General features: G+C 72.1%; 57 protein-coding genes (1 of these 57 cut by a window edge). 30 read left to right on the top strand and 27 right to left on the bottom strand.

What is annotated here, in order from left to right:
- Both ABZT49_RS32685 and ABZT49_RS32680 read left to right on the top strand, forming a co-directional pair.
- Window positions 1–10, top strand: the 3' portion of a protein-coding gene (locus ABZT49_RS32685) for a capsule biosynthesis protein (protein ID WP_355292591.1). 1232 nt of this gene lie to the left of the window's left edge; the window shows 10 of its 1242 coding nt (coding positions 1233–1242); its start codon lies beyond the left edge, outside the window; its stop codon occupies window positions 8–10.
- Between the two features lie 112 nt (window positions 11–122).
- The gene (locus tag ABZT49_RS32680) at window positions 123–1349 is read left to right on the top strand and encodes an MFS transporter (protein WP_355292589.1); all 1227 of its coding nucleotides are present in this window, start codon (window positions 123–125) and stop codon (window positions 1347–1349) included.
- 13 nt (window positions 1350–1362) lie between these two features.
- Here ABZT49_RS32680 and ABZT49_RS32675 read toward each other — a convergent pair whose 3' ends face one another.
- The 3 genes from ABZT49_RS32675 to ABZT49_RS32665 are packed head-to-tail and all read right to left on the bottom strand — an operon-like array spanning window position 1363 to window position 3419.
- Window positions 1363–1707: a helix-turn-helix domain-containing protein gene (locus ABZT49_RS32675; RefSeq protein ID WP_355292587.1), complete on the bottom strand. Its 345-nt coding sequence runs from the start codon at window positions 1705–1707 to the stop codon at window positions 1363–1365.
- Window positions 1680–1958 carry a BrnT family toxin gene (locus ABZT49_RS32670; RefSeq protein ID WP_355292586.1) on the bottom strand — a complete coding sequence of 93 codons (279 nt, stop codon included), beginning with the start codon at window positions 1956–1958 and terminating at the stop codon, window positions 1680–1682. Before ABZT49_RS32670 ends, ABZT49_RS32675 begins: the two co-directional genes overlap by 28 nt.
- Window positions 1959–2000: 42 nt before the next feature.
- The gene (locus ABZT49_RS32665; RefSeq protein ID WP_355292584.1) at window positions 2001–3419 is read right to left on the bottom strand and encodes a TAXI family TRAP transporter solute-binding subunit; all 1419 of its coding nucleotides are present in this window, start codon (window positions 3417–3419) and stop codon (window positions 2001–2003) included.
- A gap of 81 nt (window positions 3420–3500) precedes the next feature.
- Between ABZT49_RS32665 and ABZT49_RS32660 the strand changes: the two genes are divergently transcribed.
- The gene (locus ABZT49_RS32660) at window positions 3501–4031 is read left to right on the top strand and encodes a regulatory protein RecX (protein ID WP_355292582.1); all 531 of its coding nucleotides are present in this window, start codon (window positions 3501–3503) and stop codon (window positions 4029–4031) included.
- A gap of 91 nt (window positions 4032–4122) precedes the next feature.
- On the top strand, window positions 4123–4548 hold the full coding sequence (locus ABZT49_RS32655) for an OsmC family protein (RefSeq protein ID WP_355292580.1): 426 nt from the start codon (window positions 4123–4125) through the stop codon (window positions 4546–4548).
- Window positions 4549–4797: 249 nt separating this feature from the next.
- On the opposite strand, the gene ABZT49_RS32650 is transcribed toward ABZT49_RS32655, so the two are convergent.
- The gene (locus ABZT49_RS32650) at window positions 4798–5802 is read right to left on the bottom strand and encodes a 2-hydroxyacid dehydrogenase (protein WP_407943623.1); all 1005 of its coding nucleotides are present in this window, start codon (window positions 5800–5802) and stop codon (window positions 4798–4800) included.
- Between the two features lie 277 nt (window positions 5803–6079).
- Between ABZT49_RS32650 and ABZT49_RS32645 the strand changes: the two genes are divergently transcribed.
- Complete coding sequence (locus ABZT49_RS32645; RefSeq protein WP_355292576.1) at window positions 6080–6655, top strand: SH3 domain-containing protein; 576 nt, start codon at window positions 6080–6082, stop codon at window positions 6653–6655.
- A gap of 94 nt (window positions 6656–6749) precedes the next feature.
- On the opposite strand, the gene ABZT49_RS32640 is transcribed toward ABZT49_RS32645, so the two are convergent.
- The 4 genes from ABZT49_RS32640 to ABZT49_RS32625 form a co-directional block, all read right to left on the bottom strand.
- On the bottom strand, window positions 6750–7007 hold the full coding sequence (locus tag ABZT49_RS32640) for a hypothetical protein (RefSeq protein WP_093567499.1): 258 nt from the start codon (window positions 7005–7007) through the stop codon (window positions 6750–6752).
- Window positions 7008–7166: 159 nt separating this feature from the next.
- Window positions 7167–7961, bottom strand: a complete 795-nt coding sequence (locus tag ABZT49_RS32635) for a MetQ/NlpA family ABC transporter substrate-binding protein (RefSeq protein ID WP_355292573.1) — start codon at window positions 7959–7961, stop codon at window positions 7167–7169.
- A gap of 48 nt (window positions 7962–8009) precedes the next feature.
- Window positions 8010–8675, bottom strand: a complete 666-nt coding sequence (locus tag ABZT49_RS32630) for a methionine ABC transporter permease (RefSeq protein ID WP_355292571.1) — start codon at window positions 8673–8675, stop codon at window positions 8010–8012.
- Window positions 8665–9846: a methionine ABC transporter ATP-binding protein gene (locus tag ABZT49_RS32625; protein WP_355292569.1), complete on the bottom strand. Its 1182-nt coding sequence runs from the start codon at window positions 9844–9846 to the stop codon at window positions 8665–8667. Before ABZT49_RS32625 ends, ABZT49_RS32630 begins: the two co-directional genes overlap by 11 nt.
- Window positions 9847–10138: 292 nt before the next feature.
- Between ABZT49_RS32625 and ABZT49_RS32620 the strand changes: the two genes are divergently transcribed.
- On the top strand, window positions 10139–10978 hold the full coding sequence (locus ABZT49_RS32620; RefSeq protein ID WP_355292568.1) for an aldo/keto reductase: 840 nt from the start codon (window positions 10139–10141) through the stop codon (window positions 10976–10978).
- Between the two features lie 6 nt (window positions 10979–10984).
- Here the strand turns inward: ABZT49_RS32620 and ABZT49_RS32615 are convergent, their stop codons facing one another.
- Window positions 10985–11491, bottom strand: coding sequence for a MarR family transcriptional regulator (locus ABZT49_RS32615; RefSeq protein WP_355292566.1), 507 nt, complete (start codon window positions 11489–11491; stop codon window positions 10985–10987).
- A gap of 198 nt (window positions 11492–11689) precedes the next feature.
- On the opposite strand from ABZT49_RS32615, the gene ABZT49_RS32610 reads away from it, so the two are divergent.
- Complete coding sequence (locus ABZT49_RS32610) at window positions 11690–12115, top strand: organic hydroperoxide resistance protein (RefSeq protein ID WP_048450424.1); 426 nt, start codon at window positions 11690–11692, stop codon at window positions 12113–12115.
- Between the two features lie 103 nt (window positions 12116–12218).
- Here ABZT49_RS32610 and rdgB read toward each other — a convergent pair whose 3' ends face one another.
- The 3 genes from rdgB to ABZT49_RS32595 all read right to left on the bottom strand — a co-directional run bounded on the left by rdgB (window position 12219) and on the right by ABZT49_RS32595 (window position 14037).
- Window positions 12219–12851, bottom strand: a complete 633-nt coding sequence (gene rdgB, locus ABZT49_RS32605) for an RdgB/HAM1 family non-canonical purine NTP pyrophosphatase (RefSeq protein WP_355292563.1) — start codon at window positions 12849–12851, stop codon at window positions 12219–12221.
- Window positions 12851–13564, bottom strand: a complete 714-nt coding sequence (gene rph, locus ABZT49_RS32600) for a ribonuclease PH (protein ID WP_355292561.1) — start codon at window positions 13562–13564, stop codon at window positions 12851–12853. Before rph ends, rdgB begins: the two co-directional genes overlap by 1 nt.
- Window positions 13565–13725: 161 nt before the next feature.
- Window positions 13726–14037, bottom strand: coding sequence for a hypothetical protein (locus tag ABZT49_RS32595; RefSeq protein WP_355292560.1), 312 nt, complete (start codon window positions 14035–14037; stop codon window positions 13726–13728).
- Between the two features lie 217 nt (window positions 14038–14254).
- On the opposite strand from ABZT49_RS32595, the gene hrcA reads away from it, so the two are divergent.
- A complete protein-coding gene (gene hrcA / locus ABZT49_RS32590; RefSeq protein WP_355292558.1) occupies window positions 14255–15358 on the top strand; it encodes a heat-inducible transcriptional repressor HrcA in 1104 nt (367 codons plus the stop codon).
- A 123-nt stretch (window positions 15359–15481) separates the two neighbouring features.
- A complete protein-coding gene (locus ABZT49_RS32585; protein WP_355292556.1) occupies window positions 15482–17332 on the top strand; it encodes a DEAD/DEAH box helicase family protein in 1851 nt (616 codons plus the stop codon).
- Between the two features lie 128 nt (window positions 17333–17460).
- Here the strand turns inward: ABZT49_RS32585 and ABZT49_RS32580 are convergent, their stop codons facing one another.
- The 3 genes from ABZT49_RS32580 to ABZT49_RS32570 form a co-directional block, all read right to left on the bottom strand.
- Window positions 17461–18945 carry a heme biosynthesis HemY N-terminal domain-containing protein gene (locus ABZT49_RS32580; RefSeq protein ID WP_355292554.1) on the bottom strand — a complete coding sequence of 495 codons (1485 nt, stop codon included), beginning with the start codon at window positions 18943–18945 and terminating at the stop codon, window positions 17461–17463.
- A 147-nt stretch (window positions 18946–19092) separates the two neighbouring features.
- A complete protein-coding gene (locus tag ABZT49_RS32575) occupies window positions 19093–21498 on the bottom strand; it encodes a hypothetical protein (RefSeq protein ID WP_355292552.1) in 2406 nt (801 codons plus the stop codon).
- A gap of 121 nt (window positions 21499–21619) precedes the next feature.
- Window positions 21620–22420, bottom strand: a complete 801-nt coding sequence (locus ABZT49_RS32570; RefSeq protein WP_407943618.1) for a uroporphyrinogen-III synthase — start codon at window positions 22418–22420, stop codon at window positions 21620–21622.
- Window positions 22421–22537: 117 nt separating this feature from the next.
- Here ABZT49_RS32570 and tsaD point away from each other — a divergent pair, with 117 nt between their 5' ends.
- Genes tsaD through ABZT49_RS32555 form a run of 3 tightly spaced genes read left to right on the top strand, consistent with a single transcriptional unit; the run spans window position 22538 to window position 25484 of the window.
- On the top strand, window positions 22538–23614 hold the full coding sequence (tsaD, locus tag ABZT49_RS32565) for a tRNA (adenosine(37)-N6)-threonylcarbamoyltransferase complex transferase subunit TsaD (RefSeq protein WP_355292548.1): 1077 nt from the start codon (window positions 22538–22540) through the stop codon (window positions 23612–23614).
- Window positions 23611–24495 (top strand): GNAT family N-acetyltransferase, encoded by an 885-nt coding sequence (locus tag ABZT49_RS32560; protein WP_355292546.1) that lies wholly within the window; start codon window positions 23611–23613, stop codon window positions 24493–24495. Before tsaD ends, ABZT49_RS32560 begins: the two co-directional genes overlap by 4 nt.
- Entirely contained in the window at window positions 24492–25484 is a 993-nt protein-coding gene (locus ABZT49_RS32555) for an NAD(P)H-dependent glycerol-3-phosphate dehydrogenase (protein WP_355292545.1), read from the top strand. The genes ABZT49_RS32560 and ABZT49_RS32555 overlap by 4 nt, the downstream gene beginning before the upstream one ends.
- A gap of 27 nt (window positions 25485–25511) precedes the next feature.
- On the opposite strand, the gene ABZT49_RS32550 is transcribed toward ABZT49_RS32555, so the two are convergent.
- Window positions 25512–27188 (bottom strand): formate--tetrahydrofolate ligase, encoded by a 1677-nt coding sequence (locus ABZT49_RS32550; RefSeq protein WP_355292543.1) that lies wholly within the window; start codon window positions 27186–27188, stop codon window positions 25512–25514.
- 262 nt (window positions 27189–27450) lie between these two features.
- Between ABZT49_RS32550 and ABZT49_RS32545 the strand changes: the two genes are divergently transcribed.
- The 3 genes from ABZT49_RS32545 (at window position 27451) to ABZT49_RS32535 (ending at window position 29075) form a co-directional block, all read left to right on the top strand.
- On the top strand, window positions 27451–27780 hold the full coding sequence (locus ABZT49_RS32545; RefSeq protein ID WP_355292541.1) for a hypothetical protein: 330 nt from the start codon (window positions 27451–27453) through the stop codon (window positions 27778–27780).
- A gap of 267 nt (window positions 27781–28047) precedes the next feature.
- Window positions 28048–28278, top strand: coding sequence for a DUF6894 family protein (locus tag ABZT49_RS32540; RefSeq protein ID WP_355292539.1), 231 nt, complete (start codon window positions 28048–28050; stop codon window positions 28276–28278).
- Between the two features lie 194 nt (window positions 28279–28472).
- Entirely contained in the window at window positions 28473–29075 is a 603-nt protein-coding gene (locus tag ABZT49_RS32535; protein WP_355292537.1) for a hypothetical protein, read from the top strand.
- 10 nt (window positions 29076–29085) lie between these two features.
- On the opposite strand, the gene ABZT49_RS32530 is transcribed toward ABZT49_RS32535, so the two are convergent.
- The 4 genes from ABZT49_RS32530 to dgcN form a co-directional block, all read right to left on the bottom strand.
- On the bottom strand, window positions 29086–29367 hold the full coding sequence (locus tag ABZT49_RS32530; protein ID WP_355292535.1) for a hypothetical protein: 282 nt from the start codon (window positions 29365–29367) through the stop codon (window positions 29086–29088).
- Window positions 29368–29377: 10 nt separating this feature from the next.
- On the bottom strand, window positions 29378–29695 hold the full coding sequence (locus tag ABZT49_RS32525; protein WP_355292533.1) for an EthD family reductase: 318 nt from the start codon (window positions 29693–29695) through the stop codon (window positions 29378–29380).
- Window positions 29696–29800: 105 nt separating this feature from the next.
- Complete coding sequence (gene dgcA, locus ABZT49_RS32520) at window positions 29801–30781, bottom strand: N-acetyl-D-Glu racemase DgcA (RefSeq protein ID WP_355292531.1); 981 nt, start codon at window positions 30779–30781, stop codon at window positions 29801–29803.
- Window positions 30778–31788 carry an N-acetyltransferase DgcN gene (gene dgcN, locus ABZT49_RS32515; RefSeq protein ID WP_355292529.1) on the bottom strand — a complete coding sequence of 337 codons (1011 nt, stop codon included), beginning with the start codon at window positions 31786–31788 and terminating at the stop codon, window positions 30778–30780. The genes dgcA and dgcN overlap by 4 nt, the downstream gene beginning before the upstream one ends.
- Window positions 31789–32101: 313 nt before the next feature.
- Here dgcN and ABZT49_RS32510 point away from each other — a divergent pair, with 313 nt between their 5' ends.
- The 10 genes from ABZT49_RS32510 to trpC all read left to right on the top strand — a co-directional run bounded on the left by ABZT49_RS32510 (window position 32102) and on the right by trpC (window position 40703).
- A complete protein-coding gene (locus ABZT49_RS32510) occupies window positions 32102–33013 on the top strand; it encodes an amino acid ABC transporter substrate-binding protein (protein ID WP_093567523.1) in 912 nt (303 codons plus the stop codon).
- A 185-nt stretch (window positions 33014–33198) separates the two neighbouring features.
- Entirely contained in the window at window positions 33199–33918 is a 720-nt protein-coding gene (locus ABZT49_RS32505) for an amino acid ABC transporter permease (protein WP_093567524.1), read from the top strand.
- Window positions 33919–33947: 29 nt separating this feature from the next.
- Window positions 33948–34640 (top strand): ABC transporter permease subunit, encoded by a 693-nt coding sequence (locus ABZT49_RS32500; RefSeq protein WP_355292527.1) that lies wholly within the window; start codon window positions 33948–33950, stop codon window positions 34638–34640.
- A 143-nt stretch (window positions 34641–34783) separates the two neighbouring features.
- Entirely contained in the window at window positions 34784–35512 is a 729-nt protein-coding gene (locus ABZT49_RS32495) for an amino acid ABC transporter ATP-binding protein (RefSeq protein WP_355292652.1), read from the top strand.
- A 171-nt stretch (window positions 35513–35683) separates the two neighbouring features.
- Complete coding sequence (locus ABZT49_RS32490) at window positions 35684–36250, top strand: sigma-70 family RNA polymerase sigma factor (RefSeq protein ID WP_407943622.1); 567 nt, start codon at window positions 35684–35686, stop codon at window positions 36248–36250.
- Between the two features lie 29 nt (window positions 36251–36279).
- Window positions 36280–37059 (top strand): zf-HC2 domain-containing protein, encoded by a 780-nt coding sequence (locus ABZT49_RS32485; protein ID WP_355292523.1) that lies wholly within the window; start codon window positions 36280–36282, stop codon window positions 37057–37059.
- A gap of 34 nt (window positions 37060–37093) precedes the next feature.
- Complete coding sequence (locus tag ABZT49_RS32480) at window positions 37094–37804, top strand: Bax inhibitor-1/YccA family protein (protein ID WP_355292521.1); 711 nt, start codon at window positions 37094–37096, stop codon at window positions 37802–37804.
- A 157-nt stretch (window positions 37805–37961) separates the two neighbouring features.
- Window positions 37962–38582: an aminodeoxychorismate/anthranilate synthase component II gene (locus tag ABZT49_RS32475; protein WP_355292519.1), complete on the top strand. Its 621-nt coding sequence runs from the start codon at window positions 37962–37964 to the stop codon at window positions 38580–38582.
- 46 nt (window positions 38583–38628) lie between these two features.
- A complete protein-coding gene (gene trpD / locus ABZT49_RS32470; protein ID WP_355292517.1) occupies window positions 38629–39642 on the top strand; it encodes an anthranilate phosphoribosyltransferase in 1014 nt (337 codons plus the stop codon).
- Between the two features lie 200 nt (window positions 39643–39842).
- Window positions 39843–40703 (top strand): indole-3-glycerol phosphate synthase TrpC, encoded by an 861-nt coding sequence (gene trpC, locus ABZT49_RS32465; protein ID WP_407943621.1) that lies wholly within the window; start codon window positions 39843–39845, stop codon window positions 40701–40703.
- On the opposite strand, the gene ABZT49_RS32460 is transcribed toward trpC, so the two are convergent.
- Together ABZT49_RS32460 and ABZT49_RS32455 are read right to left on the bottom strand one after the other, a co-directional pair.
- Window positions 40694–41584: an alpha/beta fold hydrolase gene (locus ABZT49_RS32460; RefSeq protein ID WP_355292515.1), complete on the bottom strand. Its 891-nt coding sequence runs from the start codon at window positions 41582–41584 to the stop codon at window positions 40694–40696. The genes trpC and ABZT49_RS32460 overlap by 10 nt on opposite strands.
- 631 nt (window positions 41585–42215) lie before the next feature.
- Complete coding sequence (locus ABZT49_RS32455) at window positions 42216–43202, bottom strand: PfkB family carbohydrate kinase (protein ID WP_355292514.1); 987 nt, start codon at window positions 43200–43202, stop codon at window positions 42216–42218.
- 65 nt (window positions 43203–43267) lie between these two features.
- Here ABZT49_RS32455 and ABZT49_RS32450 point away from each other — a divergent pair, with 65 nt between their 5' ends.
- Window positions 43268–44047 (top strand): GntR family transcriptional regulator, encoded by a 780-nt coding sequence (locus ABZT49_RS32450; RefSeq protein ID WP_355292512.1) that lies wholly within the window; start codon window positions 43268–43270, stop codon window positions 44045–44047.
- On the opposite strand, the gene ABZT49_RS32445 is transcribed toward ABZT49_RS32450, so the two are convergent.
- The 4 genes from ABZT49_RS32445 to ABZT49_RS32430 all read right to left on the bottom strand — a co-directional run bounded on the left by ABZT49_RS32445 (window position 44023) and on the right by ABZT49_RS32430 (window position 49568).
- Window positions 44023–44748: a helix-turn-helix transcriptional regulator gene (locus ABZT49_RS32445; protein ID WP_355292510.1), complete on the bottom strand. Its 726-nt coding sequence runs from the start codon at window positions 44746–44748 to the stop codon at window positions 44023–44025. The genes ABZT49_RS32450 and ABZT49_RS32445 overlap by 25 nt on opposite strands.
- Window positions 44749–45311: 563 nt before the next feature.
- The gene (locus tag ABZT49_RS32440; RefSeq protein ID WP_355292508.1) at window positions 45312–46385 is read right to left on the bottom strand and encodes a hypothetical protein; all 1074 of its coding nucleotides are present in this window, start codon (window positions 46383–46385) and stop codon (window positions 45312–45314) included.
- Window positions 46386–46545: 160 nt separating this feature from the next.
- Window positions 46546–48201 carry an acetolactate synthase large subunit gene (locus ABZT49_RS32435; protein ID WP_355292507.1) on the bottom strand — a complete coding sequence of 552 codons (1656 nt, stop codon included), beginning with the start codon at window positions 48199–48201 and terminating at the stop codon, window positions 46546–46548.
- A gap of 143 nt (window positions 48202–48344) precedes the next feature.
- The gene (locus tag ABZT49_RS32430) at window positions 48345–49568 is read right to left on the bottom strand and encodes a patatin-like phospholipase family protein (protein ID WP_355292505.1); all 1224 of its coding nucleotides are present in this window, start codon (window positions 49566–49568) and stop codon (window positions 48345–48347) included.
- 490 nt (window positions 49569–50058) lie between these two features.
- Here ABZT49_RS32430 and ABZT49_RS32425 point away from each other — a divergent pair, with 490 nt between their 5' ends.
- From ABZT49_RS32425 to ABZT49_RS32415, 3 genes are all read left to right on the top strand, one after another.
- Complete coding sequence (locus ABZT49_RS32425; RefSeq protein WP_355292503.1) at window positions 50059–51114, top strand: CoA ester lyase; 1056 nt, start codon at window positions 50059–50061, stop codon at window positions 51112–51114.
- A 164-nt stretch (window positions 51115–51278) separates the two neighbouring features.
- A complete protein-coding gene (gene hspQ / locus ABZT49_RS32420; RefSeq protein WP_355292501.1) occupies window positions 51279–51644 on the top strand; it encodes a heat shock protein HspQ in 366 nt (121 codons plus the stop codon).
- A 280-nt stretch (window positions 51645–51924) separates the two neighbouring features.
- Window positions 51925–52764 (top strand): class I SAM-dependent methyltransferase, encoded by an 840-nt coding sequence (locus ABZT49_RS32415; RefSeq protein WP_355292499.1) that lies wholly within the window; start codon window positions 51925–51927, stop codon window positions 52762–52764.
- A 124-nt stretch (window positions 52765–52888) separates the two neighbouring features.
- On the opposite strand, the gene ABZT49_RS32410 is transcribed toward ABZT49_RS32415, so the two are convergent.
- Window positions 52889–53638 carry an invasion associated locus B family protein gene (locus ABZT49_RS32410; RefSeq protein ID WP_355292498.1) on the bottom strand — a complete coding sequence of 250 codons (750 nt, stop codon included), beginning with the start codon at window positions 53636–53638 and terminating at the stop codon, window positions 52889–52891.
- A 256-nt stretch (window positions 53639–53894) separates the two neighbouring features.
- On the opposite strand from ABZT49_RS32410, the gene ABZT49_RS32405 reads away from it, so the two are divergent.
- On the top strand, window positions 53895–54451 hold a 557-nt coding region (locus tag ABZT49_RS32405; protein WP_407943617.1), incomplete at its 3' end, for an AMP-binding protein.

The raw sequence follows: 54451 nt of genomic DNA, 5'->3' as shown, positions 1-54451 counted from the left end.
CCTCGCCTGATCCTCCCCGAAAGCCCGCCCAGGGGCGGGCCGGATCTTCCTGGAAGCCCGCCCAGGGGCGGGCTCCAAGCCGACCTCGAATCTCCGCCGCCCGGGCGGGGTACGGAACCGACATGCTCTCCCCCGCGCCGTCCGGCTGGACGCTCTTTCGCAACCGCGACTTCCGGCTCTTCGGCAGCGCCCGCTTCCTTACCGGCCTCGCCTACCAGATGCAGGCGGTCGCGGTGGGCTGGTTCGTCTACGACTTGACCCGCAGCGCGCTCGCGCTCGGCCTCGTCGGCCTCGCGAGCTTCGCCCCCGCGATGCTCGGCGCCCTGGTCACCGGCCACGTCGCCGACACCTTCGACCGGCGCCGGGTCGCGGCGATCTCCTACGGTCTCCTGGCGCTCGCCGGCCTCGGCCTGATGGGGCTGGCGGCGTCCCACGCCACCCCGGTCTGGCCGGTCTACGCCCTGATGGTGCTGGTCGGCACCGCCCGCGCCTTCGCCAATCCGGCGAGCCAGGCGCTCCTGCCGACCCTGGTGCCGCGCGAGCAATTCGGCAGCGCCATCGCGCTCAACTCGTCGCTATGGCAGAGCGCGTCGGTGACCGGGCCCGCGCTCGGCGGCCTGCTCTACGCGCTGGGGCCAGCGGTGGTGTTCGGCCTCGCCGCCGCCTGCTTCGCCTTCGCGGCGTTCAGCATCATGGGCATCCGGCCGCCGCCGGCCGCCGTCACGCACCGGCCCGCCGTGACCTGGGCCACCCTGCTCGCCGGCCTGACCTACATCCGCTCGCAGCCGGTGGTGCTCGGCGCCATCACCCTCGACCTCGTGGCGGTGCTGCTCGGCGGCGCCACCGCGCTCCTGCCGATCTTCGCCCAGGAGGTGCTGTTCGTCGGGCCCCTCGGCCTCGGGCTCCTGCGCAGCATGCCGGCGCTCGGCTCGGTCGCGACCGCGATCCTGCTGGCCCACCGCCCGCTCACCCGCGGGGTCGGTCCGCGCCTCCTGATCGCGGTCGGCGTGTTCGGCCTCGCCACGATCGGCTTCGGCCTCTCGACCTCGCTGCCGCTGTCGATGGCCTGCCTGTTCGTGACGGGGGCGGCCGACATGGTCAGCGTCTACGTCCGCCAGAGCCTGGTCCAGGGCGAGACCCCGGACGCGATGCGCGGCCGGGTCGCGGCGGTCAACACCGTGTTCATCGGCGCCTCGAACGAGCTCGGCGAGTTCGAATCCGGGACGCTGGCGGCGCTGATCGGGGCGGTGCCGGCGGTCGTGGTCGGCGGGGTTGCGACGGTGGCGGTGGCGGCTCTGTGGGGGCGGTTGTTCCCGTCGCTGCGGCGGCGGGACCACCTGATCACCTGACGCGGGCCAGCCTCTACCGAACGACGCCGAGGGCCCGGAAGGCCGCTTCCGGTTCCGCGGCGACGATCGTCAGCAGCGAGCGGGCCGCCGGATCCGGCTGCTTGCGCCCCTGTTCCCAATTGCGGACCGTGGCGACTGGGACACCGATAGCCTTCGCGAAGGCGATCTGCGTCATCCCGAGGCGTTCGCGAAGGGCGGTCACGGACAGGACCAATCGATAGCCCACCGGTTCGGCATCGGGATCCTCACCGTCCTCGACCATGTGGCGGCGGATGTCCTCCTCCGTGGTCGCGTCGATTTTAGTTCGATTGGCAGTCGGGCGGTTGGCCCTCAATTGGTCGAGAGAGATGCGAGCCATAGCTCGCACTCCTTCCTGTTGGCACGGCGCGCTGAGATGATCCAGCAGACGCGTCCACGCTCCGTGTAAGTGACATTGTAGATGACGCCGTCAATCTCGCCGATCGCGTTGAGTCGGACTTCGCCGCAATCTCGCCGATCGTCGATGCGCGTCACGATGTGACCGAAGAACACCTGGGCGGCATAATCGAAGCCGAAGCCGCGCGCTTCGAAGTTCCAATCCGATTTCGCAGGATGCCAGTCGAACTCCAAACGGTTTCATACGCCTGAGGCGCACAAAAATCCAGAGCGTCCCTACACTCCGCCCCCCATCGAATGCAGCGACAGCACCCGGCCCGCCCGCTCCCGCACCGGGACCCCATCCCGCCGGCAATCCGCCACCGCGGCGCGCGCCGCATCGACCGCCAGGATCAGCGCGCTCATCGTGCGGATGTCGGTGGAGTGCTCGCGGGCGTGGCGCACCACGTCGATGACGAGGCCGTCGATCTCGATCGCCAGGGCCTCGAGGGCGGCCGGGTCCTGCGTCGCCCTCGCCTCGATCAGGATGCCGAGCAGCCGGTCGAGGACGGCGTCGATGCGGGCGCGCTGCTCGCGGGCGAGGCGCTGGCCGATCCAGGCCACCGCCGAGCCGAGGCCGCCGCCGAAGAACGCCACCAGGTAGACCCAGTCCTCGTAGCGCTGCAGGAAGGTCTGCTGCTCGCGCTCGTAATAGTCGACCGCGCCGGGATGGATCGGCAGGCGGGCGCTGGTCGCCTCGGCGGCGCTGTCGAAGTCGGGCGCCTTCATCAGGTTGGCGGTCGGCACCATCGCGGCGAGGCGGGAGCGTAATTCGAACAGGTGCTGGGTCACGCTCGCGGCGGTGTCGCGGCTCAACGAGGCGCGGGCCATCAGCCGGTAGGAGGCGCCGACGGTCTTCACCTCGTCGTCCGGGCGCTTCGGGCGGCCCCCGAAGGTGCCGGCCGCGATGGTCACGGCCTGCAATTCCGGCAGGCGCTGCACGATCGCCTCGCCGTCGGGAATCGCCACGATCGTCGCGCCGTGGCCGGGCGAGGCCGCCTCCACCGCCTGCACCACCCGGGCGGCGGGCTTCGCCGAGGGCGCGGCGATCACCGCGGCGGCGTCGATCCGGTGCTCGGCGAGGGCCGCCGCGACCTCGGAGGCCCGCATCGGCACCAGGGCGACGCTGCCGGCGGCGGCCGGCAGCGTGCCGCCCGGATCGGCCAGGGCCGGGACTGCGCCGGCCGGTGCCGGCGTCAGGGCGTAGTAGGCGAGCAGGCTCGCGACCAGCGGCTGGTCGGCGCCGTGATGGGCGACGAGGCCGAGGCGCTTGCCGGCGAGATCGGAGAAGGCCTGGATGCCGGAATCCGGGGGGGCCGCCACCACCAGGGCCTCGTCGTGCAGGACGGCGAGCGTCAGGCCGTTCTCAGGAAGACGCACGTCGGGCCGCACCACCGCGAGGTCGGCCCGCCCACTCTGCAAAGCCGCGGCGCTGTCGCGCACGTCGTCGTAAGGAACGACTTCGAGGCGTATATCCTCGCGGGCGCGGGCGAGCGCGTCGGCATAGGCCTGGATCAGGTGCGTCTCGACCCGGTCCCGCGGGCCGACCGCGACCCGTAAAGTCGTCGGTCGCGACAGGTAGAGCACCGCGCCGGCCACCGCCCCGAGGGCGACCAGGAGGAAGAAGGATTCACGCTTGTGCAGAAACGCCGGCATCACCCCTCGCATGAGCCGGACGCACCCGCCGGGACGGAGGCGATCCGGGACGGGGCCGATGAACCCGGACGCGATGGCGGATTGAGGGCGGCGCGGCCGATCACGCCGGCCTATCTCGAACGGGCGGCCCTGTACTACCTGGAGCGCTACGGCGCCTCCGCCGAGATGCTGCGCCGGGTGCTGAAGCGCCGGGTCGAGACCCGCTGCCGCCTGCGCGGCGAGGAACCGGACGGCTTTTCGGAGATGGTCGAGGCGGTGGTGGCCCGGGCGCTCGGGGCCGGCCTCGTCGACGACGCCGCCTTCGCGGCCGCCAAGGTGCGCTCCCTGCGCCGCCGCGGCGGCTCGGCCCGGGCGATCGGCGCCAAGCTCGCCGCCAAGGGCGTCGACCGCGACATCGTCGGCGCGGCCCTCGCCGAGGAGGATGCGGGCGGCGAGGACGAGGCCGCCTTCGCTTATGCCAGGCGCCGCCGCCTCGGGCCGTACCGCGCACCGGGCGCCCGGGTCGCCGCGCGCGAGCGCGACCTCGCCGCCATGGCCCGGGCGGGATTCCCGTTCGCCCTCGCCCGCCGGGTGATCGATTCGGAATCGGAGGATGACCTTGCGATGCGCTGACCTACCTGTGGGCGTGAGCGGCTGCCTGAACGGCTCCGCCGATGTCGGGGCCGCCCGCGCGCGGCCTCCTCATGTGTCACGGGAGACGAGCATGAACCGCAAGGCGAACGCCGTTTGGCAGGGTAGCGGCAAGGACGGCAAGGGCCAGCTGACCACCCAGTCGGGTGTGCTGTCGAGCAACCCCTACGGCTTCAACACCCGCTTCGAGAACGAGCCGGGCACCAATCCCGAGGAGCTGATCGCCGCGGCGCATGCGGGCTGCTTCACCATGGCGCTGGCCTTCCAGCTCCAGGGCGCCGGCTTCACCGCCGACGAGCTGCGCACGGAAGCCGTGGTGAGCCTGGAGAAGGAGGGTGACGGCTTCACCATCACCGCCTCGGCCCTGACCTTGACCGCGAAGATCCCGGGGATCGACCAGGCGAAATTCGACGAGCTCGCCGGCATCGCCGAGAAGAACTGCCCGGTCTCGAAGGTGCTGAACGCCAAGATCAGCCTGAAGGCGACGTTGCAGGGCTGATCGATGTGGGGCGCCCTGCCGGCCGCAGGCAGGGCGCCTCCGTCAGTGACCACCCTAGCGGGTCATCCCGGGGCCGCGCAGCGGAGCCCGGGATCCATAACCGCCGACGGTTCAGGATGAAGCGGAAGGCTGAACGCCTATTTCTCGAATCTCAGCGGTTATGGATCCCCGGTTCTCGCCTTCGGCGAGCCCCGGGATGACATCGCGGGTTGTCAGGACTGGGGGCGGACCATGCCCGACCACGGTCCCTCACAGCATGCTGGGCAGGATCCGGTCCGGCGGCCGGTGGCCGTCGAGGAAGGTCTTGATGTTGATGATGACCTTCTCGCCCATGTCGACGCGGCTCTCGTGGGTGGCCGAGCCCATATGGGGCAGGAGCACCACCTTGCCGGCCTTCGCGAGCTTGACGAGACGCGGGCTCACCGCCGGCTCCTGCTCGAACACGTCGAGGCCCGCGCCGGCGATGTCGCCGACCTCGATCAGGCGGGCGAGCGCCGTCTCGTCGATCACCTCGCCGCGGGCGGTGTTGACCACCACGGCCTCGGGCTTCAGCAGCTTCAGGCGCCGGGCCGAGAGCAGGTGGTAGGTCGCCGGCGTGTGCGGGCAGTTGACCGACACGATGTCGACCCGCGCCAGCATCTGGTCGAGGGATTCCCAGTACGTCGCCTCGAGGTCGCTCTCGATGCGGGCGCCGACCCGGCGGCGGTTGTGGTAGTGGATCGAGAGGCCGAAGGCTTTGGCGCGGCGCGCCAGCGCCTGGCCGATGCGGCCCATGCCGACGATGCCGAGCCGCTTGCCGGTGATGCGCCGGCCGAGCATCCAAGTCGGCGACCAGCCGCCGGACCAGGCATCCTCCGGGATGATCCGGGCGCCCTCGGTGACCCGGCGCGCCACCGAGAGGATCAACGCCATCGTCATGTCGGCGGTGTCCTCGGTCAGCACGCCCGGCGTGTTGGTGACCGTGATGCCGCGCTGGAGCGCCACCCCGACGTCGATGTGGTCGACGCCGTTGCCGAAATTGGCGATCAGGCGCAGGTTCGGGCCGGCCTGGGCGAGGAGCGAGGCGTCGATCTCGTCCGTGACCGTCGGCACCAGCACGTCGGCCTCCTGGAGGGCCTGTGCCAGGGCGCCGCCGGTGAGCGGCGTGTCCTCGTGGTTGAGGCGCGCGTCGAACAATTCGCGCATCCGCGTCTCCACGACGTCCGGCAGGCGCCGGGTGACCACCACGAGCGGCTTGCGCTTCAACGACATGATCCCTCCCCTGCCCCGGGCGGGCCTCCCGGCCTGCCCGTGCGGCCCCGACACGCGATATGGGCGCCCACGCCACTCCAGAGTAAGCGACGCGGCGGCCCGGCGAAAAGCCCCGCCTTGGTGCGGACCACAGGCGTCGTTACGCCCCGTTAACCATGGTCCGGCGATAGGGGCGGTTACGCCCCTCGATCCGGCCGGGACTCGATGCCCGGCGGCCTCTCTAGCAGAGGTGATCGGGAAGACAATCCGCGCCGCTTCCCTGAAGGGAGACCGACCGCCGATGCTCCACCCGCGCCTCCTCGCCGCCCTGCTGCTCGCCGTCCTGGCTGCGCCCGCTGCCGCCGCGCCGCCGACCCCCGCCGCCAACCCCGCCCCGGGCGAGATCGGCGTCACCATCGGCCCGACGACGAAGCTGCCGCTGCCGCGCTACGTCAGCCTGAAGACCGACCGGGTGAACCTGCGCGAGGGCCCGTCCAAGGACCACCGCACCCTATGGGTGTTCCAGCGCGCCGGCCTGCCGGTGGAGATCATCGCCGAGTACGAGACATGGCGCCGCATCCGCGACTCGGAGGGTACCGAGGGCTGGGTGCTGCACTCGCTGCTCTCCGGCCGCCGCACCGCGGTGGTGCTGAACCGCGGCACCGACAAGGGCGCCCCGGTTCCCCTCTACGACCGGGCCGATGCGACGAGCGGCGTGGTGGCCCAGCTCCAGGCTGGGGTGATCGGCAGCGTCAAGACCTGCGACAAGACCTGGTGCCGCCTCGTCGTGGCGCTACCGCAGAAACGCGGCGACGTCGACGGCTACATGCGCCAGGACCGGCTCTGGGGCGTCTATCCGGACGAGAAGGTGGAGTGACGCGCGGGGCGACACGCACGCGAAAGCGCGCCCGCCGGGCGGCATGAACCGCCAAACGAGCGCGCCGGACGAGCCTGTGACCGTGCGGCGAGGCTCAGCGGGCGTGGTGGTGACGGTGCATGCGGCGGTGCTTCATCATGCGCTTCTTGCGCATGGTCGGCTGCATGGTGGCGCGGGGAGCGGCACCCATGGCAGGCGCGCCGCCGGGGGCACCCATCTCGCGCTGCGTGCCGCCGAGCGGGCCGCCAGCCTGCGAGCCCGAGTTGTTGTAGGGCGAGTTGCCCTGGGCGAAGGCCGGAACGGCGGCGACGGTGAGAACGGCGGCGACCAGGGCGGACGTGATGATCTTCATCGGGCACCTCGAAAGGTAAGGCCAGCCCGTCAGTCGGGCCGTGCAGAGAAGACGCGCACGGCCTCGTTTGGTTTCACGGCCCCGCTTCATTGCGTCTCATCCCTGTGGATAAGACGCGGCGCGGGGCCCGTGTTGCTCCTGCTGCCCGGAGGGCGGACTTCACCAGCTGGTGAGCACCGCGCCCCCGAACTTGGCGTCGATGAAGGCCTTCACCTCCGGCGAGCGGTAGGACTCGACCAGCGTCGCGACCCAGGGCTTGTCCTTGTCGGCGCTGCGCACCGCGATCACGTTGACGTAGGGGCCCTTCGGCTCCTCCTTGAGGATCGCGTCGCCGGGCTTCAGGCCGGCCGCGGTGGCGTAGTTGGTGTTGACCGCCGCGGCGTCGACGTCGTCGAGCGAGCGCGGGGTCTGGGCTGCGTCGACCTCGATGATGCGCAGGCGCTTCGGGTTCTCGGTGATGTCGGCGACGCTCGGCTTGAAGCCGACATTCGCCTTCAGCTTCAGCAAGTTCTTGTCCTGCAGCAGCAGCAGGGCGCGACCGCCATTGGTGGGATCGTTCGGGATCGCCACCGTGCCGCCCGCCGGCACCGCGTCGAAGCTCTTGTGGCGCTTCGAGTAGACGCCCATCGGGAAGTTCACCGTCTGGGCCACGCTCTCGATCTTGTAGCCGCGGTCGGCCTTCTGGTTGTCGAGATAGGGCTGGTGCTGGAACGAGTTGGCCTCAAGCTCGCCCGACGACAGGGCTTCGTTCGGCACGACGTAGTCGGAGAACTCGACCACCTGGAGGTCGAGGCCCTTCTTGGCGGCGATGGGCTTCACCGCCTCGAGGATCTGGGCGTGCGGGCCCGGCGTGACGCCGACGCGCACGCGCTGGCCTTGTGCGGGGGTTCCTTGCGCGAGCGCCGGCAAGCTTGCGGTGGCGAGGAGGACCGCCAGGGTGAGGGTACGCAGCATCGTCTTACGCTCCGAGGGAGATGGGCGAGGGAAACTGGAAGAGAGGGGTCAGCCGTGGCGCAGGCGCTTGTTCATGCGCCGCGCCAGCCGGTCGCCGAGGGTTTGGACTAGCTGCACCAGGACGATCAGCACCACCACGACGGCGAGCATCATCTCGGGCATGAAGCGCTGGTAGCCGTAGCGGATGCCGAGGTCGCCGAGGCCCCCGCCGCCGACCGCACCGACCATCGCCGAGAAGCCGATCAGCGACACCACCGCCAGGGTGAGGCCGAGCACGATGCCGGGCAGGGCCTCGGGGATCAGCACCTTGAGGACGATCTGCAGCGGGCTCGCGCCGAAGGCCCTTGCCGCCTCGACGAGGCCGCCATCGACCTCCCGCACCGCGCCCTCGACGAGCCGGGCGATGAAGGGAATCGCCGCGACCGTCAGCGGCACGGTGGCGGCGTTGGTGCCGATCGAGGTACCGGCCAGCAGCCGGGTGAACGGGATGATCGCCACCACCAGGATGATGAACGGCGTCGAGCGGGTGGCGTTGACGACGAGGCCGAGCACCCGGTTGAGCCAGGGGGCGGCCAAAAGCTCGCCGCGGCCGCTGGTGGCGAGGAACACGCCGAGCGGCAGGCCGACCAGCGTGCCGAGGGAGGCCGCCACTGCCACCATCTGCAGCGTGTCGAGGGTGGCCTGGACGAGGAGGCGGAGGAGTTCAGGCGACATGGCAAGGATCCGTCAAGCCGGGGGCGGCGGTCCGCTGCCAGCCGGCGAGGTCGAGGGTGCCGAGCATCTCCACGTCGAGGCCGCGCGCCGCGAGGAAGGTTTGGGCCCGCTCCACAGTGCCGGCATCGGCAGCAATGCCGACCACCAGGGTGCCGAAGGGCCGGCCGGCGATCTCGTCGACGGTGCCCGAGAGGATGCCCGCCGGGATGCCGAGCTCGCTCGTGAGCTGGGCCAGCACCGGATCGGTGGCGTGCGGTCCCCTGAAGGTGATGCGCAGCACCGCCTGCTTCCCCTCTCCCTTGCCCTCCCCAGCCGGCAGGCCGGGGGTGAGGCGCGCGGCGAGCGCCGGAGGCAGGGTCCGGCCGGTCTCCTCGTCGAGGAAGGTGCGGGTGATCGCGGCCTTCGGCCGGGTGAAGACTTCGAACACGTCGCCCTTCTCGGCAATACGGCCACCGTCGAGCACCGCGACCTCGTGGGCGATCGCCCGGATCACCGCCATCTCGTGGGTGATGAGCAGGATCGTCAGGCCGAGCTCCCGGTTGATCCGGCCGAGCAGGTCCAGGATCGAGCGGGTGGTCTCCGGGTCGAGGGCCGAGGTCGCCTCGTCGGAGAGCAGCACCTTGGGGTTGGTGGCGAGCGCCCGCGCGATGCCGACGCGCTGCTTCTGCCCGCCCGACAATTCGGCCGGGTAGCGGTCGGCCTGCGGCCCGAGCCCGACGAGGTCGAGGAGCTCGGCCACCCGCTTGCGGATGGCGGACCGGTCGTAGCCCGCCACTTCGAGGGGCAGCGCGACGTTGCCGGCGGCGGTGCGGGCCGAGAGCAGGTTGAAGTGCTGGAAGATCATGCCGATGCCGCGGCGCTCGGCCCGCAGGGCCGATTCCGACAGGGCCGAGATCTCGGCGCGGTCGACGATCACCCGGCCGCGGCTCGGCCGCTCCAGCCCGTTCACCAGGCGGATCAGGGTCGACTTGCCGGCGCCCGAGCGGCCGATCACGCCGAGCACCCGGCCGCGGGACACCGAGAGGTCGATGTCCTCCAGGGCCGTCACGGCGCCGGCGCCGCGGCGCGCCGTGTAGGTCTTGGCGACGCTCTCCAATCGGACGAGCGCGTCGGAATCGTCGAGCCGGCCGCTCAGGTCCGCCGGCACCGGCACGCGGACGGGGGCCGTCACGGCGCGCGGGTCCGGGCGGGCGGGGAGACGGGAGCGGTCATCGGGGTCCTTCAGCGGAGTGTCTCAAAGCCGGGTGGTGGGCCGGCACAGAACCCGGAAGCGGACTTTCTGTCAACCGGAATGTTCTTTTTGCAGAACGCGTCTGGGGAGAAGGGCGTTTTTCCTCCCCTCCCCGGCCCGTCTAACCCTCCCGCCCCGCGACGATCCGCAGAAAACCGTGCATTCTCCGGGATCTGCCCTTGCCCTCCGGGCGCCGCACGGCCCAGGACGGCACAGATCGCAGGAGCGCGCGATGCGACGGCAACCCTTCGGACGTCACCAGCCCGCGGTGCCGGTGATCGGGCAGGGAACCTGGTACCTCGACGAGGGCGAGCCCACCGTGGCGGCCGCCGCCCTGCGGCGGGGCCTCGATGTCGGCATGAGCCACGTCGACACCGCCGAGATGTACGGCGAGGCCGAGCCCCTGATCGCCGAGGCGATCGGCGACCGGCGCGACGAGGTTTTTCTGGTCTCCAAAGTCCTGCCCGGCAACGCCTCGCGCCGGGGCACGATCGAGGCCTGCGAGCGCTCGCTCCGGCGCCTGCGCACCGACCGGCTCGATTGCTACCTGCTGCACTGGCGCGGGCCGCATCCCCTGGCAGAGACCTTCGCGGCCTTCGAGGACCTGGTGCGGGCGGGCAAGATCCTGTCCTGGGGGGTGAGCAACTTCGACGCCGACGACCTCGACGAGGCCTTGTCCGTGGCGGGTCCCGACCGCATTGCCTGCAACCAGGTGCTCTACCACCTGGAGGAGCGGGCGATCGAGCATTCGGTCCTGCCCTGGTGCCGGCAGAACGGCGTCGCGGTGGTGGCCTACAGCCCCTTCGGCCACGACAGCTTCCCGGGACCGGCGACCCCGGGCGGCCGGGTGCTGGCCGAGATCGCTGAGAGCCACGACGCCACGCCGCGGCAGGTCGCGCTCGCGGCGCTCACCCGCGGGGACGGCGTGCTGGCGATCCCGAAGGCATCGAGCCCGGCCCACGCGGCCGAGAATGCCGGCGGCGGCAGCCTCACCTTGAGCGAGGCCGAACTCGCCCGGATCGACGCCGCGTTTCCGCTCGGGCGGGAGCCGCGGCACCTGCCGATGCTCTGAGGTTCGTCACGCCACCCCGCGATCCGGTGCCGCGCAGGCGTGCAGGCTGTCGCGCAGGGCCACGATCTCGTCGCGCAGGGCCACCAGCCGCTCCGCCGGCCGGCCCGCGGCGCAGACGATCTCGTGCGGGAACGGCGTCGCCTTCTCGCGCAAGGACGCGCCGGCCTCGGTCAGATTGATGCGCATCAGCCGCTCGTCCTGGACGTCGCGGGCCCGGCTCACCAGGCCCGCCGCCTCCAGCCGCTTGAGCAGCGGCGTCAGGGTGCCGGAATCAAGGTAGAGGCGCTGGCCGAGGGTCTTCATCGTCTGCCCGTCCTGCTCCCAGAGCAGGAGGAGCACCAGGTATTGCGGGTAGGTCAGGCCGATCCGGTCGAGAAGGGGCTTGTAGATCCGGTTGAACGCGTGGGCCGCCGAATAGACCGCGAAGCAGATCTGGCTGGAGAGCAGCAGGTCGTCGTCGGCCCGGCCGGACGGCTGGTCGGGCGTGGGGCCGCGCGCGTCGATCTCGGACATGTCCCGCTCCTCAAGGGGGCTCCGTCGCGCGGGGCCTAACCGTGACGCTCAGGAACAATCTGCGCCCGAGGCCGCTTCGATCATAGCCATGATGGCGGACAAAAACAAATTGCGCACAATCGAAATGTGATCTATGAGGATGCCGCGGGTGGCCGGGATCGGCTTCGATAGGGCCGCCGCGACTTGAGGAGAGCCCCGATGTCCGTCGACGTGAAGTACACCACCCAGGCCACGGCGAATGGCGGCCGCGACGGTCGCGCCCAGACCCAGGACGGTAGCCTCGACGTCAAGCTGTCGACCCCCAAGGAGCTCGGCGGGGCCGGCGGCGCCGGCAACAACCCCGAGCAGCTCTTCGCGGCCGGCTACGCCGCCTGCTTCCTCGGCGCGATGAAGTTCGTCGGCGGCCAGGAGAAGATCGCCGTCCCGGCCGACACCACCGTCACCGCCAAGGTCGGCATCGGCCCGCGCTCCGAGGGTGGCTTCGGCATCACCGCCGACCTGACCATCTCGCTGCCGGGCCTCGACAAGGCGACCGCCGAGAAGTTGGTCGAGAAGGCCCACCAGGTGTGCCCGTACTCGAACGCCACCCGCGGCAATGTCGACGTGGGTCTCACTGTCGCATAACCCACCGTCACCCGGGACGGGGCGGCTCTCGCCGGCCCCGCTCCCGCCGCGATGAAGGCGCCCCTCCGCGAGAGCGGGCGCCACATCTCGTCCAATGTGCCGTTCAATCCGGGCGGCGCAGGCAGGCGGCGGCGAGCGCCAGGAAGGCCCGGGCCCGGTGCGAGAGCGCCTCGCCCGTCGTCCAGTCGATGCCGTGCTTCTCGTCCGAGCTCAGCTCGCCGAAGGTGAGCGGGCTCTCGTCCGGCTTGAACATCGGGTCGTAGCCAAAACCCTTGTCGCCGCGGGGCGGCCAGACCAACTCGCCGAAGACCCGGCCCTCGAACAGCTCCTCGTACCCGTCCGGCCAGGTCAGGACCAGGGCGGAGACGAAGTGCGACCGGCGGTTCGTCGCAGCCCGGGTGGACAGTTCCCGCTCGATGCGCGCCATCGCGCCGGAAAAATCCTTCGAGCCGCCGGCCCAACGGGCCGAGAACAGGCCGGGCGCCCCGTCGAGGGCATCGACGCAGAGCCCCGAATCGTCGGCGAAGGCGGGCAGGCCCGTGGCCTGCGTCGCCGCCCGCGCCTTGATGGCGGCGTTCTCGGCGAACATCGTGCCGGTCTCGTCCGGCTCGGGCAGGTTCAGTTCGCCGGCCGAGACCGCCTCGACGCCGAAGGGCGCCAGCAATTCGCGCATCTCGCGCAGCTTGCCGGCATTGTGGGTCGCGATCACGACCCGCCCGGTGAGGAGGCGGCCCATCAGGCGATCGCCTGCTTCTGGAGCGCCACCAGCTCGGCCACACCCGCCTTGGCGAGGCGCAGGAGACCCAAAAATTCCTCCTCCGAGAACGGCTTCACTTCCGCCGTGCCCTGCACCTCGACGATGCCGCCGCTGCCGGTGATGACGAAGTTGGCATCGGTCTCGGCGCCGGAATCCTCGGCGTAGTCGAGGTCGAGCACGGGCGTGCCCTTATGGATGCCGCAAGAGATTGCCGCGACGTGGTCGCGCATCGGGTCGACCGAGATGATCGAGCGGCCGCGCATCCAGGTGAAGCACTCGTGCAAGGCGACCCAGGCGCCGGTGATCGCCGCCGTGCGGGTGCCGCCATCGGCCTGGAGCACGTCGCAATCGACCACGATCTGGCGCTCGCCCACCGCCGGCAGGTTGACGACGGCGCGTAAGGACCGGCCGATCAGGCGCTGGATCTCCTGGGTGCGGCCCGACGGCTTGCCGGCATTGACCTCGCGCCGGTTGCGGTCGTGGGTCGCCCGCGGCAGCATGCTGTACTCGGCGGTGACCCAGCCCTTGCCGGAGCCGCGCAGCCAGGACGGCCCGCGCTCCTCGAGCGAGGCGGTGCACAGCACCTTGGTCTCGCCGAAGGTGACGAGGCACGAGCCCTCGGCGTAGCGCGAGACGCCCCGCTCCAGCGTGACCTTGCGCAGCTCGTCGGGGGCGCGCTTCGAGGGGCGCATGGGCAACTCCTGTCCAGGGCGCCGCGCGCTGACGGCGCGGCGCTTCGATCCCCTGAGGGCCGCGCGCTCTTAGGCGCTGGCGCCGGGGGCGGCAAGGGGAGCTCCGAGGGGTGCCCCATGCAGAAGGGCCCGGGCGCCAGCGCCCGGGCCTCGCCCGTCCGTCAGTAGTAGCCGTAACCCCGGTGATGGTGCCGGCCGTGATGGTGGCCCCAGTGCCGGTGGTGGTGATGGTGGCCCCAATGCCCGTGGTGGCGCCGGTGATGGCCCCAGCCGCCGTGGTGGTGATGGCCATGGCCCCCGCCGTGATGGTGGCCCCACTGCACCTGCACCACCTCGGCCGCCGGCGCCGTCACGGCGCTTGGCGCGAAGGGCGCCGCCTGGGCGCTGCCTGCCGTGAAGAGACCGCCGGCCACCAGAGCGGCCGCCGCCAGAAGCCGTGTGCCGGCCACCATCGGGTTTCGCATCGTCAGCATCCTCGCCTCCGGATCGTCTCGCCGCATCCCATCTGCGGCCATGGAGAAGAGACTGGCGCCGGGGCGCTGAACGCGGTCTGAGACGCGACGTCGGCTTCCGTTCAGGTGACGACATCCATTGCGGACGTGAAATCGGACCGCCGCGCGGCGTCGCGTCCGCTTGCACGAAGCGCGGGCTCGCATCACAGTAAGGGGTCGTATGGCTCCCGTAGGGTTGATGAACACGCGCGACCTTCCACCCCTGTCCGGCGGCTCCGGACAGGCCCGTGCCATTGCCGAGCTCAACGAGCGCTCGCGGGAAATCTTTCGCCAGATCGTCGAGAGCTACCTCGCCACGGGGGAGCCGGTGGGGTCGCGCAACCTCGCCCGCATCCTGCCGATGGCGCTCTCGCCGGCCTCGATCCGCAACGTGATGTCGGACCTCGAGCAGGCCGGGCTGATCTATGCCCCCCATACCAGCGCCGGCCGGCTCCCCACCGAGCACGGCCTGCGCTTCTTCGTCGACGCGCTGCTCGAACTCGGCGATGTCGGCCAGGAGGAGAAGGGCCGGATCGAGGCGCAGATGCGCGCCGCCGCTTCGCGCCACACCTTCGAGAGCGCGCTCACCGAGGCCTCGGTGCTGCTCTCGGGCATCTCGCGGGGCGCCGGCGTCGTCGTCACCGCCAAGCAGAACCCGCGCCTGCGCCACATCGAGTTCGTGCGGCTCGATCCCGGCCGCGCCCTGGTGGTCCTGGTCTCTGACGACGGCTCGGTCGAGAACCGCCTGCTCGACCTGCCGCAGGGCCTGCCGGCCGGCGCGCTGCAGGAAGCCTCGAACTTCCTCAACGCCCGCATCCGCGGCCGCACCCTCGGCGAGGTGCGCGGCGAGATCGAGGCCGCGCGGGAGGCGATGAAGCAGGAGCTCGACGAGATCACCGGGCGCCTGGTCGATGCGGGCCTCGCCCGCTCGGTCGGCCCGAGCGAGGAGCGCCAGCTGATCGTGCGCGGCCAGGCCAACCTCCTCGACGACCTGCGGGCGGCGGAAGACCTGGAGCGCATCCGCCTGCTCTTCAACGACCTGGAGAGCCAGAAGGACGTGATCGACCTCCTCTCCCGCGCCGAGGGCGGCGAGGGCGTGCGGATCTTCATCGGCTCGGAGAACAAGCTGTTCTCGCTCTCCGGCTCGTCGATGATCGCGGCGCCCTTCCGCGACGGCAGCCAGACCATCGTCGGCGTCGTCGGCGTCATCGGGCCGACCCGGCTCAACTACGCCCGCATCGTCCCGATGGTCGATTTCACCGCCCGGGTGGTGTCGCGGCTGCTGGAGCGCGGCCGCGGCTGAGAGGTCAAGGCCGGTACAAGCGTTTTGTGATGTGGGGAACGCGGAAAAGCTGCTTGTCCCCCGGATTCACAAGGGAGGCGGGCTCCGGCATGGTCCGGGGATGGTTCGCGATTCCCTCCACCCGTGAGCGCCCCGTCCCGCCCCCTGCGCAGCCACCAGCGCAGCCTGTCCGAACTCGTGGGCGCGCTCGCCCGCGGCGAGGCCACGGGCATCACCGACATCCTGGCGGCGGTGACGCCGGGCGGCGGCAAGTCGCTGCTGCCGGTCATCGCGGCGTCGAAACTGATCGCGGCGGGCCTCGTCGACCGGGTGGTCTGGATCGTGCCGCGGGATTCCCTGCGGCTCCAGGCCGAGGAGGCCTTCGCCGATCCGGCCTGGCGGGCAGCCCTCGGCCACGCCCTCTCGGTGCGGGCGGCCGACAACTCGCCCGATCCGAGCCGGGGGCTCGCCGGCTACGTCACCACCTACCAGGCGGTGGCGGCCTCCCCCGCCCTGCACCTTTCCGAGATGCGGCGCCACCGCACCCTTCTCGTCGTCGACGAGGTCCACCACCTGCCGGCCATCGCCGACGGCGAGGCGGGGAGCGAGGCCGCGGCCTGGAGCAGCGCCCTGCTGCCGCTGTTCCGCGAGGCGAGCGTGCGCCTCCTCCTCTCCGGCACCCTGGAGCGGGCGGACGGTCGGCGCATCCTCTGGCTGCCCTACCGGACGGAGGGCGGCGCGCCGGTACCGGACATCGAGGCCCCGGGCTGGGCGGTGATCGGCTATTCCCGCGCCGAGGCGCTGGCCGAGAAGGCGGTGCTGCCGGTCAATTTCGGTGCGCTGGACGGCGAGGCGAGCTGGCTCGAGGGCGGACGCACCAGCGGCCAGGCCCGGGTCGGCCCGCACCGGCTCTCGGGGTCGGGCCCGAGCGCGACGACACGGCCGGCCCTGTTCACCGCGCTCCGCACGGGCTTTGCCCGCGACCTGCTGCGCGAGGCCTTCTTCGCCACCCGCCGCGTGCGGGCCGAGCGCCGGCGCAAGCGCGGCCTTAGCCCCACCGAGGCGGTCCGGGGCCTCGGCAAGCTCCTCGTCGTCGCCCCCGATCAGGCGAGCGCGCAGAGCTACCACGCCATGATCCAGGCCTGGATGCCGGAGGAGCAGGCGCGCCGCGACGTGCGTATCGCCACCTCGGCGGAAGCCGACGCCCACGCGGCGCTCGCCGCCTTCCGGCTGACCCCCGAGCCCGCCGTGCTGGTGACGGTGGCAATGGCCTATGAGGGGCTGGACGCCCCGGAGGTCGCGGTGGTGGCGGCCCTCACCCATATCCGCTCGCGGCCCTGGCTGGAGCAGATGATCGCTCGGGCGACCCGGGTCGATCCCCATGCGGGCGACTACGCCGACCAGCACGCCCTGGTCTTCCACCCCGACGATCCGCTCTTCGCGCAGTTCCGCGCCCGCATCGAGACCGAGCAGGCGACGGCGACCCGGCCGCGCAAGCGCCCGACGGGGGCCGCCTCGCCCGAGCCGCGGCCGCTGGCGCGCGAGACCGACGAGGGCATCGTGCCGCTGGAGAGCAACGCGCTCGGACTGCGCTACGCGATGCTGCGGCCCGGCCCCTCCGTGGCGATGGCAAGGCCCGAGGCCCAGCGGGAGGCCGGGCAACCCGGCACCGACGCGGGCCCGGTCCCGCCCTCGCGGGTCGAGCGGGCGCTGCGCGCCCGGGTTGCCGCCATGGTGACGGCGCAGGCGGTGGAGGACGAGGCCGAGCTGCGGCTGCCCCGCGGCGCGTCCCTGGCCCACCGCTACAACGCGGTGCTCAAGCGCCTCTTCAACAACAAGAGCCGCGCCGCGATGACGGCGGAGGAGCTGGAGGCGGCCCTCGCCTGGCTGGAGCGCAACCGGCTCCAGGACCACCTGCACCTGCTCGACGGCGATTCGCGTTACGAATGGAGCGTGAGGCGGCGCTGGGCGGGGGTGGAGAGGCGGCCGGGCTGAGCCTGCTCGGATTGTCGAACGAGTTCGAACCCTCGACGTCATCCCGGGGCCGCGCAGCGGAACCTGGGATGACGTCGAGAGGTATTACCGCCGAGTGTCGAGCCTACCGACCGTCAGGCCGGGCGGCGTCAGCGCCCCGGCCCGACCACCTCCGGCACCTTCACCGGCACCGGCACCACCGGCGAGGTCACCGTGCCGGGCGGGATTGTGCCGATCGTGGCGGTGCCATTGTCGGCCTTCGGCATTGCTCCACCGTTGAGCGAGCCCGGATTGTGCGAGGTCGCGGCGGGCTCGGGCTCGTGGGCGGGGCCGGAATGGGCGCGGCCCAGCAGGTCCGGCGGGGTCTGCCAGACGAAGGCGTCGAGGCGCCCGCTGACCGGGGAGATCGGCGCCCAGCGGTCGGTGACGAGGCCGTCGGCGCACCAGGCCGGGTCGCGCGGGGCACGGCTCGCCCGAGCCTGCCACTCGCGGGCCTTGCCGGACTGGGCGCCGTGCTCGGCCTCCTCGATCTCGGCCATCAGCGCGTAGGCACGGGCGGTCGGCTGGTCGGCGAGCAGCGGCGCCAGCACGTCGCGGGCGCGGCTGAACTCCCGGGAGTCGATCGCCGCGCGGGCGATGGCGAAGCGCGCTTCCGGGTGCCAGGACGAGATCCGGGCTAGGGTCTCGGCGCGGGCGAGCCGGTCGCGGCTCGAATCACCGGTGCGCAGGTCGAGATAGACCCGGGCGAGGTCCGGGTGCGGGTTGGCACGCCAGGCCGCCTCGACCACCTTGGCGCCGCGCTTGAGGTCGCCGCGGCGGGCGAAGAGGCGGCCGGCCACGGCGGCAGCCGGCACGAGATCGGGGGCGAGCTTCACCGCCTCCCGGGCCTGCGCCAGGGCGCGCTCGGGATCGCCCGCCTCGAGGTCGAGGGCGCTGGCGGTGAGCAGCACCGCGCGCTGGCGCCGCATCGCCGCCTTGTCGGAGAGGCCGAGCGCCGCGCGGCGCGAGACGGTGTCGAGGGCGCCCGACCAGTCGCGGTCGGCGCACTGGCTCTCCATCACCGCCTCGTTGGCCCAGGTCACGCTCGGGGCGAGGCGGGCGGCCTCGATCGCGTAGGCGCGGGCCGTGGTCTCGTCGTCCTGGCGCCGGGCCTCGACGAACAGGCCGCGCAGGCCGAGCACCCGGGTCTCGGGATCGTCGACCATGCGCTGGAAGGCGCGCTCGGCCCCGGCGCGGTCGCCGGAGATCTGGGCGGCCTGCGCGGTCAGCAGCAGGGCGAGCGGCTCGGGGCCGAGCAGTCGCTCGGCCTCGCCGGCGTGGCGGCGCGCCGCGATCGGATCGCCCGAGCCCACCGCCACCATGCCGCGCGAGAGCGCGTTGTAGCCCCGGGCCTGGCGTCGGCGCCGGCTCGACAGGGTCAGCCGCTCGGGCAGGTTCAGGATGCCGCGGGCGAAGGCCCAGACGAAGCCGAGCACCACCGCCAGCACCATCACGCCGACGAGCGCGGCCGCGAGGCTGGTCGCCAGCTCGTAGCCGCCCCAGGTCACGGTGACCACGCCGGGCCGGTCGGCGAGCCAGACCGCCCCGTAGGCGGCGAGGGCGAGGAGAGCCAGGAAGGCGAGTGCGCGCCACATCGGTCGATCAACTCCAGAAAGCCGCGCTGCCGCACCGGGCGCGCGAGGGGGCGTCGAGCGAGCCCCGGGATGTCACCGCGGCCGCCGTGGCGGCCGCACCGGAAACGGGCGCCGCTTCCCTCCCGGAGGATGGAAGCGGGCGGAGCGTCAGCGGGTCGCCGGGCCCTGGAGGGCCGCGAAGGAGGCGGCGAGCCGCGCCCGGGCGGCCTCGCCGGCCGCCGCGCGGGCCTTCAGGCGCCGGCCGAAATCGCCGGCCTCCTGGCGGGCCTGCTCCGGCAGGGCGTCGAAGGCTTGCGCCGCCTCCGCCACCGCGCCGCGGGACAGGGCGTCCTGGACCTTGGCGACGCCCGCCTCGGTCGGGTCGGCGGCATTGCTCGGCGCCGGGGCCGCCCCCTCGCTCCCGACCTTGCGCACCGAGACGATCGACTCGGCCATGCTGGTCAGCTTGTCGGTGATGCTACCGCGCTCGGCCACCGCCCGCTGCCGGGCGGCGAGAGCCGCCGCGTTCAGCTTCGCGGCGACGGGCTGGAAGCTCTGGGCGAGCGACGCCGCGGTCGGCGCGCCGCTCTGGGCGAAGGGCTCCAGAGGCGCCAGAGCCCCGGCCTGGCCGGGATCGAGCTGCTTCAAAGTCGCCAGCGCGTCGGCGTAGGGCGCGCCGGTGGCGAGCGCGCTGGCGATCCGGTCGGACGCCACCACCCGGAGCGCCGCCTGGACGCTGCTCGCCTCGGCCCGTCCCTCCACCGCCTTGGCAAGGTCGGCGAGGCGCTGGTCGACGGTCTTGCCGCGGGCGTCGACGGATTGCTGAAGCGCGTCGAAGCGCTGGTCGGCGGCCTTGGCCCGGCCGTCGAGGGTCTGGCGCAGCTCGTCGAGGCGCTGGCCGAGCGCCTTGTCGGCCTGCTCGTCGGCCGCCGCACGGGTGCCGAGATCGGCCTGGAGCGCCTTCAGCCCCTTGTCGAGCCCGTCGATGCGCTGGCGCAGGCCCGCATCACCCCCGGTGCGGCCCTGGAGGTCGGCGAGCTGCTTCTCGATGCCCTGGAGGCGGGCCGGGTCGATGCCGGAGGCCGCGGGCGGGGTCGCGGGCTGGCTCGGGGCCTGGGCCGCGGGCGCCGCCTGTCCGGATGCCGCGGCGGGCGCGGCCTCGGCCTTGCGCAGGGCCTCGTCGGCGCGCTGGCCCGCGGTCTTGGCCGCGGCGTCGGCGGCGCGCACCGCGTCCGGCAGCGGGCGCAGGGTCGCCTCGAGCGAGCCGATGCGGCGGTCGAGGGCCTGGACGCTGTCGCGCGGCGCGAGGTCGGCCAGGCGCTGCTCCAGCGGCACGGTGCCGGCCGCGTCGGTCTCGGGCGCGGCCGGCTTCGGCAGGTTCAGGCCGTAGAGCGGGCCGTAGGTCGTCACGCCGTAGAGGAGGCCCGCCCCGACCACCCCGCCGAGGAGCGAGGCGGCGAGCAGTGAGCCGAACCCGGCGCCGGACTTGGTGCCCGAATTGGCCTGCGGTGCCGTGGCGGCGGCCGGGATGGCGCTCGTGGTCCGGGCGGCCTCGGGCTTCGGTGCGTCCTTCGGCGGCGTCGTGCCGGTCCCGCTCGTCTGCGGGCCCGTCTTGGGCACCGCCGAGAGCGTCGCGCCGGCCGGGCTGGCCGGGTTCGGGCGCGAGCCCGCCGAGGCGGCCCCCGCCGTCGCGCCGGTGCCGGCGGCGGGCGACTTCGTGTCCAGAGGTTTCGAGTCGACGGGTTTCGAATCGAGCGGCTTGGCGTCCAGGGGCTTGCCCGATTCCGGCGGCTTGCCGCCGGGAATGCCGGTCGCCGGCGCGCCGGGCTTCGCATCGGCCGGCTTCACATCACCCGGCTTGGCGTCGCCGACCTTGAGCGGGCCGCTGCCGGGGCCGGTGACGACGGTGCCGGTCGCAGGCTTCGGGGCGCCGCCCGTAGCGGACGGCGTCGTGGACGCGGCCGAAGCGGGACCCGTCGCGGAGGGCGGAGTGCCGGGCTTGCCGTCCCCCGGCTTGGTCTCGCCCGGCTTGGTCTCGCCCGGCTTCGCATCGGTCGGCTTGATGTCCGCGGGCTTGGCCTCGCCCGGCTTCGGGGGCGTGGTCGCCGTCGCACCGACAGTGGGCGTTGCGGACCCCGCGGGCGCAAAGCCAGCCGGCTTCGGCGCCGAGGCGCCGAGAGGCGAGGCCGGGCCGGACGCCGCGCCAGTCGGGCCGAGCTTCGGGGCGTCGGCCGGCTTCACCTCGGCCGCTTTCGGCGATTCGCCGGGCTTCACGGCCGCAGTCACGGGAGCGGTCGTGCCGGGCTTCGGCGTCTCTGTCTTGGCGGCATCCGTCTTGGCGGCATCCGTCTTGAACGCATCCTTGGCCGCCTCGGCCGGCTTCGCGGGCCCGGTGCTGCCCGGCCCAGTCTTGCCGGGTTCGGTCTTGCCGGGTTCGGTCTTGCCCGGCTCGCTCTTGGGCGCGTCGGGCACGCGGGTGGCCTTCAGGTCGATGATCGGCCCATCCGCCGGGTTGCCGCCGCGCCCGCCCGGACGGTTGCGCGAATCCTTCTGGTCCTTGTCGGAGGGGGTCACGGCCGAAGATCCTCACCTGTGGGTCCGGGCCGGGGCGCGCCGGACGGCGGCCTGATCGGCGCGGCGTGAGCGCGGCCGCGGGGCAGGATCCCGCCCGGGCCGCGCATGGGTTGATCGTCCCTTAGCATCGCTCCCGGCCCGGGCGAAGGGCCGGCGACGCCTCTGCGTCACTGTCCTGTCGAATGGGGTGCAGGCCGGCCAGCAGGGTTTCCTCGTCCGGCCGCGTCGCGACGACATGGGACAGGATCCCGGCCGCGACCAGGGGCGCGGCCACGTCCGCCGACAGGCAATGATGCGCCACGCGCGAAAACGCCGCCTCGCGCCCCGCCGCCCGGGCGAGGCCGAGCGCCGTCGCGGCGCTGCGCCGGGAATAGTGCAGGGCCGCGTCGAGGCCGTCATGGTCGAGCGCCTCTGCCACCGGCTCCGGCAGGGCTGGCAGGGGCCGGGCGGCGTAGGCGACCCAGACCGTGAGCCGGTAGCCGCGGGCGGCCAGCGTATCGCCCGGCTCGTCCTTGCGCTCGCGCCCGGCGGCGTGGAGGAGCCGCGCGCCCCGCGGCAGCGACCGGCCGATCAGGTCGGCGAGGGCGAGGGCGTCGCCCCCGGCCTCAAGGACGGGCGCGAGCCCCGCCGCCCGGGCGGCCTCGGCCGTGCGGGCGCCGACGCACCAGGCCGGCAGCACCGCGAGAGGAGACCCCTCCAGGGCCGGCACCGCGCTCGCGCTCGTTAGGACCAGGGCGTCGAACGGGCCTTCCGGGGCCGGCGCTCCGCTGGGCGCGAGATCGAGGACGGGGGCGAGGAGCGGCCGGTGGCCGAGGGCCGCGACGCGCGCGGCCGTGCGCGCCCCGGCCGGCAGCGGCCGCGCGACCCAGACCCTGAGGGCGGTCCCGCACGCCGTCGCCGGCGTCACGCACCCTCCCCTCATGCGCCCTCCCTCATGCATCCGACCCCTTTGCCGACCCGGCACCGGCGGGTTATCTGAAGGGCACCATACCGGCCGCCGCGCGGCGTGCCAGCCCCCTCGCGAGACCAAGCCCACACCATGAACGTCCTCGGGATCGAGACCACCTGCGACGAGACCGCGGCCGCGATCGTGACGGTGGAGGAGGATGGGCGCGGCGCGATCCGCTCCAACGAGGTGCTGAGCCAGATCGCCGAGCACGCCGCCTATGGCGGCGTGGTGCCGGAGATCGCCGCCCGCGCCCATGTCGAGGTGCTGGACCGGCTCGTCGCCCGGGCGCTGGACAATGCCAGCATGCGGCTCTCCGACCTCGACGGCATCGCGGTCGCGGCGGGGCCTGGGCTGATCGGCGGCGTGCTGGTCGGGCTCGTCACCGGCAAGACCCTGGCGCTGGTCGCGCGAAAGCCCCTGATCGCCGTCAACCACCTCGAGGCCCACGCCCTCACCGCCCGGCTCACCGACGGCCTCGCCTTCCCCTACCTGCTGCTGCTCGCCTCCGGCGGCCACACCCAGCTCGTGGCGGTCAAGGGCGTCGGCGAGTACGTGCGCCTCGGCGGCACCATCGACGACGCCATCGGCGAGGCCTTCGACAAGGTGGCGAAGCTCTTAGGCCTTGCCTATCCGGGCGGGCCGGAGGTCGAGCGCGCCGCCGAGAGCGGCAACCCGGAGCGCTTCGCCCTGCCGCGGCCGATGCTCGGCCGGCGCGAGCCGAACTTTTCGCTGTCGGGCCTCAAGACCGCGCTCCGGATCGAGGCCGAGCGCATCGCGCCCCTCACCAACCAGGACGTCGCCGACCTCTGCGCCAGCTTCCAGGCGGCGGTGGTCGACGTGGTGGTCGACCGGGTGCGGGTGGCCCTGCGCGATTTCGGACCCGTCGCCGGCCATCCGACCGCGCTGGTGGCGGCCGGCGGCGTCGCGGCGAACGGCGCCCTGCGCCGGGCGCTGGCCCACCAGGCCGGCGAGGCCGGGCTGCCCCTCGTCGCCCCGCCCCTGCCGCTCTGCGGCGACAACGGCGCGATGATCGCCTGGGCCGGCATCGAGCGCCTGCGCCTCGGCCTCACCGACGACATCACCGCGCCGGCCCGGCCGCGCTGGCCCTTCGCCCAGGCGAAAGATCTCGCGAAGGATGCTGTCCCGGCCGAGACCGCCGCCGGATGACCCCCGCGGAGGCCGAGGCGCAGCAGCGCCGCTGGCGAGACCTGGTCGACGAGCGCCTGCCCGCAGCGGCGGCCGCGCACCCGGACTGGCCGGTCTCGCGCAACCACTGCTTCGCCCGCATCCTGCTCGACAATGCCTGCGGCGGGCCCTGGCGCGAGAGCGTCGCCCCGCCCGCCTGGGCCAACATGCCGCCCGAGCGTCTGGCGGTCGCCCTCGGCCTCGGCGAGGCGGTGCTGGCCGGACGGCAGGACCTCGCGGTGCTCAACCACCGCTCGCTCCTGTGGCGGCGCAAGGTCCGGCGGCCGCCGCCGCCCGCCCGCCTGCCCGGCGACGATTTCACCTTGCGGCGCTGGCAGCTCGCCGACGACGAGCCCTTCGCGGCGCTCTGCGCCGACCCGGAGGTGATGCGGTTCTTTCCCGCGCCCAAGACCGCCCGCGAGAGCCAGGCCGAGGCCCGGGCGCTGGCCCGGCGCTTCGACGAGGACGGCTTCGGCCCCTGGGTGGTCGAGGCGCCGGAGGGCTTCGTCGGCTTCGTCGGCTGCTGGCGCCCGGCCCGGCCGCTCCCCCTTGGGCCCCTGATCGGTCAGGAGACGGGTCTCGTGGAGATCGGCTGGCGCCTGGCCTGGCCCGCCTGGGGCCGGGGCTTCGCCGTGCGCGGCGCCCGCCTGGCGCTCGCCGACGTCTTCTCCCGCTGCGCGCTTCCCGAGGTCGTCGCCTACACCGCCGACGTGAATGCGCCCTCGCGCCGGGTGATGGAGCGCCTCGGCATGAGCGAGGTCGGCGGGTTCGCCCATCCCGGGCTGCCGGAGGGGCACGAGCTCCGGCCGCACCGGCTGTACCGGTTGGCGGCGGCGGATTTCATGACAGGACAGCCAGAATGACCGTCATCGGCCCGGTCGCGGTCCTGGGCGGCGGCGCCTGGGGCACCGCCCTCGCCAACGCCGCCGCGGCGGCGGAGCGGCCGGTGATCTGGTGGATGCGCGACGCCGAGGCCGCCGCCGCCATGGTCCGCTCGCGCGAGAATGCCCGCCACCTCCCCGGCGTGCCCCTGCATCCGGGCGTGCGCCCGACCGCGTCCGCGGCGGACCTCGCCGCCGCCGAGGCGGTGCTGGTGGTGACGCCGGCCCAGACCCTGCGCGGCGTGCTGGGGATTCTGCATCCGCACCTGAAGCCGGACGCCGCCCTGGTCCTGTGCGCCAAGGGCATCGAGCGCGGCACCAACGCCTTCCTGACCGACGTCGCCGCCGAGGCCGCGCCGGGGGCCCCGATCGCGGTCCTGTCGGGCCCGAGCTTCGCGGCGGACGTCGCCCGGGGTCTGCCGACCGCCGTGACGCTGGCGAGCCGCGATCCCGACCTGGCGGCGCGGCCCGCCGCCGCCCTGTCGGGCCCGTCCTTCCGGGTCTATCACGGCAGCGATCCGCGCGGGGTCGAGATCGGCGGGGCGGCCAAGAACGTGCTCGCCATCGCCTGCGGGGCGGCGATCGGCCGGGGCCTCGGCGAGAGCGCGCGGGCGGCGCTGGTCGCCCGCAGCTTCGCCGAACTGATGCGCTTTGCCCGCGCCTGGGACGCCCGGCCCGAGACCCTGATGGGTCTCTCCGGCCTCGGCGACCTCGTGCTCAGCGCCGCCTCCGCGCAGTCGCGCAACTTCGCCTTCGGCGAGCGGCTGGGACGGGGGGCGAGCCTGGAGGACGCCGCCGGCGGCAAGCTCGCCGAAGGGGCGCTGACCGCGCAGGGACTCGTGGCGCTCGCCCGGGAGCGAGGGGTCGAGATGCCGGTGGCCGAGGCGGTGGCCGGATTGCTCTCCGGGAATCTCAGCCTCGACGCGGCGATCGCGGACCTGCTCAGCCGGCCGCTGCGGGCCGAGATCTGAGCAGGCCGAAAACGGCCGGCGTGGGTCCTAGAACAGCCCCTCGATGCGTCCCTCGGCGTCGAGGTGGATGCCCTCCGCCGCCGGCACCTTGGGAAGGCCCGGCATGGTCATGATCTCCCCGCAGATCGCCACCACGAAGCCGGCCCCGGCCGAGAGGCGCACGTCGCGGACCGCCACCACGTGGCCGGTCGGCGCGCCCATCAGGGTCGGGTCGGTGGAGAACGAGTACTGGGTCTTGGCCATGCAGACCGGCAGGCCGCCGTGGCCGGCCTGCTCGAACGCCGCGAGCTTGCCCGCCGCCTTCGATTCCACCTGGATGTCGGCGGCGCCGTAGAGCGTCTGCGCCACCGTGCGGATCTTGTCCTCTAGCGGCATCGCGTCCGGGTAGACGAAGCGCGGCGCGGAAGCCGGGCCGGCATCGGCGAGGTTCGCGACGGCGTGGGCCAGGCCCTCGGCCCCGGCGCCGCCCTCGGCCCAGTGCCGGCAGGTGATCGCCTCGACGTCGAGGCGGTCGCGGCACAGCGCCTTAAGGGCCGCGTGCTCGGCCTCCGTGTCGGCGTGGAAGTGGTTGACCGCCACCACCACCGGCGCGCCGAAGCGGCGCACGTTCTCGACGTGGCGGGCGAGGTTGGCGAAGCCCCGCTCCAGGGCCGGCACGTTCTCGGCCCCGAGCTCGGACTTGGCGACGCCGCCATGCATCTTGAGGGCGCGCACGGTGGCGACGATCACCACCGCGGAGGGGCTCAATCCCGCCTGCCGGCACTTGATGTCGAAGAACTTCTCCGCCCCGAGATCGGCGCCGAAGCCGGCCTCCGTCACCACGTAGTCGCCGAGCCTGAGGCCCGCCCGGGTCGCGATCACCGAATTGCAGCCGTGCGCGATGTTGGCGAAGGGCCCGCCATGGATCAGCGCCGGGCTGCCCTCGAGGGTCTGGACGAGGTTCGGCTGCAGCGCGTCCTTCAGCAGCACCGTCATCGCGCCGGTGGCCTTGAGGTCGGCGAGCGTCACGGGCTTGCGGTCGCGGGTCTCCGCCACGACGATCCGGCCGAGGCGGGCTTCGAGGTCGGGAAGGTCGCGGGCGAGGCAGAACACCGCCATCACCTCGGAGGCCACGGTGATGTCGAACCCGTCCTCGCGCGGGTAGCCGTTGGCGACGCCGCCGAGGCTCTGGGTGATGCTGCGCAGGGCCCGGTCGTTCATGTCGAGGACGCGCCGGAACGCCACCCGGCGCAGGTCGATGCCGAGCGGGTTGCCCCAGTAGACGTGGTTGTCGATCAGCGCCGCCGCGAGGCTGTGGGCCGAGGTGATGGCGTGGAAATCGCCGGTGAAGTGGAGGTTGATCGCCTCCATCGGCACCACCTGCGCCTTGCCGCCGCCGGCCGCCCCGCCCTTCTGGCCGAAGCAGGGCCCGAGCGAGGGCTCGCGCAGGCAGATCACGGTCTTGCGGCCGATGCGGTTGAGGGCGTCGCCGAGGCCCACCGTGGTGGTGGTCTTGCCCTCGCCGGCCGGGGTCGGGCTGATCGCCGTCACCAGGATCAGCTTGCCTTCTGCTCTCGCTTCGAGACCTCGGATATGGGCATGGTCAATCTTGGCGATGTGCCGGCCGTAGGGGTGCAGCGCCTCGTCGGGGATGCCGAGGCGCTCCGCAATCGCGGTGATCGGCTGCAGGGTGGCTGCGCGGGCGATCTCGATATCGGTCGGCATTGGGTCCCGATCGTTGTTCTGGAGCCGGTGGGGGGCGGCTTGGCGTGGCCAGGATTCTAGGCAGAGGCCGCCCTTGTCGAAAAGATCAAATCGCTTGAGCAGGATGCTCAGAAAAATTGAAGCCCCCCGCGCGGGTTGCGAACAGGATCGGGGTGAGGCCGGGGGCCGTTAGGCATGTCGGCAGATCGGCCGCGCCAGTCGGCAAACGCTTCACGATTGCCGCCCAGAGTGACGCCGTCGTCGGGGTGAGCGGGGGAACGGGATGGCCTTCTGGCTGCGGGCCGGGCTGGTGATCGGCGCGATCTACTACCTGTCGCCGCTGCGCCTCGGCGAGGCGCCCGCGCCAGCCCGGACGGCTCCAGCACCCAAGGACGCTGCGCTCGGGGAAATCGCCGGGCCGGTCCTCGCCGCGATGCCCGGCGAGATGCGCGCCCGGATGGTCGAGGTCACCGCGGCGGAGGCCGGGCGCGCCCTCGGGACGGGCCTGCGCTCCGCCCTCCTGGAGGCAGGCCGGTCGCCCTCGCGCGACACCCTGACGGCCCACGACCGGCAGCCTGCCTGGCGCGGTGCCGTCGAGCGGGAGGCCCATTGACGCCTCCCCCGCGTAGTTCCAAGCCGAATCGGCAACCATCGGGGGACGAGGATCCGGCGACATAGTCCTTTAACTAGGCAAGTTACTAGACCGAAAGGCCTATGCCTTGTCGTAAGTCGCAAGCGGAACTTTGGCCGGCTCCCTCCGTTTCTGAATTGTGAGCCTAACAAGTGGTCATCGCAATTGCTGTGCGGCCCCAGGCCGTCGACCGGCAGGGCGGTGTTTTTTCTTGTCCGTGCCCTGGCAAAACTTCGAGTCCGATCAGCCGTGCCGCGCTACTTCTTCGATATCATGGATTCGACGCAGAGCGTGCCCGACGAGGCCGGGCTCGATTGCCGCGACCTCGGAGAGGCGCACAGCCAGGCGCGGATCCTGATCGCCGACGCGATGAACGGTCCTGAGGCGACGCGGATCGACTGGCGCGCTTGGCGTGTCGAGGTGCGCGACGAGGCGCGAGACCTGATCTTCACCGTGCCCTTTCCGCCCCGCAGCGACTGAGCCCTCGCGGACCTCTCCGGGCTGTCCATCCCCAGGACGGACTATCCCCAATCCGGATCGCCTTCCCGGAGCACAGGGGCTAACATCTGGCGCCCCCATCCCTATACTCAATGGGAGTTCTGTGGATCCGGCTACCCCTGGTGGCGGGATGCGATGGGCCGGAGCGTCTCCGGTCACGCCGGGAAGGCCGTTCGATGTTCGAGACCGAGGAGGAGGTTCCGGCCGGCCGCGTGGTCGAGACCCTGGAGATCCTTCTGCGTGCCCCGCCCTTCCAGCGCTCGCCGAAGCTCGCGCGCTTCCTGCGCTTCGTCGTGGAGGAGGAACTGGCCGGGCGCGGCGCGACCATCAAGGCCTACACCATCGCCACCCAGGCCCTCGGCCGGAACCCCGACTTCGACCCGAGCCTCGATCCCAGCGTGCGCGTCGAGGCCGGGCGCCTGCGGCGGGCGCTGGACGATGCCTATGCCCAGCACCCGGCGGGGCTGGAGGTGCGCATCACCGTGCCGGTCGGCGGCTACCGGCCCCGGTTCGGCCTCACGGATGCGACGGTATCCGCCCCGGAGGATCCGGTCGAGGCGGAGCCCGGGGACCCACCCCCGCCGGTGGTGCAGGACCGGGCCGCCACGGAGGCGTCCCGCCCCGCGGTGGCCGGATTCAGCCCCCGCGCCCAGGCGACGGTCATCGCGCTGCTCGCCGGCATCCTGCTGGTGCTCTGCATCGATCTCGGGCTGACCGTGAGCGCCCGCCTCGCCTCCGAGCCCGCGGCCCCGCGCGACGTCGCCGCGCGGGGCCGATGAGGCGGGGCCCTCAGGTCCAGCGCGTCGCGAAGCGGGCGAGGTCCGCGGCACTGCCGAAGGCGACGACCCCCAGGGTGCGGGTCTCCTCCGGCCAGCCCGGAAACGGCGCGTAGGTCACATCACGCCGGCTGAACGCGGTGCTCGGCGCCTCCGTTGCCGCCCAGTCCCGCACCTCCGGCGCGAGCGCGTCGGGGTCGTCCGGCGCGACCAGCCCGGACCGCTCGCGCAGGGCCAGGACGTAGGGGCCGAGATCCGGGTGCTGCTCGCGCAGGACCTTGACGATGTCGATCATGACCGACGCGTCAGAAGCTCTGCGGCTCGTTGATCTGCACCACCGGCTGGCCCTTGAAGAAGTTCGGGATGTCCCCAAAAATCTCCTTGCCGTGGGCCGCGCCCGCCTGCTTGAAATCGTCGAGGGAGCGGAAGGTGAGGAGCGCGATCACCTGGAACGGCGCCGGGCTGCCGTCGGGCGTGCCGCTGGCCTTGATTACCTCGGCCTTCTCCAGGCCCATCGAGGACCAGCGCTCGCGCACCAGCGGCATGTGGTGCTTGAGGTAATAGTCGAGGTCGAAGGGCTGGGCGTCGCCGCCGCCCGGATACATCACGCTGACCAGGATCATGGGTTCTCGTCTCTCCCGGAGGCGGGACCCGTTCCCGGTCCCTGGCGATCAGTGAGCACCCTTTGCCGGCCCGGCGCAAGCGCGCCGGACCTGTCCATAGGTCGCTCATCCCCAGAGGGCCGGCTCCGGTGGGTGGATCAGGCTGCCCTCGAACAGCAGCCCGGGCTCGCGGTCGCGGGCCAGCAGCAGCGGGCCGTCGAGGTCGACGAAATCGGCGAAGCCGGAGAGCAGCATCGCCGGCGCCATGGCGAGCGAGGTGCCGAGCATGCAGCCGACCATGATCGACAGCCCCCGCGCCTTCGCGGCTTCCGCGAGCCGCAACGCCTCGGTGAGGCCGCCGGCCTTGTCGAGCTTGATGTTGATCGCGTCGTAGCGGCCTTTGAGCGCGTCGAGGTCGACGTCGCCGTGCAGGCTCTCGTCGGCGCAGATCGGGATCGGCCGGGCGATCCGGGCGAGCAGCCCGTCGTCGCCCGCCGGCAAGGGCTGCTCGATCAGCTCGACGCCGGCCGCCGTGCAGGCCGCGAGGTTGGCCTCGATCGTCTCGGGCGACCACGCCTCGTTGGCGTCGACCACGAGGCGCGCATTCGGCGCCCCCCGTCGCACCGCCGCGATCCGCTCCGGGTCGCCGGCGCCGCCGAGCTTCACCTTCAGGAGCGGGCGCGCCGCCGCGACGTGGGCCGCCGCCGCCATCTCCTCGGGGCTGCCGAGGCTCAGCGTGTAGCAGGTCGTGACCGGCACTGGCGCCGAGATCCCGGCAAGCGCGTGGGCGGGCTTTCCGGCGCGCTTCGCCTCGAAATCCCACAGGGCGCAGTCGAGGGCGTTGCGGGCGGCGCCCGCCGGCATCCGCCCGGTGAGCTGCTGCCGGGTGTGGCCGGCGGCCAGCGCCTCGGCCTGCCGGTCGATCAGGTCGCGCACGCCCTCCACGGTCTCGCCGTAGCGGGCATAAGGCACGCACTCACCCCGGCCGGTGACGGTGCCGTCGGTGACCGTGGCGGTCACCACCACGGCCTCCGTCCGGCTGCCGCGCGAGATGGTGAAAGTGCCGGCGATCGGCCAGCGCTCGATGGCAGTCGCGAGCCGGATCACGCCGGGAACTCCGAGACCAGGCGGTCGACCAGCCCCTCGACGCCGAACCGCACCGGATCGGTCGCCGGCAGGCCGTGCTCGGCGGCGAGCTTTTCCAAGAGCGCTCGCGCCTCCCCCTCCTCCAGGGCCTGCGTGTTGACCGCGATGCCGGTCGGCCGGATGTCCGGGTTGGTGAGCCGGCCGAGCTGCACCGTGAGGTCGATCACCTCCCGGATGCTCGGCAGCGGATGCTTGACCCCGCGCATCGTCGTGCGGGTCGGCTCGTGGCAGACCACGAAGGCGTCGGCCTGCGCCCCGTGCAGCAGGCCGAGGCTGACGCCGGCGAAGCTCGGGTGGAACAGCGAGCCCTGGCCCTCGATCAGGTCCCAGTGGTGCGGCGCGGCGGCGGGCGCGATCCACTCGACGGCGCCGGAGATGAAGTCGGCCACCACCGCGTCGATGGCGACGCCGCGGCCGGAGATGAACACGCCGGTCTGGCCGGTGGCGCGGAAATCGGCGTCAAGGCCGCGGTCGCGCATGCCCTTCTCCAGGGCCAGCACGGTGTACTTCTTGCCCACCGAGCAGTCGGTGCCGACGGTGAGGAGCCGCCGGCCCGGACGCCGCGTGCCCTTGCCAGTGTCGAAGCGCTGGTCGGAATGGCGCACATCGTGGAGCTGGCGCCCGTGGCGGGAGGCGGCCGCGGCGATCTCCGGCACCGAGCCGAGGCGGGTGTGCAGGCCGCTCGCCACGTCGAGCCCGGCCTCCAGCACCTGGACGATGGTGGCGATCCAGTGCGGCGGCAGCACGCCGCCCGCATTGACCACGCCGACGATCAGCGTGCGGGCGCCCTTGGCGACGCCGTCCGCGATCGTCAGGTCCGGGATGCCGAGATCGGCGGCGCAACCGGGAAGGCGCAATTGCCCGACGCACCATTCGGGCCGCCAGTCGACGATGCCGTAGGCGGTCTTGGCGGCCAGCCGGTCGGGCACGTCGCCGAGGAACATCAGGTAGGGCGTGGCGATCTGCATCGGTCTCGTCGGTCCGTCGTCGCGGGGGCGTCACGGGTGCCGGGCAAGCGTCGAGCCGCGATGGCCCTCGTCCTCGGCGGCGGCATCGTCGCGCGGGCGGCGCCAGGGTGCAACAGCCCAGGGCGAGGAGCTGCCTGGACGAGGCGGTGCCGGCGAGCGGCTCCGGTTGGCCCGCGCCTTGCCAGGGGCGGAGCGGGCACAACCTCCGGTCTGCGCAATCAGGCTCCGTCCGGCCGCCGCACCATCTCCAGCCCGACCCTTGACGCCAAGATCGCCGTGACGGACTAGGTCTGTGCCCAAAAGGAGAGCACGAATGCGTTTGAGAAGCCTGCTTCCCGTCCTGCTCGCCGGCCTGGCGGCCTCCGCCGGCGCCGCTTCGGCCCAGGACCTCACCGGGACGCTGAAGAAGATCAAGGAGACCGGGCAGATCACGCTGGGCACCCGCGACGCGTCGGTGCCGTTCTCCTACCTCGACAACAACCAGAAGCCGGTCGGCTTCGCGATGGACATCTGCTACAAGATCGTCGACGCGGTGAAGACGGAGCTGAAGCTCGACAAGCTCGAGGTCAAGCTCAACCCGGTGACCTCGGCGACGCGCATCCCGCTGATCGCCAACGGCACCGTGGATCTCGAGTGCGGCTCGACCACCAACAACGCCGACCGGCAGAAGCAGGTCGCCTTCACCAACACCCACTTCCTCACCGCCAACCGCTTCGTCACCAAGAAGTCGAGCGGCCTGACGAAGTTCGAGGACCTGAAGGGCAAGACCGTCGTGTCGACCTCGGGCACCACGAACATCAAGCAGATCAACGAGTACAATGCCGAGAAGAAGCTCGGCATCACGATCCTGCCGGCCAAGGACCACGCCGAGGCGTTCCTGATGGTCGAGACCGGCCGCGCCGCCGCCTTCGTGATGGACGACGTGCTGCTCGCCTCGCTCGCCGCCGGCTCGAAGGAGCCGGGCGCCTACGTGATCTCGACCGACGCCCTGTCGAAGCCCGAGCCCTACGGCATCATGCTCCGCAAGGACGACGCGCCGTTCAAGAAGGTCGCGGACGCCGCCACCGCCGCCTTCTACAAGAGCCCCGAGGCTCAAGTGACCTACGACAAGTGGTTCATGAAGCCGATCCCGCCGCGGGACATCAACCTGAACCTGCCGATGAGCGACGCGCTGAAGAGCGCCTTCGCCAAGCCGAGCGACAGCCCGGACCCGGCCGCCTACTGACCTGACGCCGGGCGCCGCCCCGTGAGCGGGGCGGCGCCTCCCCAAAATCCTCGTCCCTCGGCACTTTTTCCCTGTGCCTCGACCGCGCCCACCCTCGCCCGGGCCGGAAAAGCGTATACCATCGCCGCCAAGACAGCCTCGACCAAGCCGAACAGACGCAGCCGAACGCACCCGGAAGACAGGGCATGAACTACAACTGGAACTGGGGCATCTTCTTCGAGGCGTCGCCCGAGGGGACCGGCACCTACGGCGACATGCTGCTGTCGGGCCTGGTCTGGACCATCGTCACGGCGCTCTGCGCCTGGGTCATCGCCTTCGCGGTCGGCTCGGTGATCGGCGTGCTGCGCACCCTGCCGAGCCGGGCTGCGCAAGCCGTCGGCAACGCCTATGTCGAGCTGTTCCGCAACATCCCGCTCCTCGTGCAGATGTTCCTGTGGTTCTTCGTGCTGCCCGAGGTGCTGCCGGAATCCTGGGGCACCTGGCTGAAGCAACTGCCGAACGCGCCGTTCTACACCGCGGTGGTGTGCCTCGGCTTCTTCACCGCCTCGCGCGTCGCCGAGCAAGTGCGGGCCGGCATCCAGGCCCTGCCGCGGGGCCAGCGCATGGCCGGCACGGCGCTCGGGCTTACCACCGCCCAGACCTACCGCTACGTGCTGCTGCCCAACGCCTACCGCATCATCCTGCCGCCGCTGACCTCCGAGTTCCTCAACAACCTGAAGAACACGTCGGTGGCGCTGACCATCGGGCTCCTGGAACTGACCGCCCGGGCCCGCGCGATGCAGGAATTCTCGTTCCAGGTCTTCGAGGCATTCACCGCCGCGACGATCATCTACATCATCATCAACCTGCTGGTGGTGACCGCCGCCGGGCTGATCGAGCGCCGCGTCGCGGTGCCGGGCCGCTGATCCTCTGAATCTTCGGGCAAGGTCCTGCGATGTTCTCGAACTTCGATTTCGGCGTCATCCTCAATTCCTGGCGCTACCTGTTCTTCGACGGGATGACGTTCACGCTGACGCTGACCGCGCTCGCGGCCGTCGGCGGCGTGATCCTCGGCACGCTGATCGCCATGATGCGGCTGTCGGGCCTGCCGGTGCTGCCGCAGATCGCCAAGGCCTACGTCAACTTCATGCGCTCGCTGCCGCTGGTGCTGGTGATCTTCTGGTTCTACTTCCTGGTGCCGTATATCGGGCAGTGGATCATCGGGGCCGAGCGGCCGATCCAGGTCGGCGCGTTCTCGTCCTCGCTCATCACCTTCACGCTGTTCGAGGCGGCCTACTTCTCCGAGATCATGCGGGCGGGCATCCAGTCGATCCCGAAGGGACAGGGCGCGGCGGCCTCGGCGCTCGGCCTCACCTACTGGCAGTCGATGAGCAACGTCATCCTGCCCCAGGCCTTCCGCAACATGCTGCCGGTGCTGCTGACCCAGACCATCGTGCTGTTCCAGGACACCTCGCTGGTCTACGTCCTGTCGATCACCGACTTCCTCGGCGCCGCGTCCAAGGTGGCGCAGCGCGACGGTCGCCTCGTCGAGATGTACCTGTTCGCGGCGGTCGTCTACTTCGCCGTCTGCTTCATCGCCTCGCTCCTGGTGCGCCGCCTGCAGCGCCGGGTCGCCATCATCCGATAGGGTTTGCCGCCATGACCTCTTCCGCGATGCCGCCCGTCAGCCCCGCTTCGGAGCCGCAGGCCACGTCCGCGGCGGCGCCGGCCTCCGGCCCCGTCGGCACCCTGCTCACCGATCCGCCGCCGGTGGCGGCGACCGGCGCGCCGATGATCACCATCGAGGGCGTCTCGAAGTGGTACGGCGACTTCCAGGTGCTGACGGACTGCACCACCGCGATCCGCAAGGGCGAGGTGGTGGTGGTCTGCGGCCCCTCGGGCTCCGGCAAGTCGACGCTGATCAAGTGCGTCAACGCCCTCGAGCCGTTCCAGAAGGGCCAGATCACCGTCGACGGGACGCAGATCGCCAACAAGAAGACCAACCTGCCCAAGCTCCGCTCGCGGGTCGGCATGGTGTTCCAGCATTTCGAGCTGTTTCCTCACCTGTCGATCACCGACAACCTGAACCTCGCCCAGCGCAAGGTGCTCGGCCGGTCGAAGGACGAGGCGCACGCCAAGGGCCTCGCCCTCCTGGAGCGGGTCGGCCTCAAGGCCCATGCCCACAAGTATCCGGGCCAGCTCTCCGGCGGCCAGCAGCAGCGCGTGGCGATCGCCCGGGCGCTCGCCATGAACCCGATCGTGATGCTGTTCGACGAGCCGACCTCGGCGCTGGACCCCGAGATGGTTGGCGAGGTGCTGGACGTGATGGTCGAGCTCGCCCGCGAGGGCATGACCATGATGGTCGTGACCCACGAGATGGGCTTCGCCCGCAAGGTCGCGAACCGGGTGATCTTCATGGACAAGGGCGAGATCGTCGAGGACGCGCAGAAGGAGGACTTCTTCGGCTCGCCCCGCAGCGAGCGCGCCCAGACCTTCCTGTCGCGGATCCTGTCGCACTGAGCCGACGCGTCATCCGGAGGTGAGCGAGGGGCCCCGTTGCGGGCCCCTCGCCGTTTCGGCCTCCCCGCCCTTCGCGATCACGCGGATGTGAACAGGACTGGCGCGATGGCGGCGTCGCGCAACGGCAGACGGCGGGATTAGGAACCGGCCGCCGGACGTTTACCCAGTATGATGCTTCGCAAGCGCCCCGACGTCCTCGACCTTCTCGTGCCGCTCCGGCGCTACGCCCGGTCCCTGACGCGCGATCCCGCTCAGGCCGACGACCTCGTGCACGACACCCTCGTGCGCGCCCTCGAGCGGCAGGGGACCCTGCGCCCGGGGACCAACCTGCGCACCTGGCTGATGACGGTGCTGCACAACGCCTTCATCGACGACCAGCGCCGCCGCAAGGTCGAGGCGCGCTACGCCGACGCCCTCGGCCACATCGTCGAGGAGGCGACGCCGCCGGCCCAGGAAGGGCATGTGCGCCTCGCCCAGGTGCGCGAGGCGTTCCAGCGCCTGCCGGCGGAGCAGCGCGAGGCCCTGCACCTCGTGACGATCGAGGGGCTGGCCTACCAGGAGGCCGCCGACGTGCTCGGCATCCCGATCGGCACGCTGATGTCGCGCCTCGGGCGAGCCCGGGCGGCCCTGCGCACCATCGAGAGCGGCGGCGGCTCGCGCCTGCCGGCCTCGGAGGACGCGCCGGAGCGACCGCGCCTGCGCGTTGTCGAGGGCGGCAACACCGCGAGGGCGTCGTGATGCATGGCGAGCAGTCACCGGAGGCGACCATGGATCCGATCACCGAGGCCGACCTGAACGCCTATATCGACGGCCAGCTCGATCTCGGCCGGCGGATCGAGGTCGAGGAGCACCTGGCGGCGCGGCCCGAGGTGGCGGCCCGGGTGATGGCCGACCTGCACACCCGCGATGCGCTGCGCGCCGCGTTCGGGCCGGCGGAAGGCGTGGCCGTGCGGTCCGGGCCTTCCCCCGAGCGTCTCGCCTCCGCCGCCCGCCGCCTCGACCGGGCGCTGACCTGGCGCCGCATCGGCGCGCGGCTCCAGCGCGCCGCGGTGATCGCCATGCTGGTCGGGACCGGCTGGCTCCTGCACAACGAGACCGGCGATTTCGGCGTGCAGAACACCATCGCGTCGACGCACTCGCCGGCCTTCGTCGAGGAGGCGCTCCAGGCCCGCCAGGCCGCCCTGGTCCGTGCCCGAGTGGCCTCGCAGCGCCCGACCCCGGCCTATGACCGGCGCGAGGTCGAGGCCGCGACCGGTATCGCCCTGCCCGACCTGCCGTCGGACTGGCGCGTCGACGACATGCAGATCTTCCCCTCGCGCAGCGGCGCGGGCGTCGAGGTCGCGATCGATGCCGGCACCCTCGGGAAGGTCGCGCTCTTCGCCACCCGCAGCGCCGACGCGGAGGCGAGTGCCCCCGCCATCGTCCGCTCGCCGGAGGCCGTCACGGTCTACTGGAAGGTCGGACGCGGCGCCTACGCGCTCAGCGGCTCGGGCAACGAGCCCGATCTCGGCCGCGCCGCCGCAACCCTGGCGGCGTTGCGCCACTGATTTTACCCGCCACCATCCCGGAGCACTCTCCCCGATGAACACCCCCTACGCCTGGCAGACCCACGCGGCCCCCGCCGGTGCGGTCTTCGACGAGGGCCTGCGGCGGCACATGCTGCGGGTCTACAACACGATGGGCCTCGGCCTGGCCCTGACCGGCCTGGTGGCGCTGGGCGTCTCCTCGACCCCTGCGCTCTACAAGCCGCTCTTCGGCACGCCGCTGAAATACGTCGTGATGCTGGCCCCGCTGGCCTTCATCATGGTGCTGTCGTTCCGCGCCGACCGGATCTCGGCCGCCACCGCCCACACCCTGTTCTGGACCTTCTGCGGGGTGATGGGGCTGTCGCTGGCCTCGATCTTCCTGGTCTTCACCGGCACCAGCATCGCCCGCACCTTCTTCATCACCGCGGCGATGTTCGGGGCGACCAGCCTCTACGGCTACACCACCAAGCGCGACCTGTCGCGGATGGGCTCGTTCCTGGTGATGGGCCTGATCGGCCTCGTCATCGCCAGCCTGGTCAATATCTTCCTGGCCTCGAGCGCGCTGCAATTCGCCATCTCGCTCATCGGCGTCGTGATCTTCACCGGGCTCACCGCCTACGACACGCAGTCGATCAAGGAGCAATACGCCGAGAACTGGGGTGAGGAAGCCACGTCCAAGCTCGCGGTGTTCGGGGCGCTGTCGCTCTACCTGAACTTCATCAACCTGTTCCAGATGCTGCTGAGCCTCACCGGCGATCGGGAATAGCAGACTCCCTCCACCAAGGACGGACCCTCGACTTCACCCGCCTGTCCCGCGAGGGATGGGCGGGTTTTTTATGTCGCCCAGCGCCGGAGGCGTCGCACACCGCCCCCTTGACCTCCCGCCACCCCAAGCCCCACACCGCGCCGCTAAGAGGCGCCCCATGTCCGACATCCTGGTCATCGACAACTACGATTCCTTCACCTGGAACCTGGTCCACCTGATCGGCCCGCTCGCAGGTTCGGTCGAGGTGGTGCGCAACGACGCGATCACCGTTGCGGAGATTCGCCACCGCGCGCCCGACGCGCTGGTGCTCTCGCCCGGCCCCTGCACGCCGAGCGAGGCGGGGATCTGCCTCGACGTGGTGCGGGAGTTGAGCGACGAGATCCCGATGCTCGGCGTCTGCCTCGGCCTCCAGGCGATCGGCCAGGCCTTCGGCGGCGACGTGGTGCGGGCGCCGGCTCCGATGCACGGCAAGGTCTCACAGGTGCAGCACCGGGCGACCGGGTTGTTTCGCGGCATCAACGGCCCATTTTCGGCGACGCGCTACCACTCGCTGATCGTCGAGCGGGCGACCTGCCCGCAGGACCTCGTGGTGACCGCGGAGGCCGACGGCCTCATCATGGCGCTGGAGCACGCGGAACGGCCGGTGCACGGGGTGCAGTTCCACCCCGAGAGCATCCTGTCGCAGCATGGCGAGACCATGGTGCGCAATTTCCTCGCCCTCGCCACCGACTGGAATGCCAAGCGCCGGGGTGACAAGCGCGGCCCAGATGTGCATTGACGGGGTCGGGCGGTAAGCCCGCGCTGAGATCAGGCCCGTACTCGTCATGGACTCGTTCAAGCCCTACCTGGCGAAGGTCGCCACGGGCGCCGCGCTGACGCGCGAGGAGGCCCGCCGCGCCTTCGACCACCTGCTCTCCGGCGAGGTGACGCACGCCCAGGCCGGCGCCTTCCTGATGGCGTTGCACGTCCGCGGCGAGGCCCTCGACGAGATCACAGGTGCGGCCGGGGCGCTGCGCGAGCGCATGACCCGCGTCGCGGCGCCCGAGGGCGCGATCGACATCGTCGGCACCGGCGGCGACCATTCGGGCAGCTACAACGTCTCGACCCTGGCGGCGATCGTCACCGCTGCCTGCGGCGTGCCGGTGGCCAAGCACGGCAACCGCGCCGCCTCGTCGCGTTCGGGCGCCGCCGACGTGCTCTCGGCCCTCGGGGTCGGCATCGGCCTCACCCCCGATCACCTCGCCCGCTGCCTGTCCGAGGCGGGCCTGTGCTTCATGTTCGCCCAGTCGCACCATGCCTCGATGCGCCACGTCGCGCCGGTGCGGGTCGAGATCGGCACGCGGACGCTGTTCAACGTGCTGGGACCGCTCTGCAACCCGGCCGGGGTCTCGGCGCAGCTGCTGGGCGTCTACGCGGCCTCGCTCGCCGAGCCGATGACCCGGGTGCTGGCCGAGCTCGGCAGCCGCCGGGTCTGGACCGTGCACGGCTCGGACGGGCTCGACGAGATCACCACCACCGGCCCGACCGCCGTGGTGGCGCTGGAAGACGGCGCGATCCGCCGCTTCACCATCGATCCGCGGGAGCTAGGCCTGCGCCTCGCCCAACCGGAGGAGTTGCGCGGCGGCGACCCGGCGCACAATGCGGGGGCGCTCCGCGACGTGCTCGACGGCGCCCGCACGCCCTACCGCGACATCGGAATCCTCAATGCCGCAGCGGCCCTGATGGTCGCCGGGCGCGTTGACAGCCTTCAGGACGGCGTCACGCGCGCCGCCCAGGCGATCGACACCGGCGCGGCGCGGGCGGTTCTGGAGCGCCTGGCGGCCGTCTCCCACGCGTGAGCCCCCCGCCTCCCGGCGGAGCCTGACACTCGCTCGGCGGAGTTGCCCCGCGTAACTCTGCTGCACGTCTTGGTCTCGCATCGTTTCATCGCCGAACCGGTGACCGCTTCGGCACCGGGCGTTCACGACCGGCGGAGTGATGCATGACATCCCCGATACGCTCCCGAGGGGAGGATACGGCCTTGTCCGACACCGATACGATCTCCCAGGATTCGACGTCTCAGGACGCGAAGTCCCATGACGGCGAGGCCCGGCCGCGCCCGGCCGACGTGCTCGCCCATATCGAGGCCTACAAGCGGCGCGAGATCGCCGCGGCGAAGCTGCGCGTGCCGCTCGCCGAGCTCGAGAAGCGCGCCGCGAAGGCCGCCCCGCCGCGCGGCTTCGCCGACGCGATCGCGGCGCATGTGGCGCAGGATCGCTTCGCGCTGATCGCCGAGATCAAGAAGGCCTCGCCGTCCCGCGGCCTGATCCGCGAGGATTTCGATCCGCCGACGCTCGCCCGCGCCTACGAGGCGGGCGGCGCCACCTGCCTGTCGGTGCTCACCGACGAGCCCTCCTTCAAGGGCAAGCCCGAATACCTAACTGCGGCCCGCGACGCCTGCACCCTGCCTGTCCTGCGCAAGGACTTTCTGTTCGAGCCCTATCAGGTGGTCGAGGCCCGGGCCTGGGGCGCCGATTGCGTCCTGGTCATCATGGCGAGCCTCGACGACGAGGAGGCCACGGCGCTGGTCGAGACCGCCCACGACCTCGGCATGGACGTGCTGGTCGAGGTCCACGACGAGGCCGAGCTCGCCCGCGCCCTGCCGCTGGGCACCCGGCTCATCGGCGTCAACAACCGCGATCTGCGCACCTTCAAGGTCTCGCTCGACAACGCCGTGCGCCTGAGCCCGCTGGTGCCGGCGGACCGGATCCTGGTCGGTGAGAGCGGCATCGGCAGCCATGCCGACGCGCAGGTGCTGGGCCGCGCCGGCATCCGCACGCTGCTCGTCGGCGAGAGCCTGATGCGGCAGGACGACGTGATGGCGGCAACGAAGCAGCTGCTGTTCGGCGATCAGGCCTGATCTGGCGCAGGACCCGCGCTCCCGGCGGTCAGGAAGCCGATCAGGGCTTCGTTGACCGCCTGCGGCTCCTCGTGCTGGAGCCAGTGGGTGGCGGCGGGGAAGTAGCGCACCGCCCCGTCCGTGCAGAGGCGCAGGCTCTCGGCGGCGAGGTCGCGCTCGAGCGCGGTGTCGCGCTCGCCCCACAGCACCAGGGCGGGCAGCCGGATCGGCCCCGGCGCAGCCTCCCGGGGCAGGCGCAGGGCGCGGTACCAGTTCAGCATCGCGGTGATCGCGCCGGGTCGGCGCCAGGCGGCGGCGTAGAGGTCGAGGTCGTGGGGCGAGAAGGCGCCGGGCCGGCTCGACCGGGTCAGGGCGCGGCGGAGCGCGGCGCAGTCGCCGGCGCGCAGCAGCGCCTCGGGCAGGCCGGGGAGCTGAAAAAGCCCGACATAGAAGCTCCGCAGCACCTGGCTCGGGTGCCGGCGGGCATAGGCGCCGAAGACGTCCGGGTGCGGCGCGTTGAGGATCGCGACCCGCTCCACGCGGTCGGGATGGCGCGAGGCCACCCACCAGGCGACGAGGCCGCCCCAATCGTGCCCGACGAGGCGGAACCGGTCGTATCCCAGGGCGTCGGCGAGGCCGGTCACGTCCTCGGCGAGGCGGTCGAGGTGATAGGCGGGAATGCCCTCGGGCCGGCTCGACTGGCCGTAGCCGCGCTGGTCCGGCGCCACCACCCGCAGGCCCGCCGCCGCGAGCGGGCCGATCTGGTGCCGCCACGCCCACCAAGTCTCGGGAAAGCCGTGCAGCAGCAGCGTCAGCGGCCCGTCGGCCGGGCCGGATTCGGCGATGTTGAGGGTCAGGCCGCGGACCGGGATGCGGCGCGTCGTTGGGTCGGTCGGCGTCATCGCGGCGGCTCCTTGCGTGTCTCGACGTGTCTTCGACGGGCGAGAACGAAACGCGATGATCGCGGATCCCGGTGCTTGACGCTACGTGAGGCGTTGCGTCGCGGCATCACCTGCGTCGCGGATGCCACAAAACACGAGCGAGCCCTTGCCAGCGAAGCGGGCAGGGCTTAGCTATTGAGTGGCAACGCGGCGATGGCGTCGCAGCGTTGCTGCCCTCTTTGGGCGTTTCCTCCCTAGACTTGGGCCACACCTCGCGTGTGGCCTTTTTTCTTAGGTGCGAGGGCATCTGTCAACGGCCAAGCCGCCCTGATCACGCCTCAATTCACGCCGTTCCGCGTCTCCGCCCGAGGCCTTGCATCGACTCTGATCGAGGCTGGTAGTGCCGGGCGAGCTCCGTTCATCCTTCGTCAAGCACAGGTGCGACTGCGCACTGCACCGGGGCGCTCTTGGCCCTACACGTCGCCCGGTCACGCGGCGAAGGAGGTTCGGCGATGATCAGGGAAAGACTCGACGACATCCGGTTCATCGTGACCCTCGCGACGGTCGCAATGATCGGCAGTCTGCTGGCGGGCCTGTTCACGTAGCCCGAAGTCTCCGCATCCTCGCAAAACATCTTCCCGCGGGTGGTGCCTCACGCGGCGTCCGCGAGCAGAGCCGCGACCGCTTCGCGATCCGGCAGGGCGTCGAACACGCCCTTGTGGCGGACCACGCAGGCGCCGCACGCTGCGGCGAGACGCAGGGCCTCGGGCAGCGGGCGCCCCCCGGCGAGGCCGACGGCGAGCCCTGCCGTGAAGGCGTCGCCGGCGCCGAGCGTGTCGACCGCCGCCACGGGCAGGGCCGGCTGGATCAGGGCCGGATGGTCGGCCTCGAAGGCGAGCGCACCGGACGCCCCGAGGGTGACCACGACGAGGTCCGGCCCGCTGGCGAGGAGCGCGCCGGCCAGCGCCTCGAAGGCCGCCGGCTCCGCCGCTTCCTCCGACCAAGGTTCGGGTGATCGCACGTCGAGAGCCGCACCGAACGCCGCCGCCTCGACCGCGTTGACGACAAGGATCGCGGTATCCGCCAGGATCCCCGGCGCCGGTATCCGGAACGGGGACGGGTTGAGCAGGGTGGGCCGGCCCGCCGCGCGGGCGATCCGAAAAATCTCCGCCACCGCCTCGTCGCCGGCCTCGAACTGCGCCAGGACGAGGGCGCTGCGGGCGATCCTTTCCGCGGCCGCCCGCACCTCCGCCGCCCCGAGCCGGGCATTGGCGCCGGGATGGACCGCGAGGCAGTTCTCGCCCGTAGCGTCGGTGAAGCCGATGCCGGCCCCGGTCGGACCGGAGAAGCGGTGCAGCATGCCGGACGGCAGGCCGGCACGGTCGAGGGCCGGCCCGGCGAGCGCCGCCAGGGCGTCATCCCCGATCGCCAGCAGGCCGTCCACGGCGGCGCCGAGGCGCCGGGCCCCGACCGCGAGGTTGAGCCCCTTGCCCCCCGGCTCGACCAGGAAAGCCTGTGCCCTCAGTGATTCGCCCGCTCGCGGCAGGCGGTCAACCGTGGCAGAACAGGCAATCACGAAGCTCCCGAGCACGAAGAGAGCCGGATCGGCCACCATGTCGACGCTACCCTCGACGCTCATGTCCCCTCTCCGTCCCGTCGCTTCCGCCGCGCCGGCGTGCGCGTCCCGCATCGGCTGACCCGCCGATGCCCGAGCACCCGTCCGGGCCCGGCCCGGGCCCCCCTGCCCTGACGAGCCTGGTGCGGCTGCGGGACGATACCGCGAAGCCGCTCTATCAGCAGCTGGAAGAGCAGCTGCGCACACTGATCGAGGACGGGACGGTGGCGGGCGGCACGACGCTGCCGGCCGAGCGCCCCTTCGCGGAAGCGCTGGGCGTCAGCCGCACGACGGTGCAGCGCTGCTACGATTCCCTGCGCCGCCAGCACTACCTGACGGCGCATGGCCGGCACGGCTTCATCGTGGCGCCCGGCCGCACCCGGCTCAGCCCGGGCATGGACCGGCTCAAGGGCTTCACCGAGGAGATGCGCGAGCTCGGCCGGGTGCCCTCGACGCAGGTCGTCGAGCGCCGCGTGGTCCAGGACCGCTCGATCGCGTCGCTGTTCGGCCTGCCCTCGACCGCGCCGTTCCTGAAGCTCGTCCGCATCCGCTGCGGCGACGGCATGCCGCTGTCGCGGGAGGTGGCGTGGTACGACCTCACGGCGGTGCCGGCCCTCGCCGAGGGGGACCTCGACGGGTCGGTCTACGCGTTCCTCGGGGCTCACGGGGCGGCCCTGGTGCGCTGCCGCCAGACCATCGAGGCGGCGACGCCGGACGAGGCCGAGTGCGCGGTGTTCGGCTTCACGCAAGCCTTGCCCTGCCTCCTGATCAAGCGCCGCTCCTACGACCGGGACGATCGGATGATCGAGTACGTCGAGGGCCTGTTTCGCGGCGACGCCTACGCCTACCGGCTCGATCTCAGGGCGTGAGCCGGCGATCTCAAAGCGTGAGCCGGCGATCTTAAGGCGGGGACGGGTGCCGTCTCCGCGCACGCCACCGGCAGCTGCACCGCCGCCACCAGGGCGACGAGCTGGCTCTGCTGCTTCGTGCCGGTCTTGAGGAAGATGCGGGCAACATGGGTGCGCGCCGTGGTGACGCTGATGCCGAGTTCCGTAGCGATCTCGGCGAGGCAGCCGCCGCGGGCGAGCGCCGCGCCGACCTGCGCCTCGGCCCGGGTGAGGCCGAACAGGGTGCGCAGCTGCACCTCGATCCGCCCCTGCGCCCGCAGCAGGCGCGCCACCACAACCGCCCGGCCAGGTGCCTCGGCGTCGGCGAGGGGCGAGACGCAGACCGAGACGCCCGGCTCGTCCGGGCTGCCGCTCTCGAGCTGCAGGAAGCCGCCGGCGTCGCCGGAGCGCCCGTCGCAGGCCGCCTGGATCAGGGCGTGGAGCCGGGAGCGGCCCTCCGCCTGCCGCGCCCCGAGATGCTTGGATCCTTGAGGCTTGGATCCTTGATGCCCGGAACCGTGGCCGCCGCCGACGGGCTGGCCCGACAAGGCTCCGTCGGGGCGATCGAGCAGGTCCGTCGCCTCCCGGTTGGCGTGGAGGATGTGCCCCTGCCGGTCGACCACCAGCACCGCGAGGGCGAGCGCGTCGAGGGCGGCCGCCGCCGCCGGCTGCCAGGCGGTCACGGCGCGGTGGTCCCGGTGACGCGGCTGCGCCGCCGCCCGTCGTCGACCCGCGCAGATTCTCCCAGACCGCGTTCGCCCCATCTGCACGCGTGCATCGTCGCCCCCCGCAAACCTCAGCGATCGAGCGGGTCGCGACCCGTCCGAATCCATATAAGTACCAAAACCTCTGTGGCACAAGATTGTTCATCGCGGTTTCAACGCCGAGATTAAGTCCGTCATGATTGATGCGGCCTAGGCCGGATGCTTGCGTCCGGAATCGATCGCCGGTCTATGGTCGGGATTGGCATCATTCTTTTGGAGGGGGGTGCGCGCTGTCTGCAGGTCGAGCGCCGGGTCTCGGTGTGGCCAGAACGGTCGAGGCATGGGGAAGATGGGCCGCCGCTTCTGGTTTCCGGACAGATACTCCGTGCGCGACAGATGATGACCGACGGTCCACGCAGTCGATCGTCGGTCAACGCTGGGGAATAGAGCAGTCTTCGCTGCGCCGACCCCGGCGCAGGAGTGTCAGCCGCCGCGGCGTTGCAGCGAGACGACGATGCAGTGCAGCGGCTTGTACGACGGGATCAGGCAGGCGCGTCCGCGAGGCGCCGCACCCCCGGCGCCCGGCGCGGCCGCCGCCAGATCAGGCGGCCGAGCGCCGTGCCGGCGCGGCGGCAGAACAGGGCGGCGGCGAGGAACCACGCGAGGCCGAGCCACAGGCCTTGCAGGAGAACCAGCAGGCCCGAGCCCAGCACCAGCGCGCCGCGGCCGAGCAGCGCCAGGGCCGCGCGGGTGCGCCCGCCCATTCCCTCGGACAGCCGGGCGACCCGGCGCAGGTCGTCGGCGTTCTCCGCCACCGCGAGGGCCTGGAGGGTGCCGCGGGCGCCGAGCCGGGCCTGGATCCGGGCCGATTGCTCGCCGACGCTGCGGATCTCCCGCAGCGCGCCGGGCCGCAGCACGCTCCTGGCGCCCTGGCGCAGGGCCGCGAGGTCGAGCCGGCCGGCCGCCGCGGTGGCGAGCGCCAGGGCCTCGCGGTCCAGGGCGGCCCCGGCGCTGCGGGTGAGCCGGGCGGCCAGCGGCCGCGACAGCTTGCCGGTGCGGGCGGCGAGCTTCAGGGTCGTGGTGCCGGCATGGATCGGCACGCTGGTGCCGAGGGACACGATGGTGGCGCCGGTGAGCGCCAGCCCGGCGGTGGCGAGGCCCAGCAGCAGCGGGTCGTAGGCCTCGCCCCGGGCGAGCCGCCCGCCCTCGCGCCACAGGTCGCGCAGGTCGCCGTAGCCGACGAGGTCGCCCGCGACCGCGCCGGCGAGCCCGGCCATGCCGGCCCCCTCGCCGCTGACGAAGCCGGTCGCGGCCTCCGCGAGCGCCCGGCGCGGTGCGCCGTCGGCGAGCGCCGCCACGGAGGCCCGCCGCTCCGGCGAGACCGGGACGTTCCGCTCCTCGGCCAGCGCCAGGAAGCTCCGGGCGAGGTCCTCGTCGCCCGCCGCGACCGCCGCGTCGAGGCCGGCGCCGATCCGCTCGGAATCCGCGATCGCGGCGAGGCGTAAGCTGGCAAGCGCCGCCGGATCGTCGGCCGCCGCGTGCAGGCGCCAGGCCCGCCCGGCCTCCGGCAGGAGGAACGGGGCCGAGGCGGCGACGCCGGCGGCGCCGAGCAGCATGAGGCCCCCGGCCGCACGCCGGCGCCAGCGCGGAACCGGCGCGGGAGTCTCCACGGCCCTAGAGCAGCGCCCGATCACGTTGCAATCGGGCGCCGCTCTAGGTTTCTGATTTTGCCGCATTTTCTTCGCCCAACCGGTATCCACTTGGTCGGAGAATGCTCTAGCCGGGCTCGACCTGCGGGACGTGCCCGCCGAGTTCGTCGACCAGCACCCGGGTGTTCTCGGAGTAATCGACCGGCACCGCCACCAGATGCACCCCGCCCGCCGCGAAGGCGGCCTCGAGCACCGGCGCCAGCGCTTCGGCCGAGTCCACCCGGTGGCCCTTGGCGCCGTAGGATTCGGCGTAAGCCACGAAATCCGGGTTGCCGAAGGTCATGCCGTAATCGGGGAATTTGTCGACCGCCTGCTTCCAGCGGATCATGCCGTAGGCGCGATCGTCGAGCACCAGCACCACGAGGTCGAGGTTCAGGCGCACCGCCGTCTCGAGTTCCTGGCTGTTCATCATGAACCCGCCGTCGCCGCAGACCGCCAGCACCCGGCGCTCCGGGTGGACGAGCTTGGCCATCATCGCCGAGGGCAGGCCCGCGCCCATCGTGGCGAGCGCGTTGTCGAGGAGCAGCGTGTTGGCGACGTGGGTGCGGTAATTGCGGGCGAACCAGATCTTGTACATGCCGTTGTCGAGGCAGACGATGCCGTCCTCCGGCATCACCGCCCGCACGTCGTGGACGAGGCGCTGGGGCGTCACCGGGAAGCGGTACTCCTCGGCCCGATCGTTGATGCGGGCGAGGATGTGCTGGCGCATGTCGAGCAGGGCCGGCTCCGGATCGAGCCGGCCGCCGAGCCGGTCGGCGAGCGCCGTGACGGTGGCGCCGATATCGCCCACCACCTCGGCGTCGGGGTGGAAGACCTGCTCGACGCTGGCCGAGACGTAGCCGACATGGATCACCCGGGGCCCGCCCGCGACCCGGCCCATCAGGAAGGGCGGCTTCTCGATCGTGTCGTGGCCGATCGAGAGGATCAGGTCGGCGCTGTCGATCGCCTCGTGGACGTAGTCGCGCTCCGACAGGGCCGCGGTGCCGACATAGAGGTTCGAGCCGCCGGTGACCGCGCCCTTGCCCATCTGGGTGTTGAAGAACGGGATCCGGGTGCGGCGCACGAAATCGGACAGGGGCTCGACGAGGCGCGGGCGGTTGCCGGCGGCGCCGATCATGATCAGCGGGCGCCTGGCCTGCAGGATCATCGCGGCGGCGCGCTCGATCGCCGCGGGATTGGCCACCGGCCGGTCGATCGGGTGCGAGGGCACCAGGGCGACGTCGGCCTCCTCCGCCGCGATATCCTCGGGCAGTTCGAGGTGGACCGGCCCGGGCCGCTCCTCGGTGGCGACCCGGAAGGCGTCGCGCACGATGGTCGGGATCGAGGCGGCCGACACGATCTGGCGCGTCATCTTGGTGAGTGGGCGCATCGCCGCGATCACGTCGACGATCTGGAACCGGGCCTGGCGGGCGCTCATGATCGGCTTCTGGCCGGTGAGCATCAGCATCGGCATCGCGCCGAGATGGGCGTAGGCGGCGCCGGTGGTGAAGTTGAGGGCGCCGGGCCCGAGCGTCGAGATGCAGACGCCGGGCCGGCCCGTAAGCCGGCCGTGGGTCGCCGCCATGAAGGCGGCAGCCTGCTCGTGGCGGGTCAGCACCAGCTCGATCTTGGAGGAGCGCAGGGACTCGACGACGTCGAGATTCTCCTCGCCCGGGATGCCGAAGATCCGGTCCACGCCCTCGTTCTCGAGGGCGGCCACCAGCAGGTCGGACCCTTTGGCCATGCGGCGCTCCTCCGCGTCCCTGATCGTTGGCCGATCATAGAGGCAAACGGGGCTCCACGGCACGTGGAAAAACCCGCTGCGTCGTTCCGGGGACGTGAGGCGCCGGGATCATCTGCGTCACCGCGAGGTCCCTGCCGTCGCTATCACGGCGCGTTGCTGGCGCTGCGCCCCGTCGCGCTGGTGGTGAGGGCGTCGGGCGACCAGTCGAAGGCGGTACCGGCCTTCCCCAGCCGCTCGCCATGGGCGAACAGCGCCCGCATGTAGCCCTGCTCGAAGGGGGCCTGCGAGACCTGGGGGAAGCGCTGGTCGATCGTGGCGACGTGGACGACCGTCCCCGTGCGCGCCGCGAAGGCCTTCGTCACCGCGATGGCGCCGGTGGTCTGGGCCTTGATCATCGCCGAGAGCGAGCGGCCGAGGATGCTCAGCATCGAGCGCTGGGCGACCTGGAAATCCGGCGCCTGCGAGGTGTTGACGACGACGTAGACCGCCGGCGCCGGCAGCTGATCCTCTCCGGCGGGGGCGCCCGCCAGGGGTTCGAGCAGCATCCGCCCGGGGGCGATGAAGAACGGCGCCGTGGCGCCGCCATCGGCGTGCATCTCCTGGAAGCGCTTCCCCCCCGGGCCGGTGGATTCGATCATCACCGGCGGGAAGATGCCGGGGATCGCCGCCGAGGCCAGCATCACCTCGCGGAAGAGCTTGAGCGCTGCGGGCCCGCCGGAGGCCGCGATGGCACCCATGTCCCACAGGGTCGGGCGTAAGGAATCGAGCTCGGTCGTGACGACGAGGAGCCGCCGGCCCTTGCGATGCTCGGCCGCCACCGCCTCGAGCAGGGCGAGCGTGACGCTGCGCTCGATGCCGCGCTTGAGCGGCCAGGTGTCGGTGAGGCTCTCCTGGCCGCCGCCGAACTCGAACACGTCCGCCGCGGAAGTCTCCGTATAGGCCTTCTCCAAAGCCGCGTCCTGCGAGGCGCCGACGAAGGCGAAGGGGGCGATGAGCGCTCCGGTGGAGACGCCGGTGACGACGCCGAAATCCGGTCGGTTACCGGCCCGGGTCCAACCCTTCAGCACGCCGGCCGCGAAGGCACCGTTCTCGCCGCCGCCGGACAGGGCGAGCCAGGGCTCACGCGAGGCCATGGCGGCCCCGTCGAGGAAGGTCCGGAACGCCGCCGGGTCGTCGCCCGGCAGCCGCACGGCAGCCGGCAGCCCCTCCGGCCGCGCCGCCGCGAGGTCCCCCGCCGTGAAGCTCGCCCGCACGGTCGAGCGCTGCCGATCCGCCACCGTGCCGGCCTGCGCCGGCAGGACGGTTCCCAGGGCGAGCGCGATCATCGCGGCGCTGGCAAACCCGCGCCGATTCATCTCTCGGGACATGGTTCTTGTCCTCCGCCGCCCGCCTCGGCCGTTGAACGCCGGGGGTCGGTGCACGTTCCATCCCGCATGTGCGAAAAGGCACTTGCGCACAGGTTTTCCATTGTGGCCGCCAGGTCGTGGCGCGGAGGTCCTCGGCCGATGATCAATCCGGCCGCCGCGCCGGTCGGGATCTGCTGTCCCCTTCCGGCTCTGGCGATGATACATTCAAAATTAAACGCGGCAAGTCGACATGCGATGACTTGAGGAAAAGAGCTGGAAACAAGTCGGAGGACGTCGCGCCCGCCTCCCGGCGGGCGCAGGCGCGGTTCGCCTCCCCGAAAGGAGGTCGTCCCCCCGTCGAAAGTGGCGCCCCTCCGGCGCCAGGTCTCGCCCCGCCCCGACCATCTGCCGACGCAGCGCCCCTTTACGGCCGCGCCGGGCCTGCACTAACCCTCCGTCACGGCCGGGCCTCCGCGAGGCCGGCCGTGACGGAGGCTGGAGAGACCCCCCCATGAAACTGCCGCGCCGCTTCTTCCAGCCCCTGGCCTCCGGGGCCCCGGCCCCGTTCCGCGAGCTGCCGGTGCGCCTGGAGCGCATGATCCACTTCGTGCCGCCGCACAACGACAAGGTGCGGGCCCGGGTGCCGGAGCTGGCGACCCAGGTCGACGTGGTGCTGGGCAACCTCGAGGATGCGGTCCCGGCCGACCAGAAGCTGAACGCCCGCAAGGGCTTCATCGCCATGGCCCGGGACACCGACTTCGCCGCTCACGGCACCGGCCTGTGGACCCGGGTCAACGCCCTCAACAGCCCGTGGCTGCTCGACGACCTGATCGAGATCGTGGCTGAGGTCGGGAGCAAGCTCGACGTCGTGATGGTGCCGAAGGTCGAGGGACCCTGGGACATCCACTACGTCGACCAGCTGCTCGCGCAGCTCGAGGCGAAGGCCGGCGTCGGAAAACCGATCCTGATCCACGCCATCCTGGAGACGGCGGAGGGCGTCGCCAACGTCGATGCCATCGCCTGCGCCTCGCCGCGCATGCACGGGATGAGCCTGGGGCCCGCCGATCTCGCGGCCTCGCGCGGCATGAAGACCACCCGGGTCGGCGGCGGCCATCCGGATTACCGGGTCATCGCCGATCCGACGCCGGGCTCGGCCGAGCGGGCGAGCGTGCAGCAGGACCTCTGGCACTACACCATCGCCCGGATGGTCGATGCCTGCCAGGCCAACGGCATCAAGGCGTTCTACGGCCCGTTCGGCGACTTTTCCGATGCGGCGGCCTGCGAGGTGCAGTTCCGCAACGCCTTCCTGATGGGCTGCGCCGGCGCCTGGACCCTGCATCCGAGCCAGGTCGCGATCGCGAAGCGCGTCTTCGCGCCGGATCCGGGCGAGGTCGCTTTCGCCACGCGCATCCTGGAGGCGATGCCCGACGGCACCGGCGCGGTGATGCTCGACGGCAAGATGCAGGACGACGCCACCTGGAAGCAGGCCAGCGTGATCGTGAACCTCGCCCGGCTCGTCGCCGCCAAGGATCCCGACCTCGCCCGGGCCTACGGCCTGGAGGTCTAAGCCGGGATCCTTGGAGCCTGAATCCTTGGAGCCGGGATCCTGGCTCCCGGTATCGTGAGACCTTCGGGGGCGGGGGCTACCTTGTGCGCAGACCCGGCGCCGGTGCATTCCCGCCCCCGTGATCCTATGTGACGCCCATGCCTTCCGGACAGACCTCCTCCGCCATGCCCGCCCCGCAGCCCGATGCCGTGCCGTCCGGTGCGGTCATCCGCTTCGCCAAGTTCAACATCGGCGACGTCGTGCGTCACCGGATCTACCCGTTCCGCGGCATCATCTTCGACGTCGACCCGGTCTTCGCCAACACCGAGGAATGGTGGCAGGCGATCCCCGAGGAGGTGCGGCCGTCCAAGGACCAGCCGTTCTACCACCTGCTCGCCGAGAACCAGGACACCGAGTACGTCGCCTACGTCTCGGAGCAGAACCTGGTGCCCGACCGCTCCGGCGAGGCCCTGCGCCATACCCGTATCGCCGAGATGTTCGAGCGCGACGACGAGGGTGCCTACCGCCTGCGGAGCGACGCGGCGAATTGAGGCCGTCGGCGGGTGGCGCGCCCGCTCCCGATGATCGGAACTCACCGCATCGCGCACGCGACGAGGGCCGGGCAGCGATGCCCGGCCCTCGTCGCGTGCGCGGACCGCTTCGAGCGGCGGCAGCACGCCAACTTATGTAAACGAGGATCGACTATTTTCATTTAGACTGAGAACAGTCCTGCAATGAGAGCGATCTTGCAGGCGTTTGCATTGCCTGTCACGCGTCGCGATGATCTGCCGATCGTCGTGGTGATGCTTCCTGCGCGAACGGGAGGTCGCCATGAAGAGTGGAATCGAGACCAGTGGAATCGAGAGCGGCCGGATCCAGCCGCATAACGCCAGGCCGGCCGGGATCTGGAATTCCGGCGGCGGGCGCTACGACGAGATCAGCCGCGGCATCGCCGACAGCATCGCGCATTGCGTGCTGCGGCTGGATCCGCAACCGGGCGAGCGGATCCTCGACCTCGCCACCGGCACCGGCTGGACCTCGCGCCTGGTCGCCCGCCGGGGAGCGGAGGTGGTGGGCGTCGATCTGGGCGGCGACCTGATCGCCTTCGCGGCCGGGCGAGCCCGGGCCGAGGGCCTCGAGATCGCCTACCGCGTCGGCGATGCCGAGAGCCTGCCCTTCCACGACGGCGCCTTCGACGCCGTGATCTCGACCTGCGGCGTGATGTTCGCCAGCCGCCCCGAGGCGGCGGCGTCGGAGCTGGCGCGGATCTGCCGCCGGGGCGGACGCATCGCCCTCACCACCTGGACGCCCGACGGCGCGGTGTTCGAGATGTTCCGGGTGATGAAGGCCTACATGCCGCCGCCGCCCGCGCCGGCCCCGCCCTCGCCGTTCGAGTGGGGCCGCACCGAGCGCATCACGGAGCTGCTGGGCCGGGATTTCGACCTCGCCTTCGAGAAGGGGGTCTCCTACTACCGCGAGCCGAGCCCTGAGGCGGCCTGGGAGACGTTCTCCACCGGCTATGGGCCGACCAAGGCCCTGGCGGCCGGCCTGGACGAGAGCCGCCGCGCCGCGCTGAAGCGCGACTTCATCGCCTTCCACGCGCGCTTCGCGACCCCGCTCGGCATCTGCGTCCCGCGCGAGTACTGGGTGACGCGGGGCCTGCGACGGTAGGCCCTGCCGGGGCAGGCCGCCGCCACGCGAAACGCCCCGGCATCGCGGCGTCGATGCCGGGGCGTCTGAATATCGGTCGAAGCCCCGCACCCTCGATCAGGGCGCGGAGCTGTTTCCGAAGCGCTTACTTGGCGGCCGGAGCCGCGGCCGCCGGAGCGCCGCCCTTCTGCTCGAGCTGCTTGCGCATCTCCTCGGAGCGCTTCTCCAGCTCGGCCTGAAGCTTCTTCTGCTGCTCCTCGAGCACCTTCGGGTCGATCGGGGCACCGTCGAAGGCCTTGCCGAAGCCGGTCAGCGGCACCGCGAAGGTGACCTCGCGCTGCATCTGGTTCTGCACGCTGACGTTCAGGGTCGTGCCCTTCTTCATCGCGTTGACCACCTCGTCCTTCAGGCCCGGGGCCTCGGCGAAGCAGCCGTTCGGGAAGCAGACGGCGTAGCGGCCAGGGGTCGCCTGGCCGGTATCGACCGCGAAGCGGATGCCGGGCTGCAGCAGCAGGCCGAGCGGCATCAGGAAGCGCACGACCTTGGCGCCCTGCGGGCCCTTCATGTCGTAGACGGCCACGGCCAGCACCGCCTGACCCTGGTCGGAGACGAAGTCGCGGGTGGTGTAGCAGACCTCGTTGCCGCTGCCCTGGTCCTTGCCGCAGACCTTGGTCCAGTCGGCCTGGGACGGCTCGGGCTTCACCTGCACGACCATCGGGCCGGTCTGCTGGGCCTGGCCGGCGGGCGCCGCCGGGGCGGGAGCGGCCGGCGCCGGGGCGGCGGGCTTCTTGGGCTGGGCGAGCGCCGGGGCGGTCGCGAGACCGAGCCCGAGGCCGGCCAGGGCGAAGGCAATGGCGGCCTGGTTCGGGCGCGCGGGACGATTCGCGAAGAACATCAGGAGTGGACCCCTCAAACGGCAGGACGTCGGTGGCCTTTGGCGCGCAAGACCCGCTCGGATGCGGGCGCGCCGGCAGCAAGCGGAGCGCGGCCGGAGGGCTCCGCCCGGCCTCCGGGGCGCCTGCTTTCCCCCGGATTGAGGCGAAGGCAAGGCCTCGGCCGCCGACCGCAGGGCCCCTTAGCTGATCCCTTCGCCGACCGCGAGGGGCCGGTACGGTTAAAACGCCCTTAACCATGCGTGGGTAGGATGCCCGGTGCGGCAGGCGGACGAGGTGGCGACGGTGGCGGCTCAGGCGACGATGAGACGAGACGACGCGTCGTCCCTCCCCGATCCGGCGCAGCCGGTTTTTGCCGATCCGGCGCGGGCGATCGCGGCCGATCCGCCGCGGGCGGCTCTTGCGGCCTCTCCGGCAGCGCCGGCACCCGAGGCCCCTCTTGCCATGGGGCTGGGGGCGCTGCTCGCCGCCGTCGCCGACCGGCATCCCGCCCGCATCGCCCTCGTCGACCAGGCGAGCAAGCCCGCCTGGTGCGGCCGCCCCGCCATTGCCTGGACCTACGCCGCCGCCCGCGAGATCGTCGCACGGCTGGCCGAGGGGTTGCAGATGCTGCGGCTGCCGCCCCGCAGCCCCGTCGGCCTGTGCATGGCCGGCATGGCCGAGGCGCATCTCGCCTTCCTCGCCATCGAGCAGGCCGGCCACGTTCCCTGCCCGCTTCCGGTCACTTGGGACGAGGACCGCCTGCTCCAGGCGGTCGAGGCGGCGCAGATCCTCGCCGTCCTGACGCAGGGCGTGCTCGGCACGGAGCGGCCGGC

This window comes from Methylobacterium sp. EM32 (assembly GCF_040593685.1).
Taxonomy (GTDB): domain Bacteria; phylum Pseudomonadota; class Alphaproteobacteria; order Rhizobiales; family Beijerinckiaceae; genus Methylobacterium.
Note: the sequence above shows the minus strand (reverse complement) of the source record. Positions and strands in the feature narration are given on the sequence as shown.

Coding starts and splice junctions, on each gene's coding strand:
- ABZT49_RS32580 (WP_355292554.1), bottom strand. CDS start 18,945: ATGTGGCGCGCACTCGCCTTCCTGGCTCTCCTCGCCCTCGCCGCCTAC.
- ABZT49_RS32545 (WP_355292541.1), top strand. CDS start 27,451: ATGGCCTTCTGGCTGCGGGCCGGGCTGGTGATCGGCGCGATCTACTAC.
- ABZT49_RS32550 (WP_355292543.1), bottom strand. CDS start 27,188: ATGCCGACCGATATCGAGATCGCCCGCGCAGCCACCCTGCAGCCGATC.
- ABZT49_RS32555 (WP_355292545.1), top strand. CDS start 24,492: ATGACCGTCATCGGCCCGGTCGCGGTCCTGGGCGGCGGCGCCTGGGGC.
- ABZT49_RS32560 (WP_355292546.1), top strand. CDS start 23,611: ATGACCCCCGCGGAGGCCGAGGCGCAGCAGCGCCGCTGGCGAGACCTG.
- ABZT49_RS32425 (WP_355292503.1), top strand. CDS start 50,059: ATGAAACTGCCGCGCCGCTTCTTCCAGCCCCTGGCCTCCGGGGCCCCG.
- ABZT49_RS32630 (WP_355292571.1), bottom strand. CDS start 8,675: ATGTCGCCTGAACTCCTCCGCCTCCTCGTCCAGGCCACCCTCGACACG.
- hspQ (WP_355292501.1), top strand. CDS start 51,279: ATGCCCGCCCCGCAGCCCGATGCCGTGCCGTCCGGTGCGGTCATCCGC.
- ABZT49_RS32505 (WP_093567524.1), top strand. CDS start 33,199: ATGAACTACAACTGGAACTGGGGCATCTTCTTCGAGGCGTCGCCCGAG.
- rdgB (WP_355292563.1), bottom strand. CDS start 12,851: ATGGGCCGCCTCCTCACCGGGCGGGTCGTGATCGCGACCCACAATGCC.
- ABZT49_RS32645 (WP_355292576.1), top strand. CDS start 6,080: ATGCTCCACCCGCGCCTCCTCGCCGCCCTGCTGCTCGCCGTCCTGGCT.
- dgcN (WP_355292529.1), bottom strand. CDS start 31,788: ATGCAGATCGCCACGCCCTACCTGATGTTCCTCGGCGACGTGCCCGAC.
- hrcA (WP_355292558.1), top strand. CDS start 14,255: ATGAACACGCGCGACCTTCCACCCCTGTCCGGCGGCTCCGGACAGGCC.
- ABZT49_RS32450 (WP_355292512.1), top strand. CDS start 43,268: ATGCCCGAGCACCCGTCCGGGCCCGGCCCGGGCCCCCCTGCCCTGACG.
- ABZT49_RS32675 (WP_355292587.1), bottom strand. CDS start 1,707: ATGGCTCGCATCTCTCTCGACCAATTGAGGGCCAACCGCCCGACTGCC.
- ABZT49_RS32440 (WP_355292508.1), bottom strand. CDS start 46,385: ATGCTGCTCGGCGCCGCCGGCGTCGCCGCCTCGGCCCCGTTCCTCCTG.
- ABZT49_RS32680 (WP_355292589.1), top strand. CDS start 123: ATGCTCTCCCCCGCGCCGTCCGGCTGGACGCTCTTTCGCAACCGCGAC.
- tsaD (WP_355292548.1), top strand. CDS start 22,538: ATGAACGTCCTCGGGATCGAGACCACCTGCGACGAGACCGCGGCCGCG.
- rph (WP_355292561.1), bottom strand. CDS start 13,564: ATGCGCCCCTCGAAGCGCGCCCCCGACGAGCTGCGCAAGGTCACGCTG.
- ABZT49_RS32495 (WP_355292652.1), top strand. CDS start 34,784: ATGATCACCATCGAGGGCGTCTCGAAGTGGTACGGCGACTTCCAGGTG.
- ABZT49_RS32410 (WP_355292498.1), bottom strand. CDS start 53,638: ATGTTCTTCGCGAATCGTCCCGCGCGCCCGAACCAGGCCGCCATTGCC.
- ABZT49_RS32570 (WP_407943618.1), bottom strand. CDS start 22,420: ATGAGGGGAGGGTGCGTGACGCCGGCGACGGCGTGCGGGACCGCCCTC.
- ABZT49_RS32435 (WP_355292507.1), bottom strand. CDS start 48,201: ATGGCCAAAGGGTCCGACCTGCTGGTGGCCGCCCTCGAGAACGAGGGC.
- ABZT49_RS32415 (WP_355292499.1), top strand. CDS start 51,925: ATGAAGAGTGGAATCGAGACCAGTGGAATCGAGAGCGGCCGGATCCAG.
- ABZT49_RS32620 (WP_355292568.1), top strand. CDS start 10,139: ATGCGACGGCAACCCTTCGGACGTCACCAGCCCGCGGTGCCGGTGATC.
- ABZT49_RS32615 (WP_355292566.1), bottom strand. CDS start 11,491: ATGTCCGAGATCGACGCGCGCGGCCCCACGCCCGACCAGCCGTCCGGC.
- ABZT49_RS32665 (WP_355292584.1), bottom strand. CDS start 3,419: ATGCCGGCGTTTCTGCACAAGCGTGAATCCTTCTTCCTCCTGGTCGCC.
- ABZT49_RS32535 (WP_355292537.1), top strand. CDS start 28,473: ATGTTCGAGACCGAGGAGGAGGTTCCGGCCGGCCGCGTGGTCGAGACC.
- ABZT49_RS32530 (WP_355292535.1), bottom strand. CDS start 29,367: ATGATCGACATCGTCAAGGTCCTGCGCGAGCAGCACCCGGATCTCGGC.
- ABZT49_RS32475 (WP_355292519.1), top strand. CDS start 37,962: ATGTCCGACATCCTGGTCATCGACAACTACGATTCCTTCACCTGGAAC.
- ABZT49_RS32610 (WP_048450424.1), top strand. CDS start 11,690: ATGTCCGTCGACGTGAAGTACACCACCCAGGCCACGGCGAATGGCGGC.
- ABZT49_RS32640 (WP_093567499.1), bottom strand. CDS start 7,007: ATGAAGATCATCACGTCCGCCCTGGTCGCCGCCGTTCTCACCGTCGCC.
- ABZT49_RS32480 (WP_355292521.1), top strand. CDS start 37,094: ATGAACACCCCCTACGCCTGGCAGACCCACGCGGCCCCCGCCGGTGCG.
- ABZT49_RS32490 (WP_407943622.1), top strand. CDS start 35,684: ATGCTTCGCAAGCGCCCCGACGTCCTCGACCTTCTCGTGCCGCTCCGG.
- ABZT49_RS32430 (WP_355292505.1), bottom strand. CDS start 49,568: ATGTCCCGAGAGATGAATCGGCGCGGGTTTGCCAGCGCCGCGATGATC.
- ABZT49_RS32460 (WP_355292515.1), bottom strand. CDS start 41,584: ATGACGCCGACCGACCCAACGACGCGCCGCATCCCGGTCCGCGGCCTG.
- ABZT49_RS32500 (WP_355292527.1), top strand. CDS start 33,948: ATGTTCTCGAACTTCGATTTCGGCGTCATCCTCAATTCCTGGCGCTAC.
- trpD (WP_355292517.1), top strand. CDS start 38,629: ATGGACTCGTTCAAGCCCTACCTGGCGAAGGTCGCCACGGGCGCCGCG.
- ABZT49_RS32655 (WP_355292580.1), top strand. CDS start 4,123: ATGAACCGCAAGGCGAACGCCGTTTGGCAGGGTAGCGGCAAGGACGGC.
- ABZT49_RS32455 (WP_355292514.1), bottom strand. CDS start 43,202: ATGAGCGTCGAGGGTAGCGTCGACATGGTGGCCGATCCGGCTCTCTTC.
- ABZT49_RS32525 (WP_355292533.1), bottom strand. CDS start 29,695: ATGATCCTGGTCAGCGTGATGTATCCGGGCGGCGGCGACGCCCAGCCC.
- ABZT49_RS32595 (WP_355292560.1), bottom strand. CDS start 14,037: ATGCTGACGATGCGAAACCCGATGGTGGCCGGCACACGGCTTCTGGCG.
- ABZT49_RS32510 (WP_093567523.1), top strand. CDS start 32,102: ATGCGTTTGAGAAGCCTGCTTCCCGTCCTGCTCGCCGGCCTGGCGGCC.
- ABZT49_RS32485 (WP_355292523.1), top strand. CDS start 36,280: ATGGATCCGATCACCGAGGCCGACCTGAACGCCTATATCGACGGCCAG.
- ABZT49_RS32635 (WP_355292573.1), bottom strand. CDS start 7,961: ATGCTGCGTACCCTCACCCTGGCGGTCCTCCTCGCCACCGCAAGCTTG.